The 56,130-nt window shown below is 73.7% G+C and carries 53 protein-coding genes (2 of these 53 only partly in view); 32 read left to right on the top strand and 21 right to left on the bottom strand.

Annotated elements, in window-relative coordinates; translation table 11 throughout:
• The 3 genes from ACGFIA_RS01015 to ACGFIA_RS01005 all read left to right on the top strand — a co-directional run.
• Positions 1-962, top strand: the 3' portion of a protein-coding gene (locus ACGFIA_RS01015) for a S8 family peptidase (RefSeq protein ID WP_357382636.1). It extends 259 nt beyond the left edge of the window; 962 of the gene's 1,221 nt are visible here — the last part of the coding sequence; its start codon lies beyond the left edge, outside the window; the stop codon is at positions 960-962.
• A gap of 250 nt (positions 963-1,212) precedes the next feature.
• Entirely contained in the window at positions 1,213-1,788 is a 576-nt protein-coding gene (locus ACGFIA_RS01010) for an HhH-GPD-type base excision DNA repair protein (RefSeq protein ID WP_357382638.1), read from the top strand.
• Between the two features lie 67 nt (positions 1,789-1,855).
• A complete protein-coding gene (locus ACGFIA_RS01005) occupies positions 1,856-3,088 on the top strand; it encodes a low temperature requirement protein A (protein ID WP_357382640.1) in 1,233 nt (410 codons plus the stop codon).
• 4 nt (positions 3,089-3,092) lie between these two features.
• On the opposite strand, the gene ACGFIA_RS01000 is transcribed toward ACGFIA_RS01005, so the two are convergent.
• Positions 3,093-3,404 (bottom strand): hypothetical protein, encoded by a 312-nt coding sequence (locus ACGFIA_RS01000; RefSeq protein WP_013284778.1) that lies wholly within the window; start codon positions 3,402-3,404, stop codon positions 3,093-3,095.
• A complete protein-coding gene (locus tag ACGFIA_RS00995) occupies positions 3,394-3,705 on the bottom strand; it encodes a hypothetical protein (protein WP_357382642.1) in 312 nt (103 codons plus the stop codon). Before ACGFIA_RS00995 ends, ACGFIA_RS01000 begins: the two co-directional genes overlap by 11 nt.
• 106 nt (positions 3,706-3,811) lie before the next feature.
• Here ACGFIA_RS00995 and ACGFIA_RS00990 point away from each other — a divergent pair, with 106 nt between their 5' ends.
• Positions 3,812-4,168, top strand: coding sequence for a DUF3099 domain-containing protein (locus ACGFIA_RS00990; RefSeq protein ID WP_357467570.1), 357 nt, complete (start codon positions 3,812-3,814; stop codon positions 4,166-4,168).
• A gap of 39 nt (positions 4,169-4,207) precedes the next feature.
• Here ACGFIA_RS00990 and ACGFIA_RS00985 read toward each other — a convergent pair whose 3' ends face one another.
• Both ACGFIA_RS00985 and ACGFIA_RS00980 read right to left on the bottom strand, forming a co-directional pair.
• Positions 4,208-5,104, bottom strand: a complete 897-nt coding sequence (locus ACGFIA_RS00985; RefSeq protein ID WP_357382644.1) for a sugar kinase — start codon at positions 5,102-5,104, stop codon at positions 4,208-4,210.
• Positions 5,101-6,027, bottom strand: coding sequence for a pseudouridine-5'-phosphate glycosidase (locus ACGFIA_RS00980; protein WP_357467438.1), 927 nt, complete (start codon positions 6,025-6,027; stop codon positions 5,101-5,103). Before ACGFIA_RS00980 ends, ACGFIA_RS00985 begins: the two co-directional genes overlap by 4 nt.
• An 88-nt stretch (positions 6,028-6,115) precedes the next feature.
• On the opposite strand from ACGFIA_RS00980, the gene ACGFIA_RS00975 reads away from it, so the two are divergent.
• From ACGFIA_RS00975 to ACGFIA_RS00965, 3 genes are all read left to right on the top strand, one after another.
• On the top strand, positions 6,116-6,334 hold the full coding sequence (locus tag ACGFIA_RS00975) for a DUF3039 domain-containing protein (protein ID WP_088946800.1): 219 nt from the start codon (positions 6,116-6,118) through the stop codon (positions 6,332-6,334).
• A gap of 40 nt (positions 6,335-6,374) precedes the next feature.
• A complete protein-coding gene (locus ACGFIA_RS00970; protein WP_357382648.1) occupies positions 6,375-7,025 on the top strand; it encodes a TRIC cation channel family protein in 651 nt (216 codons plus the stop codon).
• A gap of 190 nt (positions 7,026-7,215) precedes the next feature.
• Positions 7,216-8,937: a DEAD/DEAH box helicase gene (locus ACGFIA_RS00965; protein WP_357382782.1), complete on the top strand. Its 1,722-nt coding sequence runs from the start codon at positions 7,216-7,218 to the stop codon at positions 8,935-8,937.
• 100 nt (positions 8,938-9,037) lie between these two features.
• Here ACGFIA_RS00965 and ACGFIA_RS00960 read toward each other — a convergent pair whose 3' ends face one another.
• Together ACGFIA_RS00960 and ACGFIA_RS00955 are read right to left on the bottom strand one after the other, a co-directional pair.
• Positions 9,038-9,271 (bottom strand): hypothetical protein, encoded by a 234-nt coding sequence (locus ACGFIA_RS00960; RefSeq protein ID WP_354865457.1) that lies wholly within the window; start codon positions 9,269-9,271, stop codon positions 9,038-9,040.
• 244 nt (positions 9,272-9,515) lie between these two features.
• The gene (locus ACGFIA_RS00955; RefSeq protein ID WP_357382650.1) at positions 9,516-11,117 is read right to left on the bottom strand and encodes an RNA polymerase sigma factor; all 1,602 of its coding nucleotides are present in this window, start codon (positions 11,115-11,117) and stop codon (positions 9,516-9,518) included.
• 286 nt (positions 11,118-11,403) lie between these two features.
• Here ACGFIA_RS00955 and ACGFIA_RS00950 point away from each other — a divergent pair, with 286 nt between their 5' ends.
• Positions 11,404-12,225: an inositol monophosphatase family protein gene (locus ACGFIA_RS00950; RefSeq protein ID WP_357382652.1), complete on the top strand. Its 822-nt coding sequence runs from the start codon at positions 11,404-11,406 to the stop codon at positions 12,223-12,225.
• Between the two features lie 71 nt (positions 12,226-12,296).
• On the opposite strand, the gene ACGFIA_RS00945 is transcribed toward ACGFIA_RS00950, so the two are convergent.
• Complete coding sequence (locus tag ACGFIA_RS00945) at positions 12,297-12,812, bottom strand: LytR C-terminal domain-containing protein (RefSeq protein ID WP_357382784.1); 516 nt, start codon at positions 12,810-12,812, stop codon at positions 12,297-12,299.
• A 437-nt stretch (positions 12,813-13,249) separates the two neighbouring features.
• Here ACGFIA_RS00945 and ACGFIA_RS00940 point away from each other — a divergent pair, with 437 nt between their 5' ends.
• A complete protein-coding gene (locus ACGFIA_RS00940; RefSeq protein ID WP_013284790.1) occupies positions 13,250-13,546 on the top strand; it encodes a DUF4193 domain-containing protein in 297 nt (98 codons plus the stop codon).
• A 325-nt stretch (positions 13,547-13,871) separates the two neighbouring features.
• A complete protein-coding gene (locus ACGFIA_RS00935; protein ID WP_357467574.1) occupies positions 13,872-14,600 on the top strand; it encodes a hypothetical protein in 729 nt (242 codons plus the stop codon).
• A 20-nt stretch (positions 14,601-14,620) separates the two neighbouring features.
• Here ACGFIA_RS00935 and ACGFIA_RS00930 read toward each other — a convergent pair whose 3' ends face one another.
• On the bottom strand, positions 14,621-15,109 hold the full coding sequence (locus ACGFIA_RS00930; RefSeq protein WP_357382654.1) for a DUF3093 domain-containing protein: 489 nt from the start codon (positions 15,107-15,109) through the stop codon (positions 14,621-14,623).
• 85 nt (positions 15,110-15,194) lie between these two features.
• Here ACGFIA_RS00930 and dut point away from each other — a divergent pair, with 85 nt between their 5' ends.
• The 4 genes from dut (at position 15,195) to ACGFIA_RS00910 (ending at position 17,561) form a co-directional block, all read left to right on the top strand.
• Positions 15,195-15,692: a dUTP diphosphatase gene (dut, locus tag ACGFIA_RS00925; protein WP_357382788.1), complete on the top strand. Its 498-nt coding sequence runs from the start codon at positions 15,195-15,197 to the stop codon at positions 15,690-15,692.
• 25 nt (positions 15,693-15,717) lie between these two features.
• Positions 15,718-16,338 (top strand): DUF3710 domain-containing protein, encoded by a 621-nt coding sequence (locus ACGFIA_RS00920; RefSeq protein WP_357382656.1) that lies wholly within the window; start codon positions 15,718-15,720, stop codon positions 16,336-16,338.
• A 168-nt stretch (positions 16,339-16,506) separates the two neighbouring features.
• Positions 16,507-16,887 carry an OB-fold nucleic acid binding domain-containing protein gene (locus tag ACGFIA_RS00915; protein ID WP_030502986.1) on the top strand — a complete coding sequence of 127 codons (381 nt, stop codon included), beginning with the start codon at positions 16,507-16,509 and terminating at the stop codon, positions 16,885-16,887.
• The gene (locus ACGFIA_RS00910) at positions 16,884-17,561 is read left to right on the top strand and encodes a DUF3159 domain-containing protein (protein WP_357382659.1); all 678 of its coding nucleotides are present in this window, start codon (positions 16,884-16,886) and stop codon (positions 17,559-17,561) included. The genes ACGFIA_RS00915 and ACGFIA_RS00910 overlap by 4 nt, the downstream gene beginning before the upstream one ends.
• Positions 17,562-17,571: 10 nt before the next feature.
• Here the strand turns inward: ACGFIA_RS00910 and ACGFIA_RS00905 are convergent, their stop codons facing one another.
• Complete coding sequence (locus ACGFIA_RS00905) at positions 17,572-18,261, bottom strand: TrkA family potassium uptake protein (protein WP_357382661.1); 690 nt, start codon at positions 18,259-18,261, stop codon at positions 17,572-17,574.
• Between the two features lie 3 nt (positions 18,262-18,264).
• Positions 18,265-18,930 carry a TrkA family potassium uptake protein gene (locus ACGFIA_RS00900; RefSeq protein WP_357382663.1) on the bottom strand — a complete coding sequence of 222 codons (666 nt, stop codon included), beginning with the start codon at positions 18,928-18,930 and terminating at the stop codon, positions 18,265-18,267.
• Positions 18,931-19,087: 157 nt separating this feature from the next.
• Between ACGFIA_RS00900 and ACGFIA_RS00895 the strand changes: the two genes are divergently transcribed.
• The 5 genes from ACGFIA_RS00895 (at position 19,088) to ACGFIA_RS00875 (ending at position 26,229) form a co-directional block, all read left to right on the top strand.
• Positions 19,088-21,139, top strand: coding sequence for an APC family permease (locus ACGFIA_RS00895; protein WP_357382666.1), 2,052 nt, complete (start codon positions 19,088-19,090; stop codon positions 21,137-21,139).
• A complete protein-coding gene (locus ACGFIA_RS00890; RefSeq protein ID WP_357382668.1) occupies positions 21,136-22,437 on the top strand; it encodes a TRAM domain-containing protein in 1,302 nt (433 codons plus the stop codon). Before ACGFIA_RS00895 ends, ACGFIA_RS00890 begins: the two co-directional genes overlap by 4 nt.
• 9 nt (positions 22,438-22,446) lie before the next feature.
• Positions 22,447-23,607 (top strand): anhydro-N-acetylmuramic acid kinase, encoded by a 1,161-nt coding sequence (locus ACGFIA_RS00885; RefSeq protein WP_357382670.1) that lies wholly within the window; start codon positions 22,447-22,449, stop codon positions 23,605-23,607.
• Between the two features lie 58 nt (positions 23,608-23,665).
• Complete coding sequence (dxs, locus tag ACGFIA_RS00880) at positions 23,666-25,609, top strand: 1-deoxy-D-xylulose-5-phosphate synthase (RefSeq protein WP_393257765.1); 1,944 nt, start codon at positions 23,666-23,668, stop codon at positions 25,607-25,609.
• A gap of 113 nt (positions 25,610-25,722) precedes the next feature.
• Positions 25,723-26,229, top strand: a complete 507-nt coding sequence (locus ACGFIA_RS00875; protein WP_393257762.1) for a GNAT family N-acetyltransferase — start codon at positions 25,723-25,725, stop codon at positions 26,227-26,229.
• 95 nt (positions 26,230-26,324) lie between these two features.
• On the opposite strand, the gene ACGFIA_RS00870 is transcribed toward ACGFIA_RS00875, so the two are convergent.
• On the bottom strand, positions 26,325-27,515 hold the full coding sequence (locus ACGFIA_RS00870; protein ID WP_393257759.1) for a hypothetical protein: 1,191 nt from the start codon (positions 27,513-27,515) through the stop codon (positions 26,325-26,327).
• 156 nt (positions 27,516-27,671) lie between these two features.
• Here ACGFIA_RS00870 and ACGFIA_RS00865 point away from each other — a divergent pair, with 156 nt between their 5' ends.
• The gene (locus tag ACGFIA_RS00865) at positions 27,672-29,594 is read left to right on the top strand and encodes a hypothetical protein (protein ID WP_393257756.1); all 1,923 of its coding nucleotides are present in this window, start codon (positions 27,672-27,674) and stop codon (positions 29,592-29,594) included.
• The gene (locus ACGFIA_RS00860; RefSeq protein ID WP_393257753.1) at positions 29,552-31,336 is read left to right on the top strand and encodes a hypothetical protein; all 1,785 of its coding nucleotides are present in this window, start codon (positions 29,552-29,554) and stop codon (positions 31,334-31,336) included. The genes ACGFIA_RS00865 and ACGFIA_RS00860 overlap by 43 nt, the downstream gene beginning before the upstream one ends.
• Before the next feature lie 9 nt (positions 31,337-31,345).
• Here the strand turns inward: ACGFIA_RS00860 and ACGFIA_RS00855 are convergent, their stop codons facing one another.
• The gene (locus tag ACGFIA_RS00855) at positions 31,346-33,211 is read right to left on the bottom strand and encodes a hypothetical protein (protein WP_393258571.1); all 1,866 of its coding nucleotides are present in this window, start codon (positions 33,209-33,211) and stop codon (positions 31,346-31,348) included.
• Positions 33,212-33,329: 118 nt separating this feature from the next.
• Here ACGFIA_RS00855 and ACGFIA_RS00850 point away from each other — a divergent pair, with 118 nt between their 5' ends.
• Positions 33,330-34,622, top strand: a complete 1,293-nt coding sequence (locus tag ACGFIA_RS00850; protein ID WP_393257750.1) for a PQQ-binding-like beta-propeller repeat protein — start codon at positions 33,330-33,332, stop codon at positions 34,620-34,622.
• On the opposite strand, the gene ACGFIA_RS00845 is transcribed toward ACGFIA_RS00850, so the two are convergent.
• Positions 34,623-35,891, bottom strand: coding sequence for a peptidase C39 family protein (locus ACGFIA_RS00845; RefSeq protein WP_393257747.1), 1,269 nt, complete (start codon positions 35,889-35,891; stop codon positions 34,623-34,625).
• Between the two features lie 173 nt (positions 35,892-36,064).
• Here ACGFIA_RS00845 and ACGFIA_RS00840 point away from each other — a divergent pair, with 173 nt between their 5' ends.
• The 5 genes from ACGFIA_RS00840 (at position 36,065) to ACGFIA_RS00820 (ending at position 41,556) form a co-directional block, all read left to right on the top strand.
• Positions 36,065-36,193 (top strand): hypothetical protein, encoded by a 129-nt coding sequence (locus ACGFIA_RS00840; protein WP_357476123.1) that lies wholly within the window; start codon positions 36,065-36,067, stop codon positions 36,191-36,193.
• A 148-nt stretch (positions 36,194-36,341) separates the two neighbouring features.
• On the top strand, positions 36,342-37,010 hold the full coding sequence (locus ACGFIA_RS00835; RefSeq protein ID WP_357382684.1) for a response regulator transcription factor: 669 nt from the start codon (positions 36,342-36,344) through the stop codon (positions 37,008-37,010).
• The gene (locus ACGFIA_RS00830) at positions 37,007-38,173 is read left to right on the top strand and encodes a sensor histidine kinase (RefSeq protein ID WP_393257743.1); all 1,167 of its coding nucleotides are present in this window, start codon (positions 37,007-37,009) and stop codon (positions 38,171-38,173) included. Before ACGFIA_RS00835 ends, ACGFIA_RS00830 begins: the two co-directional genes overlap by 4 nt.
• A gap of 204 nt (positions 38,174-38,377) precedes the next feature.
• Entirely contained in the window at positions 38,378-40,924 is a 2,547-nt protein-coding gene (locus ACGFIA_RS00825; protein WP_393257740.1) for a malectin domain-containing carbohydrate-binding protein, read from the top strand.
• A gap of 245 nt (positions 40,925-41,169) precedes the next feature.
• Entirely contained in the window at positions 41,170-41,556 is a 387-nt protein-coding gene (locus tag ACGFIA_RS00820) for a VOC family protein (protein ID WP_357467471.1), read from the top strand.
• Between the two features lie 57 nt (positions 41,557-41,613).
• Here the strand turns inward: ACGFIA_RS00820 and ACGFIA_RS00815 are convergent, their stop codons facing one another.
• From ACGFIA_RS00815 to ACGFIA_RS00800, 4 genes are all read right to left on the bottom strand, one after another.
• Positions 41,614-42,390, bottom strand: coding sequence for a hypothetical protein (locus ACGFIA_RS00815; RefSeq protein ID WP_393257735.1), 777 nt, complete (start codon positions 42,388-42,390; stop codon positions 41,614-41,616).
• Between the two features lie 187 nt (positions 42,391-42,577).
• Positions 42,578-44,641, bottom strand: a complete 2,064-nt coding sequence (locus tag ACGFIA_RS00810; RefSeq protein WP_357382692.1) for a 3-hydroxyacyl-CoA dehydrogenase NAD-binding domain-containing protein — start codon at positions 44,639-44,641, stop codon at positions 42,578-42,580.
• Between the two features lie 50 nt (positions 44,642-44,691).
• Positions 44,692-45,888 carry a thiolase family protein gene (locus ACGFIA_RS00805; RefSeq protein ID WP_357382694.1) on the bottom strand — a complete coding sequence of 399 codons (1,197 nt, stop codon included), beginning with the start codon at positions 45,886-45,888 and terminating at the stop codon, positions 44,692-44,694.
• Positions 45,889-45,991: 103 nt separating this feature from the next.
• Entirely contained in the window at positions 45,992-47,314 is a 1,323-nt protein-coding gene (locus ACGFIA_RS00800; RefSeq protein ID WP_357382696.1) for a ribonuclease D, read from the bottom strand.
• A 233-nt stretch (positions 47,315-47,547) separates the two neighbouring features.
• Here ACGFIA_RS00800 and ACGFIA_RS00795 point away from each other — a divergent pair, with 233 nt between their 5' ends.
• Both ACGFIA_RS00795 and ACGFIA_RS00790 read left to right on the top strand, forming a co-directional pair.
• Positions 47,548-48,990 (top strand): trypsin-like peptidase domain-containing protein, encoded by a 1,443-nt coding sequence (locus ACGFIA_RS00795; protein WP_393257730.1) that lies wholly within the window; start codon positions 47,548-47,550, stop codon positions 48,988-48,990.
• 93 nt (positions 48,991-49,083) lie between these two features.
• Positions 49,084-49,890, top strand: coding sequence for a hypothetical protein (locus ACGFIA_RS00790; RefSeq protein ID WP_357382698.1), 807 nt, complete (start codon positions 49,084-49,086; stop codon positions 49,888-49,890).
• Between the two features lie 66 nt (positions 49,891-49,956).
• Here the strand turns inward: ACGFIA_RS00790 and ACGFIA_RS00785 are convergent, their stop codons facing one another.
• Complete coding sequence (locus ACGFIA_RS00785) at positions 49,957-50,529, bottom strand: DUF3000 domain-containing protein (RefSeq protein ID WP_393257726.1); 573 nt, start codon at positions 50,527-50,529, stop codon at positions 49,957-49,959.
• 155 nt (positions 50,530-50,684) lie between these two features.
• On the opposite strand from ACGFIA_RS00785, the gene hemE reads away from it, so the two are divergent.
• Genes hemE through hemQ form a run of 3 tightly spaced genes read left to right on the top strand, consistent with a single transcriptional unit; the run spans position 50,685 to position 53,893 of the window.
• Positions 50,685-51,776 (top strand): uroporphyrinogen decarboxylase, encoded by a 1,092-nt coding sequence (gene hemE / locus ACGFIA_RS00780; protein WP_393257723.1) that lies wholly within the window; start codon positions 50,685-50,687, stop codon positions 51,774-51,776.
• Positions 51,777-51,785: 9 nt separating this feature from the next.
• A complete protein-coding gene (hemG, locus tag ACGFIA_RS00775; RefSeq protein WP_393257720.1) occupies positions 51,786-53,195 on the top strand; it encodes a protoporphyrinogen oxidase in 1,410 nt (469 codons plus the stop codon).
• Positions 53,192-53,893 carry a hydrogen peroxide-dependent heme synthase gene (hemQ, locus tag ACGFIA_RS00770; RefSeq protein ID WP_393257717.1) on the top strand — a complete coding sequence of 234 codons (702 nt, stop codon included), beginning with the start codon at positions 53,192-53,194 and terminating at the stop codon, positions 53,891-53,893. Before hemG ends, hemQ begins: the two co-directional genes overlap by 4 nt.
• 96 nt (positions 53,894-53,989) lie before the next feature.
• Here hemQ and ACGFIA_RS00765 read toward each other — a convergent pair whose 3' ends face one another.
• The 3 genes from ACGFIA_RS00765 to ACGFIA_RS00755 all read right to left on the bottom strand — a co-directional run.
• The gene (locus tag ACGFIA_RS00765) at positions 53,990-55,090 is read right to left on the bottom strand and encodes a lytic polysaccharide monooxygenase (RefSeq protein ID WP_357382708.1); all 1,101 of its coding nucleotides are present in this window, start codon (positions 55,088-55,090) and stop codon (positions 53,990-53,992) included.
• 105 nt (positions 55,091-55,195) lie between these two features.
• Positions 55,196-55,639, bottom strand: a complete 444-nt coding sequence (locus ACGFIA_RS00760) for a GNAT family N-acetyltransferase (RefSeq protein WP_357382710.1) — start codon at positions 55,637-55,639, stop codon at positions 55,196-55,198.
• Between the two features lie 97 nt (positions 55,640-55,736).
• On the bottom strand, positions 55,737-56,130 hold the 3' portion of the coding sequence (locus ACGFIA_RS00755) for a hypothetical protein (protein WP_357382712.1). 278 nt of this gene lie beyond the right edge of the window; the window shows 394 of its 672 coding nt (coding positions 279-672); its start codon lies off the right edge, out of view; the stop codon is at positions 55,737-55,739.

The following is a 56,130-nucleotide window of genomic DNA, read 5'->3' as shown; positions in this document are numbered from 1 at the left end:
GCAACGTCGGCACGGTGTGGAGCTCCGCTCTCACCGGCTACAGCGCCAAGATGACCCCCGCCCAGGCCCGCCGGCTGGCCGCCGACCCGGCCGTCGCGTACGTCGAGCAGGACCGCGTCATGACCACCCAGGGCACCCAGACCGGGGCCACCTGGGGCCTGGACCGGATCGACCAGCGGAACCTGCCGCTGAACAGCACCTACACCTACCCGAACACCGCCACCAACGTGCGCGCCTACATCATCGACACCGGCATCCGCACCACGCACAGCGACTTCGGCGGCCGGGCCACCTGGGGCACCAACACGGTGGACACCAACAACACCGACTGCAACGGCCACGGCACGCACGTCGCCGGCACGGTCGGCGGCACCAAGTACGGCGTGGCCAAGGGCGTGCGCCTGGTGGCCGTCAAGGTGCTCAACTGCTCCGGCAGCGGCACCACCGCCGGCGTGATCAGCGGCGTCAACTGGGTCACCTCGAACGCGGTGAAGCCGGCCGTGGCGAACATGAGCCTCGGCGGCGGCGCCAGCACCACGCTGGACAACGCGGTGGCCAACTCGATCAACTCGGGCATCACGTACGCGCTCGCGGCCGGCAACTCCAGCGCCAACGCCTGCAACTCGTCGCCGGCCCGGGTCGCCTCGGCGATCACCGTGGGCGCCACCACCAGCACCGACGCCCGTGCCTCGTACTCGAACTACGGCTCCTGCGTGGACATCTTCGCGCCGGGCTCGTCGATCACCTCGGCGTGGCGTACCAGCGACACCGCCACCAACTCCATCAGCGGCACCTCGATGGCGTCCCCGCACGTGGCCGGCGCCGCGGCGCTCGTGCTCTCCGCGAACACCTCCTACACCCCGGCTCAGGTGGCCAGCTACCTGACCAGCAACGCCACCACCGGCAAGGTGACCAGCCCGGGCACGGGCTCGCCGAACCGGCTGCTCTTCGTCGTCAACTGACGACGACGGTGACCTGACCGCACCGTGGGCCGCGGCCCGGTGGACCTCCCAGGGATCCACCGGGCCGCGTCACGTCACGGAGATGTCCGCGGTTCACCGGGCAGACTGAGCCGGGTGAGCGACGACTACATCCGCCTGGTGCCCACGGATCCGAACTGGCAGCCGGATCGCGAAGCCGCGGCCGGTGGACATCACGCGCCGTCCGGCAAGGATGTGCACGGAGCCGCCCGATCGGCGGCAGGATGGCCCCATGACGCTGTCACTGCCCATCGACCCGCAGGCCAACGAGCTGCTGGGGCGCAGCCCGCTGGCCCTGCTCCTCGGCATGGTGCTGGACCAGCAGGTGCCGATGGAGAAGGCGTTCTCCTCCCCGTACGTGCTGGCGCAGCGCCTCGGCCACGAGCCTGACGCCGCCGAACTGGCCGGGTACGACCCGGAGGCGCTGGTGGAGGTCTTCGCCCGGCCGCCCGCGCTGCACCGCTTCCCGAAGGCGATGGCGGCCCGCGTGCAGGAGGTGTGCCGCGTGCTCGTGGAACGCTACGACGGCGACCCGGCCCGGCTCTGGTCCGACGTGACCGACGGCCGGGAACTGCTGCGCCGGGTGGGTGAGCTGCCCGGGTTCGGCCGGCAGAAGGCGCAGATCTTCGTCGCGCTGCTCGGCAAGCGGTTCGGCGTCACCCCGGACGGCTGGCGCGAGGCCGCCGGCGACTACGGCGACGCGGACGCCCACCGGTCGGTGGCCGACGTGACCGACCCGGAGTCGCTGCGCCGCGTACGCGAGTTCAAGCAGCGGATGAAGGCGGAGGCGAAGGCCGCGAAGGGCTGACCCCCGTGCCGCCGCAACCGGTCGCAGCCCTTGTCGTTGGTCGCCAGGACGGGGGCGGGGGCGGACGATGACCGAGCAGCGAGGTGGGGCGCTGCTGCGGAGCGCCTCCAGCCCGGGGCGGGCCACGTTCCTGGAGCTCTTCTTCGACCTGGTCTTCGTGTTCGCGCTGACCCGGGTCTCCGAGCGTCTGATCAACGGCGTCGACGGCTCGGCCCTGGCGGTCGCCGCCGAGGTGGGCAAGACGCTGCTGCTGTTCCTGGTGCTCTGGCAGGTCTGGACGATCACCACCTGGGTCACCAGCCGCTACGAGCCGGAGCGCGCCGTCATCCAGGCCGTGGTGGTCGGCACCATGTTCGGCAGCCTGGTGCTGGGCGTGACCCTGCCGCGCGCGCTGGAGGAGCGGGCGCTGCCGTTCGCGCTCGCGTACGTGGTGGTGATGGTCGGCCGGCCGCTGGCGATCGGGGTGGCGTTGCGTGGGCACCCGCGCCGCCTGGTCCCGCTGCGGCTGGCTGCCTGGGCGGGGTTCAGCGCCCCGCTCTGGATCGCCGGCGCGCTGCTGCCCGGCCCGCGCCTGGCACTGTGGGTGGTCGCGCTGGCCGTGGACCACCTGGGCGTGTTGCTGGGCTGGCCGCTGCCCCGGATCGGGGCGTCGCGCACCCGGAAGTGGCTGATCATCGGGGAGCATCTGGCCGAGCGCTACCAGCAGATCTTCCTCATCGCGCTCGGCGAGTCGATCCTGGTCATCGGGTTGACCTACAGCGGGAAGGAGTTCTCCGGCGAGGCGGCCGCGGCGTTCGCGATCTCGTTCGTGATCACCGCGTTGCTGTGGCGGATCTACTTCTACCGGGCCGGTCACCTGCTGGCGGAGGCGTTGCGGACGGCCGGCGCGCCGGGGCGGCTGGCCGAGTCGGCGGCGCAGACCCATCTGTTCATGGTGCTCGGCGTGCTCAGCGCCGCGGTCGGCTACGAGCTGGTCATCGCCCACCCGTACGATCCGGCCCCGCCGAGCTGGCTGGTCTTCGTGGCGGGCGGTCCGGCGCTCTTCCTGGCCGCCCGGTCCCGGTTCGAGTACGAGATCTTCGGCCGGGTGTCCCGCTCCCGGCTGGCCGGCCTGCTGGCCCTGGTGCTGCTCGTGCCCGCTCTGGCGACCCTGCCGGCGATGCTGGCGCTGGGCGCGGTGGCCGTCGTGCTGGCGCTCGTCGCGTTCGCCGACGCCCGCCGGGCCTGGCACCACCCGCCGGAGTCCTCCGCCTCACCGATCGGACGGGAGGCGCCCGGCGAGGCCGGCCCCGAGGCGTGAGCCGTCAGGCGGCGGTCGGGCGGGACAGCGACGCCAGCGCGCGGCGCACGTCGGCCAGCGAGACAGTGGCCGAGTCGTCCAGGTCGGCCAGGCCGGCCTCGATCCACTGCCGCATCAGCGTGGTGACCCCGATGCCGCGCGCGTCGGCGGCGGCGCGGACCCGCTCGTACGTCTCCAGCGGCAGCCGCACCGACCGGCTGACCATCGGCACGTCGGTGTCGGGGGTGGGCAGCTGCGCCGGTGACGTGTCGTCGATCAGATCGGCGAACGCGTCGCCTCCGGCGTGGAACCGCTTGGTCGCCTCGTCACGGTGCATCGTGACCGCCTCCTCGTCGGCGTGCTCTCCGCACCGCCTCGTCGTAGCGCTTGGCCTCGACGTCGCTCAGCTCGCGGGCGGAGAGGATGTCCCAATCGTTGTCGGTGCCGTCGGCCTCGGCCAGCAGCACGGCGAGCCGCCGGCCCCGGTGGTCGGTCGCGTAGACCACCATGACGTCGTCGCCGAGGTGCCGGATGACCCGGCGCCTGCTGTGCAGGGCCTCCCAGACTTCCCCGGGTGTGACGTCGTAGACCCGCAGGTTCGCCAGCGCCTCGTCGGTGAAGCTGAACCGGTTGGCCACCGGCGAAGCGTACCACGCACGTAACACGTACCCGGCTGTCACGAATTTCGCCGATCATCCGTCCGGAGTGACAGGATGGGCCCTATCCCCTCGTAGGAGGTCCGTGGTGAAGCGTCAGGCGTACCAGCCGATCCTGATCACCGACGCCCCGCGCAGCCAGGACGACCAGCTCAACAGCCGGCAGAAGCGATACGTGCTGATGATGGCCATCCGGGTCGCGTGTCTGGTGGCGGGCGCGATCCTGGTCGGCGCCAAGGCCCCGCTGCTCTGGCTCTGGCTGCCGCTGTGCGCGCTCGGCATGGTGCTCGTGCCCTGGCTCGCCGTGCTGCTCGCCAACGACCGGCCGCCCAAGGAGGAGCACCGGCTGGCGAACCGCTTCCGCAACCGGCACCGCGAGGAGCCCGCGCCCACGGCCGTCACCGCCGAGGAGAACCCCCACAAGATCATCGACGCCGAGCCCTGACCGGCCCGGGCGGAGCACCGCCCGGACCGGCCACCGCCGTCAGGGCGCCGGGCGGGCGCCCACCGTCGTCACGGCGAGCGCGCCCAGATCACCCGCGCGGGCCAGCGCGGCGCGCGGATCGGCGCCGTCCAGCCACGCGGTGAGCAGCCCGGCCGCGAACGCGTCCCCGGCGCCGGTCACGTCCACCACGTCCACCCCGGGTGCCGGGGCGAACTCCACCACGCCGCCGCGCTCCACCCACACCGCACCGGCCGCGCCCCGTTTGACCACCACCCGGTGCGCCACGGCTGTCAGCGCCCGCGCCTGCGCCGCCGGGTCCAGCCCACCGGCCAGCACAGTCGCCTCGTCCGTGTTGACGAGCAGCAGGTCGACGTCGCGTACCCAGGTCAGGAACGCGCCGCCGACGCGCCGCAACGGCGCCGCGGACGCCGCGTCGACGCTGACGGTCAGCCCACGCTCGCGGGCGGTGGCCAGCGCGCGCAGGCCGGCGCCGCGCGACCCGACGTCCAACAGGGTGTACGCGGACAGGTGCAGATGCCCGGCGTCGGGCGCGGCGGCCAGCGCCGCGTCCACGTGCGCGGCGGTCAGCCGCAGGTTCGCGCCCCGCTGGCTGACCATGGTCCGCTCCCCGTCGTGGGTGAGGACGATGACGGTGCCGGTCGGGTAGCCCTCGTGCCGCTCCACCGCGCAGTCGACGCCGATCCGGGCCAGCTCGGCCACCCGCTCCCGGCCGGTCTCGTCGTCGCCGACGGCGGCGACCAGCGTCACCGCCGTGCCCTGCCCGGCGAGCCACGCGGCGGTGTTCGCCGCCTGCCCGCCGCCGCTGAACCGGATCCCGGCCGCGGTGTCCGAACCGGTCGCCAGCGGCCCGGACAGCACCGCGAGCACGTCGGTGATGATGTCGCCGACGACGACGACGCGCGGCCTGGTGCTCATGCCGCGGGGAGGGCCGCGGCGGCGACGGCGATCCGGGCCGCGAGGTCGGCGTTGCGCAGGATGATCCGCACGTTCACGGCCAGGCTGGCGCCCTCGGTGGCGGAGTGGAAGTGCGACAGCAGGAACGGGGTGACCGCCTTGCCGGTGATCCCCTCGCGGGCCAGCGCGGCGAGTCCCTCGGCGAGCGTGCGGTCGTGCAGCGCCGGGTCGAGCTGCTCGTCGGCGGGCAGCGGATTGGCCACCACCAGGCCGCTGTGGTGCACGCCGTGCGCCGCGCGGGCGGCCAGCACGTCCGCCACCTGCTCCGGCGACTCGACCGACCAGTCCAGGTCGAAGCCGGCGTCGGTGAGGTAGAAGCCGGGGAAGCGGCGGGTGCGGTAGCCGACCACGCCCACGCCGAGCGTCTCCAGCCGCTCCAGCGTGGCGCCCACGTCCAGGATCGACTTCACCCCGGCGCAGACCACGGCGATCGGCGTGCGGGCCAGCGTGACCAGGTCGGCCGACTCGTCGAACGTCTGCGCCGCCTCGCGGTGCACGCCGCCGAGCCCACCGGTGGCGAACACGCCGATCCCGGCCGCCGCCGCGACCGCGCTGGTGGCCGCCACGGTGGTGGCGCCGTCCGCGCCCGTCGCCGCAGCCGGGGCCAGGTCGCGGACCGAGAGCTTGCTCACGCCGTCGACAGTGGCGAGCCGGGTGAGCTGGGCGTCGTCCAGCCCCACCCGCAGCTCGCCTGCGACCATGCCGATGGTGGCCGGCACCGCCCCCGCGTCCCGTACCGCCTGCTCGATCTCGCGCGCCACGCGCAGGTTGTCCGGCCGGGGCAGCCCGTGCGAGACGATCGTGCTCTCCAACGCCACGACCGGGCGGCCGTCCCGCAGGGCGTCGGCCACCTCACTACCGAGACTGATGTGAAAGTTGGTCACGTCGGTTACCGTACGGGCCGCTTCCGGCCGGGGCCCAGGTGGACCGGGGCGGACCGACCTGCAAAACTGGAACGCCGGAGGTGTAGTCGTGAGCACAGAGGTTCTCGAGCGTCCCGAGCTGAAGGACGCGGACACTGGTCCGGAGATGTTCCACTACGTCCGCAAGGAGAAGATCGCCGAGAGTGCCGTCATGGGCACCTACGTGGTCGCGCTCTGCGGTGAGACGTTCCCGGTCACCAAGGCGGCCAAGCCGGGCTCCCCGGTCTGCCCGAAGTGCAAGGAGATCTACGACTCGTACCGCGAGTGACCACGGGCGGCGTCGCCGCCCGTGCACGTAACCTGCGGCGGTGACCACCTCCACCGCCCTTCTTCTCGCCGACCTGACCGGCGTGGCGGTCTTCGCCGCCTCCGGCGCCTCCGCGGCGGTGGCGAAACGGCTCGACCTGTTCGGGGTCGTCTTCGTCGGTGTGGTCGCCGCGCTCGGCGGGGGAATCGCCCGTGACCTGGTGATCGACGAGGTTCCGCCGCTGGCGTTCGCCGACTGGCGGTACACGGCCACCGCGTCCGTCACCGCCGCCGCCGTGTTCTGGCTGCACCCCCAGCTCGCCCGGCTGCGTACGACGGTGCTGGTGCTCGACGCCGCCGGCCTCGGCCTGTTCACCGTCATCGGCACGCTCAAGGCCCTCGACGCCGCGGTGCCGGCGGTCGGCGCCTGCATGATCGGCATGCTCACCGCGATCGGCGGCGGGCTCGGCCGGGACCTGCTCACCGGCGAGATCCCGGTGGTGCTGCGCCGCGAGATCTACGCCCTCGCCGCACTCGCCGGGTCGGTCGCGGTGGCGCTGCTGTCGGCGTCCGGACAGGCAACCGCCGTGCCGCTCACCGCCGCCGCCCTGCTCGTGTTCGGGCTGCGCCTGATCGCGCTGCGCCGCCGCTGGTCCGCACCGGTGGCGACGCTGCGGCCCCCGCGCACCGGCACCCGGGGACCACTGCCCTGACCGCCGTGCGCCGGGGTGGGCGGATGTGACAGGCGTGGCGTCGAGTGGGGCGCACGGCCGGCGCTGGTTATGCTGAACCGGCCTTCGCGGCACCGGATGCGCGAGGGCGTTTTCATGGGCGGCGGCTCCCGTGGCCCCGGTCGGGCCCGCCGCCGTCCGCGGCGGAGAGGAGCTACGCGTGCCACCGCGGATGCCGGCGCTCGACACGTTCCCGCCCCTGCGCGCCTGGCAACGCAAGGCGCTCGTGGAATACCTGCGCCGCCGGACCGAGGACTTCACCGCTGTCGCCACCCCCGGCGCCGGTAAGACCACCTTCGCCCTGCGCATCGCCGCCGAACTGCTCGCCGACGGCACCGTCGAGGCGGTCACCGTGGTCGCGCCGACCGAGCACCTCAAGACCCAGTGGGCGCAGGCCGCCGCCCGGGTCGGCATCCAGCTCGACGCCGCGTTCCGCAACGCCGACCTGCACTCCGCCGCCGACTTCCACGGCGCGGTGGTCACCTACGCCCAGGTGGGCATGGCACCGCAGGTGCACCGGCGGCGCACCATGACCCGCCGGACGCTTGTCATCCTCGACGAGATCCACCACGCCGGCGACTCGCGTACCTGGGGCGACGGCGTGAAGGCGGCGTTCGAGCCCGCGGTACGCCGGCTGATGCTCACCGGTACGCCGTTCCGCTCCGACGACAACCCGATCCCGTTCGTCAGCTACGAGCGCGGCGGCGACGGGCTGCTGCGCTCCCGCGCCGACTCGGTCTACGGCTACTCCGACGCGCTGCGCGAAGGCGTGGTCCGGCCGGTGCTGTTCCTGGCGTACTCGGGGGAGACCCGGTGGCGCACCAACGCCGGCGAGGAGCTGGCCGCCCGCCTCGGCGAGCCGATGACGCAGGACCTGATCGCCCAGGCGTGGCGTACCGCGCTGGACCCGGCCGGCGACTGGATGCCGCAGGTGCTGCGCGCCGCCGACGCCCGGCTGAGCGTGCTGCGCGCCAACGGCATGCCGGACGCGGGCGGCCTGGTCATCGCCAGCGACCAGCAGGTGGCACGCTCGTACGCGAAGCTGCTGGAGCAGGTGACCGGTGAGAAGGCCGCAGTGGTGCTCTCCGACGACCAGGGCGCGTCCGCGCGGATCGCGACGTTCGCCGCCTCGCAGCAACGGTGGCTGGTCGCGGTGCGGATGGTGTCCGAGGGCGTCGACATCCCCCGCCTGGCCGTCGGCGTGTACGCCACCAGCGCGAGCACCCCGCTGTACTTCGCGCAGGCGATCGGCCGGTTCGTCCGGGCCCGCCGCTCCGGCGAGACCGCGTCGGTGTTCCTGCCCAGCGTGCCGCACCTGCTCGGGCTGGCCAGCGAGATGGAGGCCGAGCGGGACCACGTGCTCGGCAAGCCGAAGGACCGCGAGGGCTTCGACGACGACCTGCTGGAGCGCGCCCAGCGCGACGACGGCGCCAGCGGGGAGCTGGAGAAGCGCTTCGCCGCGCTCTCCGCCACCGCCGAGCTGGACCAGGTGATCTTCGACGGGGCCTCGTTCGGCACCGCCGCCCAGGCCGGCACGCCCGAGGAGGAGGAATACCTCGGGCTGCCCGGTCTGCTCACCGCCGACCAGGTTTCGCTGCTGTTGACCAAGCGGCAGGCCGAGCAGCTCGCCGCGCAGAAGCGCCGGGCCGCCCAGCGGACCGCTGAGCCGGCCGCTGCGGCCCCGGCGGCGGTGCCCCCACCGATGAGCGCCGCCCAGCGCCGGGTGGCGCTACGGCGGCAGCTGAACGCTCTGGTGGCCGCCCGGCACCACCACACCGGCCAGCCGCACGGCAAGATCCACGCGGAGCTGCGCCGGATCTGCGGTGGCCCGCCCAGCGCGCAGGCCACGATCGAGCAGCTCGAGGAGCGCATCGCCACCGTGCAGACCCTCTGACGGGTCAACCGGGCTCGACCGGACACGAAAAACCGGCCGGAGGCTCCCCTTGCGGGTGCCTCCGGCCGGTCATGTCGGGTTGTGGACTTCTTGTCGGACCTCAGTTCGCCATCAGATCGGCGCCACGCCAGCTGAACTCCGGGTCCGCCACGAAACGCACGGTGATCTTCACGAGATCCTCTGCGTACTTGTTCGCGTGGTGCCCACAGAACACCAGCTCACTCCCACCCGAGAGGGTGATCCGGAGCTTGCCGGCAGCATTGCAGCGGTCGCACCGTTCATCGGCGGCCGGGGGGCTCACCGTCTCGGGCGGCGGCGTGAGGGTCGGGGTCATCGCCTTCCTCCTCTGGTCGTCACCGATGAACACTCTCTTCGGTTGCTCACCTATCGTGCAACACCCATCTCGGGCCCTGCCTTCCCTGTGTGCCCGCGGGGGACCGAGGTCACACCTGGCGTGGAGGACAGTGTGCCGTGCACCAAGGGTGCCACGTCAACGATCACAAACAGGCAATCGACCGATCATCGATCAATGTTCTACGGCTGGTGATCAAACCGGCACGATTTGTTGACGTACGCGGTCAGTCCAGGTAGTCGCGGAGCACCTGGGAACGCGAGGGGTGCCGCAACTTGGACATGGTCTTGGATTCGATCTGCCGGATGCGTTCCCGGGTCACGCCGTACACCTGGCCGATCTCGTCCAGGGTGCGCGGCTGGCCGTCGGTGAGGCCGAAACGCAGGCGCACCACGCCCGCCTCACGCTCGGACAACGTCTGGAGGACCTGCTGGAGCTGGTCCTGGAGCAGCGAGAACGACACCGCGTCGACAGCGACGACAGCTTCGGAGTCCTCGATGAAGTCGCCGAGCTGGCTGTCGCCCTCGTCGCCGATGGTCTGGTCGAGCGAGATGGGCTCCCGGGCGTACTGCTGGATCTCCAGCACTTTCTCCGGTGTGATGTCCATCTCCTTTGCCAGCTCCTCCGGGGTGGGCTCGCGGCCCAGGTCCTGGAGCAGCTCGCGCTGGATCCGGCCGAGCTTGTTGATCACCTCGACCATGTGCACGGGGATGCGGATGGTGCGGGCCTGGTCGGCCATGGCGCGGGTGATGGCCTGGCGGATCCACCAGGTGGCGTAGGTGGAGAACTTGTAGCCCTTTGTGTAGTCGAACTTCTCGACGGCGCGGATGAGGCCGAGGTTGCCCTCCTGGATGAGGTCGAGGAAGGCCATGCCGCGACCGGTGTAGCGCTTGGCCAGCGAGACCACCAGGCGGAGGTTGGCCTCCAGCAGGTGGTTCTTGGCGCGCTCGCCGTCCCGGGAGATCCACATCAGGTCGCGCTGGAGGTCGCGGACCAGCTTCTCCTCGCCCTCGTCGGCGGCGCGCAGCCGCTCGGCGGCGTAGAGGCCGGCCTCGATCCGCTTGGCCAGCTCGACCTCCTGCTCGGCGTTGAGCAGCGGCACCTTGCCGATCTGCTTCAGGTACGCCCGCACGGAGTCGGCGGAGGCGGTCAGCTCGGCGTCGCGGCGCGCCTGCTTGAGCGCCTCGGACTCCTCGTCGTCCCACTCGAAGTCGTTGTCGGTGGCGGAGCTGGCCGCGTCGGCCTCGGCGGCCCGGGTCAGCTCGGCCGGCTCCTCGACCACCACGTCCTCGATCTCGGCGGCCAGCTCCTCCGGGTCGATCTCACCCTCGGCGCCCTCGGCCTTGCCGCCGGCCTTGGCCGGCTTGGCCGCGGCGGTCTTCGCCGCCACGGTGGCCTTGGTGGCGCGGGTCGCCTTGGTGGCCTTCGCCGGGGCCGCGGCCTTCGCCACGTCGGCGGTGGTGGCCTTGCGCGCGGTCGCCTTCCGGGGGGCCGGGGCGGGCGACTCCTCGGCGGCCGGCGCCTGCTTCGGGGCGGGCGCGGCGGCCTTCTTCGTGGTCTTGGCGGTGGTCGCGCGGGAGGCCGGGGTGGCGGACCGGGCGGCGGCGACGCGGCGGCGGGTGCTCGCCGAGCCGTCCACCACCACCGTCACACCCGCCTCGGAGAGCGCGCGGAGGATCTTCTTGGCCTGGGCCGGGGTCACCTCAGCGGACTCGACGGTGCGCGCGAGCTGGGCCGACGTGAGCTGGCCGCCGGCGCTCTGCGCGTGGGCGATCAGGGTGTCGGTGAGCGAGCGAACGTCGGCGCCGGTCTGGCGGGGATCTGTCACGAAGACCTTCCGGAGGCGAAAGAGCGAGCACGGCCGGGTCGTCCGGCGCAGCATGGGACGGCCGCGCCGGGCGAGTCGTTGAGGACCCCCGTGTCCCGGGCCGTCCGGTCGCTGGCGGTCCGTGGCGCGTGGGCAGGGTGAATTGTAACGCCGTCTGCCGCGATCATCCCGCGCCGCACGGCGGACCTGCGGTCCGGGACCGCAGATTCGGCGCAGATGTGGACTTTGTAAGGATGATACCCGCGCACGAGACGGCCGGTCCCGATCGCGCCGGAAGGGGAGAAACATGATCACCTCGACGCCCACGGCGGGGGAGTTGCTCGCGATCGCTGTCGATGTGGCCCGGGAGGCCGCCGCCACCGCGTACCGGATGCGGGTCGAGGGCGTCTCGGTGGCCGCGACCAAGAGCACTGTGACCGACGTGGTCACCGCCGCAGACCGGGCGGTGGAGCGGCAGGTGATCGCCGCGCTGCGGGCGCGACGGCCCGGCGACGCGGTGCTGGGCGAGGAGTACGGCGCGGGCGATACCGGCCCCGCCGGCGCCGACGGCGTGCGCTGGATCCTCGACCCGATCGACGGGACCGTGAACTACCTCTACGGGCTGCCCTACTACGCCGTCTCGCTGGGCGCCGAGGTGGCCGGTGAGGTGGTCGCGGGAGTGGTGCGCAACGTCGTCACCGGCGAGGAGTGGACCGCGACGCTCGGCGGCGGCGCCTGGCGCGACGGGCAGCGGCTGAGCGGCTCCACCGCGACCGACCTCGGGCAGGCGCTCGTGGCCACCGGGTTCGGCTACGACGCCCGCCGCCGGGCGCACCAGGCGCGCGTGGTCACCGAGCTGATCCCGCACATCCGGGACATCCGCCGGATGGGCGCCGCCGCGCTCGACCTCTGCCTGGCCGCCGAGGGGCGGGTGGACGCGTACTTCGAGAAGGGGCTGGCCGACTGGGACCTGGCCGCCGGCGGGCTGGTCGCCCGGGAGGCCGGGCTGCTGGTGACCGGTCTGTCCGGGCGGGCGGCCGGCCCGGACCTGGTGCTGGCCGCGCCGCCCGCGCTGCACGGGCCGCTGCACGACCGGCTGGTCGACCTGGACGCCTCCGGCGGGCCGTGACCGGGTGCCGGGCACGCGACGGGGCGGCCTCCCCGAGGGAGACCGCCCCGCGTCGTCGGGCCGCCTGTCGCCTACTTCTCGACCGGCATCGGGCAGGTCTCCGGCGGCGCCTGTGGCGCGCCCAGGTCGCCGAGCGACTGGTTGACCTCGGTGGTGGTGGCGAGCTGCTGGAACTGGTTGCCCAGGACCACGTCGACCACGTCGTCCTTGCGGTTCGCGTCGAAGGCCTGGTTGGCCTCGTTCAGGAAGTACGCACGCAGCAGGTGCGCCGAGCCCACGGCCTTGGGCCCGAACCGGAGCTGGGCCACGCCGTCGAACGCCTTCTTCTCGTTGCCGACCTTCTTGACCTGGAACTTGCGGTTACGGAAGTCGTCCGCGACGCTGCCGGCCCGGCCGGCCTCGTCGGTGGCGTTATAGACGTTGATCTTGACGTCCTTCTGTTCCCGCAGCCGCAGGTCGACCAGCGGCCAGCCGTCCGGGCAGGAGGCCGCCGTGCCGGCTGTGCCCTGACTGTCCTTCAGCACGGCGACGACCACGAAGACCAAGGCGACGACCGCCAGCAGTCCGACGACAACGAGTGCCCGCACTCGCGCAAAACTCATCCTGGGCGCTCCCCGGACAGTGATTGGGTGGTGGCGGGCGACGCGGTCGGGCCGCGACCGGTCGGCCGTCCAGTACGCCGCTGAGGTTAACGCCTGTCCGGCTCAGGCGTGGAAACAGTCCGACATACCGGCGCGCCACGCGGTGAACCGGTAGGACTACCCCTATCTTCGTGTCGCCTGAGTCACATTGGGAACAACTTCGGGCCTGGAGGCGTACATCTCTCCCGCGAGGGCGGTATACATGCCTCGCCCACAGGGGGGTAAGGTTCCGCGCTCACCGGGGGCTTTCGCACCGGCGAGCCCGGCCCACCGTTCCTCGGGTCGGGTGCCCGACAGAGATGGTGGCCGGTCAGGGGAACCGAAACGGCGTCGTCCGGCGTTACAACCGGCAGCGACAATATCGATATTGGAGAGTGAAACCGATGGCCACCGACTACGACGCCCCGCGTCGCGACGAGGTCGACCTCGGCGAGGACAGCCTGGAAGAGCTCAAGGCCCGGCGGGTCGACTCACAGTCGGGCGCCGTGGACGTCGACGAGGCCGAGGTGGCCGAGAGCTTCGAGCTGCCCGGCGCCGATCTGGCCGACGAGGAGCTCACGGTCAAGGTCCTCCCGATGCAGCAGGACGAGTTCCGGTGCGCCCGCTGCTTCCTGGTCCACCACCGCAGCCAGCTTGCGGTCGAGCGCAACGGCGACCTCATCTGCCGCGAGTGCGTCTGATCCCGACCGGGGACACCAGCGGCGGCCGCCTCGACGTGGCCGCCGCTGTTCGAGCCGCCGCCGCCGTGCGGGGGCGGCCGGTTGCTGCTTGACTCGTTACGGGCGGCTGCCACGCCGCGCGGAGCAGGAGGGCGGACGGGTGAGCGAGCGCAGCGAGGGGACCGGCGCGGACCGGACCCCGGCACCGGCACCGAGACCGGCACCGAGCGGCCCGGCCGAGACACCGGCACCGGGCGGCCCGGCCGCGACACCCGCGACACCCGAGCCTGTCGGTTCCGCCCCGACGCCGGGTGAGTCCGGCGCGTCCGGCGCGGACAGCACCGAGCTGGGCGCCACCGTCGCGGCACTGACCGCCGACGACATCGCGCCGGCCCGCCGGCGGCAACTGCTGGCCCGGCTGGTCGGCCAGGCCCGCTCCCGCGGCATCACCGACCTGTTCAAGCCCCGCGCGGCGGTGCGCTGGATGACCGACACGGTCGCCGAGGTCGCCCCGCACGTGCCCATCCGCGACCTCGCCACGCTACGACGGCACTTCCCCGGCCTGGACGACGACGCGCTCGCCGACCGGCTGGTCCGCAACGCGTCCCGCGCCACCGCCGGGGTCGGCGCCGCGGGCGGCGGGGTCGCCGCCGTCGAGTGGGCGGTCACGCCCACCCTGCTCTCCGCTCCGGTCCTGCTGGCCGCCGAGACGGTGGCGGTGGTGGCGATCGAGCTGAAGCTGATCGGCGAGCTGCACGAGGTCCACCGGGTGCCGCTGCCGGCCGGCGGCACCGGCCGGGCCGTGGCGCTCGTGCAGTCCTGGGCCACCCAGCGGGGGGTCAACCCGATGATGCCGGGGGTCGGCGTGAGCGCGGTGCTCGGCACCGCCGCCCGCCGGGAGCTGCGGGACAGCCTGATGCGCCGTTTCGGGCGCAACCTCACCACGCTCGGGCCGTTCCTGACCGGCGCCGCGGTGGCCGGCTACCTCAACCGCCGGGCCACCCGCGCGCTCGGCGAGCAACTGCGCAAGGACCTGCGGCGTACCGCGCGTGCCCTGCCGGGCAAGCCGTCCTGACCGGCGGCGCGGGCGGACCGTCAGGCCGCGTCGCGGGCGGCCAGCAGGACGGCCGCCAGCTCGACCGGGCGCCGGGTGCTGACCACCCAGAACGGGGTCGGGTCGGCCGGGTCGTCCAGCACCACCTGCACCGCGCCGCCGATCCACGGGCGCTGCACCACGAAGGCCAGCGGGTCGGAGCCGACGCCGAGCACCTCGCGCCGGCCGGCCGCGTCCAGCGGCACCACGTCCGCGACGTACCGCACCGGCAGGTGGGCGTCGTCCACCCGCAGCTCGCCGTCGCGCACCTCGACCCGGATCCGGCCCAGCCACCACAGGCCGGCCACCGCGGCGGGGATCAGCAGCACGAACGGCAGCCAGGCGCGCACCCCGGTCGCACCCATCCAGAGCTCGACCGCGAGCAGGCCGGCCACGGCCAGCCCGGCCGGCCAGGCCCACCAGGGCAGCCCGAGGCGCTCCGCGTACGCGGCGGTGGCCGGCGGGGCGGCGGGAGATGACGACTGACGCACACAGACGAGGGTACGGCGCGCGAGCGGCCCGGCAACCGGCAGGATGGCAGGGGCACCCCGCAGGACCGGACGGAAGAGGATGACCGTGACAGACGTCGTACCCGTGGCCGTACGGCTGCTCGACCCGGAGCTGCCACTGCCGGCGTACGCCCATCCCGGCGACGCCGGGGCGGACCTGGTGGCCGCCGCGGACGTCGAGCTGCCCCCCGGCGGCCGGGCCCTGGTGCCCACCGGCGTGGCGGTGGCGTTGCCGGACGGCTACGTCGGGCTGGTGCACCCCCGATCCGGACTCGCGGCCAGACTCGGCGTGACGGTGCTCAACGCGCCCGGTACGGTCGACGCCGGCTACCGGGGTGAGATCCTGGTCAACCTGATCAACCACGATCGGGACACGCCGGCCAGGATCAGCCGGGGTGACCGGATCGCCCAACTGGTGGTCCAGCGGGTCGCCCGGGCCGAGTTCCGGCCGGTGGCCGAGCTGCCCGCCTCCCGGCGCGGCGCCGGTGGGCACGGATCCACCGGCGGGCACGCCGGGCTGGTCCCGGCGCCGTCCGGCGGGCAGAGCGAAGAGGTGGCAGGGTGAGTGTGAACAGCGGAGGGTGGGCGCAGTGATCTTCTCCCGGAAGCGGGCCGACGAGGCGCGTGACAATGGGGTCCTCGACGCCGAGGAGACCCCGTCGGCGCCGGACCGCGGCCCGTACGACGTCAGCGAGGCACCCGACGCGCCTCGCCTCGACCTCGGCAGCCTGCGGATCCCGGCGGTGCCGGACGTGGAGGTGCGGGTCCAGGCCGACCCGCAGGGCGTGATCCAGCAGGTCGTGCTGGTGCACGGCCAGAACGCCCTCCAGCTCGGCGTCTTCGCCGCGCCCCGCTCCGAGGGCATCTGGGACGAGGTGCGCGAGGAGATCCGGCAGTCGCTTGTCGGCGACGGCGCCACCGCCCAGGAGGTCGAGGGGGAGCACGGGCCCGAGCTGCGTGCCCGGGTGCGTACCCCGGACGGTCCGACCGACCTGCGGTTCGTCGGCATCGACGGCCCGCGCTGGATGGTGCGCGGTGTCTTCCAGGGCGCGGCCGCCACCGACCCGGCCGCCGCCGGCCCGCTCGCGGCCTGCCTGGACGGCCTGGTCGTCGACCGGGGCCAGGAGGCCAAGCCGGTGCGCGAGCCGCTGCCGCTGCGGCTGCCCCGCGAGGTCGCCGAGCAGCAGGCCGCCGACGCGCAGGAGGTCTGATCCAGAACGTGCACGGGCCCGGCGCGACACGGCGCCGGGCCCGCGGCGTGTCCGGTTCCGGCCGGCGGTACGCGCCACGGCGCTCCCGTCGGCGCGCCACTGCGCGTACGCTGGCGGGACGGTTCCGGGCATGCGGGGCCCCGCTGTGGAGAGGGTGACGCGGAGGTCATGACGACCGACGAGAGCCGGGGGTCGCTGCGGCGGCTCCTGCACCGGCTCACCGCGAGCGAGGCCGAGATCGAGGCGCAGGAGCTGCGCCGGGAGAGCGCCGAGTCCGGCGGCACGCCCGCCCACCAGTGCAACAGGGGTCAGGTGGTGTCGGTGGCCGGGCGGTTGCGTACCGTCGTCTACACGCCCCGCACGAACCTGCCCACCCTGGAGGCGGACCTCTACGACGGCACCGACGTCGTCACGCTGGTCTGGCTGGGCCGCCGGCACATCGCCGGGATCGAGCCGGGCCGGCACCTGACCGCGCGCGGCCGGGTGGCGGTGCGCGACGACCGCAAGGTGATCTACAACCCGTACTACGAGCTGGAGTCGCCGAAGTGACGACCGGACAGCACACCCCGCCGGGTCTCGGCCCGCAGGACGAGGAGCGGCTGCCCAGCCTCGCCGAGCAGATGGCCGACCAGCTCGGCGGATGGCGCGGCCTGGTCGAGTCGAGCATCCCGGTGATGGTCTTCGTGATCGCCAACGTGATCGGCGAGCTGCGCCCCGCCGTGTACGCCTCGGTGGCGGTGGCGCTGCTGATCGCCGGGCTGCGGCTGGCCCAGCGCAAGCCGGTGCGGCACGCGGTCAACGGGCTGTTCGGCGTCGGCATCGGCGCGCTGCTGGCCCTGCGCACCGGCGACGAGCGGGACTTCTACCTGCCCGGCATCCTCTACGGCATCGGGTACGGCCTGGCGCTGCTGCTGTCGGCCGTGATCCGGCAGCCGCTGGTCGGCTGGATCTGGTCCGTGCTGGTCGCGAAGGGCCGCTCCGAGTGGCGCGACGACCCCAGGCTGGTACGCACCTTCACCCAGCTCACCGTGCTCTGGGGCGTGGTGTGGCTGGCCAAGGTCGGCGTGCAGGCCGGGCTTTACCTGGCCCACCAGGACACCGCGCTGGGCGTGGCCCGGCTCGCCCTGGGCTACCCGCCGTACGCGCTGCTGCTGCTGATCACGGTCTGGGTGGTGCGCCGGGTCACCCGGGAGACCGCACCCACCCCGCTGCCCGGCGCCTGAGGCCCCCGCCTCAGGACCGCTCCCGGTCACGGTCCGTGCGGGCCGGGCCGAGGATCACCGCGCGCACGTCGTCCTCGACCGCCGCGGTGCAGACGAAGACCAGCTCGTCACCGGCCTCGATCGGGTCGTCCGGGGTGGGCACCAGCACCCGCTTGCCGCGCACGATCGCCACCAGCGCCGCGTCCCGGGGGATCGGCACCGCGTGGATGGGCTGCCCCAGGTAGGGCGCGGTCGGCGGCAGGGTGATCTCGACCAGGTTCGCCTCGCCCTGCCGGAACGTCATCAGCCGGACCAGGTCGCCGACGGTGACCGCCTCCTCGACGAGCGCCGCCATCACCCTCGGCTTGCTCACCGCGACGTCCACGCCCCACTGCTCGGTGAACAGCCACTCGTTCTCCGCCCGGTTGACCCGGGCCACCACGCGGGGCACCGCGAACTCGGTCTTGGCCAGCAGCGACACCACCAGGTTGACCTTGTCGTCGCCGGTGGCGGCCACCACCACGTCGCACCCGGCCACGTCGGCCTCCTCCAGGCTGGCCAGCTCGCAGGCGTCCGCGAGCACCCAGTCGGCGGCCGGCACCCGGTCGGGCCGCAGCATCTTCGGCTGCCGCTCGATCAGCATCACCTGGTGGCCGTTGTCGATCAGCTCCTGAGCGATCGAGCGGCCCACGTTGCCGGCGCCGGCGATGGCGATCCGCATGGCTCAGTGCCCCCCTTCCGGCGGCGCCGCCGCCACCGACGTGACCGGGCCGTTGATGTCGTCGGTCACCAGCATGAAGACCTGGTCGCCCTCCTGCACCACGGTGGAGGCGGTGGGCAGGGTGCCGATCCCGAAGCGGTTCAGGTAGGCCACCCGGGCGCCGACCGCCTGCTCCAGCTGCCGCAGCGGCCGGCCGATCCAGTCCTTGTGCACCGGCACCTCGATGATCGAGACCGTGCTCGTCGGGTCGCGGAAGATCTCCACGTTGCCCTCGGGGACCAGGTGGCGCAGCATCCGGTCGGCGGTCCACCGGACGGTCGCCACGGTGGGGATGCCGAGCCGCTCGTAGACCTGGGCGCGGCGCTGGTCGTAGATGCGGGCCGCGACCCGGGACACGCCGAACGTCTCCCGGGCCAGCCGGGCCGAGATGATGTTGGAGTTGTCGCCGCTGGACACCGCCGCGAACGCGTCGGCCCGCTCGATGCCGGCCTGACGCAGCACCTCGCCGTCGAAGCCCGCGCCGGTCACCGTGATGCCGGCGAAGTCGGGCCCGAGACGGCGGAACGCGTCCGCGTCCTGGTCGATCACCGCCACCGAGTGCCCCCGGGACTCCAGGCTGTGGGCCAGGGTCGACCCGACCCGGCCGCAGCCCATGATCACCACATGCACGGTGTCCGCTCCTCCCACGGTGCCGCCCGCCGACCCGTCGTCTGCGAGCCTGCCACGTCCCGCCCCGGACAGGGGGACCGACCGTACCGCGCGGGCCCGTCCGGCGGTGATCGACCACCCCCGCGCCCCGCGCCCGGTGGTCGTACGCTTGGCGGTTGTGGCCCGACCCACCTCGCTGCTGAAGCGACTCCTCCTCGGTCGACCGTTCCGGTCCGACCGCCTCCAGCACACCCTGCTGCCGAAGCGCATCGCGCTGCCGGTCTTCGCGTCGGATGCGCTCTCCAGCGTGGCGTACGCCCCGGACGAGATCCTCCTGACGCTGTCCATCGCCGGTGCCTCGGCGTTCTTCTTCTCGCCGTGGGTCGCACTCGCGGTCGTCGTGGTCATGCTCACCGTGGTGGCGAGCTACCGGCAGAACGTGCACGCCTACCCCTCCGGCGGCGGCGACTACGAGGTCGCCACCGTCAACCTCGGTCCCCGGGCCGGCCTCGCCGTGGCCAGCGCGCTGCTCGTCGACTACGTGCTGACCGTCGCCGTGTCGGTCTCCTCCGGCGTGGCCAACCTCGGCTCGGTGGTGCCGTTCGTGGCCACCCACAAGGTGCTCATCGCGGTCAGCGCGGTCGTGCTGCTCACCGCGATCAACCTGCGCGGCCTGCGCGAGTCGGGCACCGCCTTCGCCATCCCCACCTACGGCTTCGTGATCGTCATCGGCGGCATGCTGCTGACCGGGCTGATCCGCATCTTCGTGCTCGGCGACGACCTGCGCGCGCCGAGCGCCGGCCTGGAGATCCAGGCCGAGCACAGTGTCACCGGGTTCGCGCTGGTGTTCCTGCTGCTGCGGACGTTCTCCTCCGGCTGCGCGGCGCTCACCGGCGTGGAGGCGATCTCCAACGGCGTACCGGCGTTCAAGAGCCCGAAGTCGAAGAACGCGGCGACCACGCTGCTGTTGCTCGGCGGCATCGCGGTGGCCATGCTGGTCGGCATCATCTGGCTGTCCCGGCTCACCGGCCTCCAGTTCGTCGAGGACCCGAGGTCGCAGATCGTCTCCGGCCCGGTCGACTACGTGCAGAAGACCGTGACCGTGCAGCTCGGCGAGACGGTGTTCGGCGGCGGCTCGGTCCTGCTCTACGTGGTCGCCGGGATGACCGCGCTGATCCTGTTCCTGGCCGCCAACACCGCCTTCAACGGCTTCCCGGTGCTCGGCTCGATCCTGGCGCAGGACCGCTACCTGCCCCGCCAGTTGCACACCCGGGGCGACCGGCTGGCGTTCTCCAACGGCATCGTGTTCCTGGCCGTCTTCGCGGTAGTGCTGATCATCGGGTTCCAGGCCGAGGTCACCAAGCTCATCCAGCTCTACATCGTCGGGGTGTTCGTCTCGTTCACGCTCTCCCAGGCCGGCATGATCCGGCACTGGAACCGGCACCTGCGCCGCGAGCGGGACCCGGAGGCGCGCCGGCGGATGGTCCGTTCCCGGGCGATCAACACGTTCGGCATGGTCATGACCGGCGTCGTGCTGATCATCGTGCTGGCCACGAAGTTCCTGCTCGGGGCGTGGATCGCGATCGTCGCGATGGCCATGATGTACGTGGTGATGCTCGGCATCCGCCGGCACTACGACCGGATCGCCGAGGAACTGGAGCCGACCGAGCAGCGGGGCGTGCTGCCCGCCCGCAACCACGCCATCGTGCTGGTCAGCAAGCTGCACAAGCCGACGCTGCGGGCGGTCGCGTACGCCCGGGCCACCCGGCCGGACACGCTCACCGCCGTCACCGTCAACGTGGACGAGCAGGACACCCGCGAACTCCAGGCCGACTGGGAGCGCCGCGAGCTGCCGGTGCCGCTCACCGTGATCGACTCCCCGTACCGGGAGATCACCCGCCCGATCCTCAACTTCGTCGCGTCGGTGCGCCGGGAGTCGCCCCGCGACGTGGTCACCGTCTTCATCCCCGAGTACGTGGTGGGCCGCTGGTGGGAGAACCTGCTGCACAACCAGAGCGCGCTGCGGCTCAAGGGGCGGCTGCTGTTCGAGCCGGGCGTGATGGTGACAAGCGTGCCGTGGCAGCTCGCGTCCACCGCGAGCAAGAACCTGGACCGGTTGGACGCGACGCTCAGCCGGGGCCCGGCGCGCGGCCCCCGGGTGGCGCCGCAGAGCACGCTGCCACCGCCGGTGGCGTCCACGCCGTCCGCCGAGCGCGAGGAGCTGTCATGATCAACGGCGAGCGTTCCGGTCCCGCACCGGCCGATCCCGCGCCGGCGGTGGAGCGACCCGGTTCCGTGCCGGCGGCGGAGCGGCCCGGGCTGGAGGAGGCCGAGCGGGTCGAGCTGAGCGTCGACGCGGTCGCGCCGGGCGGGCACTGCGTGGCCCGGGTCGGCGGGCAGGTGGTCTTCGTCCGGCACGCGCTGCCAGGTGAGCGGGTGGTGGCCGAGGTGACCGAGCTGCACCGGGGTTTCGCCCGCGCCGACGCGGTGGAGATCCTGGACGCCTCGCCGGACCGGGTGACACCGCCGTGTCCGTACGCCCGGCCGGGGCGGTGCGGCGGCTGCGACCTCCAGCACGTCGCCCCGGTCGCCCAGCTCGACTGGAAGCTCACAGTGGTGCGCGAGCAGCTCACCCGGCTGGGCGGACTCACCACCGAGCAGATCGACGCGCTCGGCGTACGCGTCGAGGCACTGCCCGGCGGGCAGCTGGGCTGGCGGTCCCGGGTCCGCTACGCGGTCGACGCGGCCGGCCGGGCCGGGCTGCTCAAGCACCGCTCGCACGAGGTCGTGCCGATCGAGCGGTGCCTGATCGCGCACCCGGCGATCCAGGAGCTGCCGGTGCTCCCGCCCACCGGCGCCCGCTGGCCGGACGCCGACGCGGTGGAGACGGTCGCCAGCACCGGCGGTGACGTCGCGGTGGTCGCGTACGCCGACGGGGTTCCGACGGCGGTGAGCGGGCCGGAGCGGGTCCGGGAGACGGCGGCCGGGCGGTCCTTCACGCTGCCCGCCTCCGGGTTCTGGCAGGTGCACCCGGCGGCGGCGGACGCGCTGACCGGCGCGGTGCTCGACCTGCTCGACCCGAGGCCCGGCGAGACCGCCTGGGACCTGTACGGCGGGGCCGGGCTGTTCGCCGCCGCGCTCGCCGAGCGGGTCGGCGGCGCCCGGGTGACGCTCGTCGAGTCGGCGCCGGACGGGGTGGCCGCGGCACGGGAGAACCTGGCCGACCTGGCCGGCGTCGAGGTGGTGGCGGCCCGGGTGGAGGCCGCGCTGTCCCGGCGCCGGATCACCGGACCGGTCGACCTGGTGGTGCTCGACCCGCCGCGCTCCGGCGCGGGCGCGCCCGTGGTGCGCGGTGTGGTGGCCGCCCGGCCCCGCGCGGTCGCCTACGTGGCCTGCGACCCGGCCGCGTTCGCCCGGGACGTGCGCACGTTCACCGAGGCGGGGTGGCGGCTGGCCGCGCTGCGCGGCTTCGACCTGTTCCCGATGACCCAGCACGTGGAGCTGGTCGGGCTGTTCCTGCCTGGCTAGCCTGACCCGATGAAGATCGTCGGGCTGATGTCGGGCACGTCCTACGACGGCGTGGACGTGGCCGCGGCCGAGTTCACCGCCGACGGCGACACGCTGCGGCTGCGGCCGCTCGGGCACCGGGAGCTGGCGTACCCGGACGACCTGCGGGCCGAGATCGGCGCGCTGCTGCCCCCGGCGGCCACCACCATCGAGGCGGTCTGCCGGCTGGACAACCGGCTCGGCGAGGTGTTCGCGGACGCGGCGGCCCTCGGCGTCGAGCTGGCCGGGGGAGCGGCCGACGCGGTCGTGTCGCCCGGGCAGACGGTCTTCCACTGGGTCGAGGACGGCCGGGTGCGCGGCACGCTCCAGCTCGGCGCGCCGGCCCGGGTGGCCGCCCGGGTGGGCGTACCGGTGCTGCACGACCTGCGCTCGGCGGACGTCGCGGCGGGCGGCCAGGGCGCGCCGCTGGTCCCGGCGTTCGACGCGCTGCTGCTCGACCCGGAGGCCGGTGCCAGGGCCGCGTTGAACCTCGGGGGCATCGCGAACCTCACTGTGGTCGCGCCCGGGGCACCCGTCCTCGGGTACGACGTGGGCCCGGCCAACGCGCTGCTAGACGCCGCCGCCCGGCGCTTCCTGGACCGGCCCTGCGACGTCGACGGTGCCCGCGCCGCGGCCGGTCGGGTGCACGAGGCGCTGCTGAGCCGGCTGCTCGCCGAGCCGTACTACGCCGCGCCGCCGCCCAAGTCGACGGGCAAGGAGCTGTTCCACGGCGGCTACCTGGACACCGCCCTGGCCGCGCTCGGTGAGCCGGTCGGTGCCGACGACGTGCTGGCCACGCTCACCGAACTGACCGCCCGGACGGTGGCCGACGCCTGCGACAGGCACCGCGTCACCGAGGTGGTGGCTGCCGGCGGGGGAGTGCGTAATCCCACACTCCGGGCGCGGCTGGCCGCGCTGGGCGCGGGGCGCTGGCGGCTGCGCACCACCGACGAGCTGGGCGTGCCGGCGCAGGCCAAGGAGGCGTACGCGTTCGCGCTGCTGGGCTGGCTGTCCTGGCACGGGCTACCCGGCGCGGTGCCCTCGGTGACCGGGGCGTCCCGGGCCGCCGTGCTGGGCTCCTGGACCCCTGCGGGCCCGTCCGCCGCCGCGCCGCGCCCACCCGCGCCCCGGCGGCTGGTGGTGGACGCCTGACCTGGGTCGATGCACGGCCGAGCTGCGGACTGTTCAGCGGCCGATAGACTCTCCGGTCATGAGTGTTGAAGAGGGCACGGCCAACCACGGTCGGCTGCTGGGCACCGTCCACGGCCCGCAGGACGTGAAGCGGATGACCGCCGAGCAGCTGGACATCCTCGCCGCCGAGATCCGTGACTTCCTGATCGCCAAGGTCTCCCGCACCGGCGGCCACGTCGGCCCCAACCTCGGTGTGGTCGAGCTGACCCTGGCGATGCACCGGGTCTTCGACTCCCCGCGCGACCGGCTCCTCTTCGACACCGGCCACCAGGCCTACGTGCACAAGATCCTCACCGGCCGGCAGGAGGGCTTCGACAAGCTCCGCCAGCGCGGTGGCCTCTCCGGCTACCCCAGCCAGGCGGAGAGCGAGCACGACCTGATCGAGAACTCGCACGCCTCCACCGCCCTGTCGTACGCCGACGGGCTGGCCAAGGCGTACGCGCTGCGCGGCGAGAAGCGCTCGGTGGTCGCCGTGGTCGGCGACGGCGCACTCACCGGCGGCATGTGCTGGGAGGCGCTGAACAACATCGCCACCGCCGGCAACCCGCTGGTGATCGTCGTAAACGACAACGGCCGGTCCTACTCGCCGACCATCGGCGGCCTCGCCGACCATCTGTCGTCGCTGCGGCTCAACCCCGGCTACGAGAAGGTGCTCGACACGGTCAAGGACGCGCTGGGCAACACCCCGTTCGTCGGCAAGCCGATGTACGAGGTGCTGCACGCGGTCAAGAAGGGCATCAAGGACGCGGTCGCCCCGCAGGCCATGTTCGAGGACCTCGGCATCAAGTACGTCGGCCCGGTCGACGGCCACGACGTGCCGGCCGTCGAGGCCGCGCTGCGCGCCGCGAAGAACTTCGGCGGCCCGGTGATCGTGCACGCGGTCACCCGCAAGGGCTACGGCTACCGCCCGGCCGAGGATGACGAGGCCGACTGCCTGCACGGCCCCGGCGCGTTCGACGCCGAGACCGGCAAGCTGCTCGCCGTGCCGTCGGTGAAGTGGACGAACGTCTTCGCCGACGAGCTGGTCGCGATCGCCGACGAGCGCCCCGACGTGGTCGGCATCACCGCCGCCATGGCCGAGCCCACCGGCATCGCCACGCTCGCCCGCAAGTACCCGGAGCGGGTGTACGACGTGGGCATCGCCGAGCAGCACGCGGCCACCTCCGCCGCCGGCCTCGCGATGGGCGGGCTGCACCCGGTCGTCGCGGTCTACGCCACGTTCCTCAACCGCGCCTTCGACCAGGTCCTGCTGGACGTGGCCATGCACAAGCTGCCCGTCACGTTCGTGCTGGACCGGGCCGGCATCACCGGCCCGGACGGGCCCAGCCACTACGGCATCTGGGACATGTCGGTCTTCGGCGTGGTGCCCGGCCTGCGCATCGCCGCGCCCCGCGACTCGGCCACGCTGCGCGAGGAGCTGCGCGAGGCGGTCGCCGTCGACGACGGCCCGACCATCCTGCGCTTCCCGACCGGCACCGTCGCCGCCGACCTGCCGGCCGTACGCCGGGTCGGCCCGGTCGACGTGCTGGCCGAGTCGGCGCGTACCGACGTGCTGCTGGTAGCGGTCGGCTCGTTCGCCGGCCTCGGCGTGGAGGTCGCCACCCGGGTCGCCGAGCAGGGCTACGGCGTGACCGTGGTCGACCCGCGCTGGGTGCGCCCGGTGCCGGCCGAACTGGTCGAGCTGGCCGCCGGGCACCGGCTCGTGGTCACCGTGGAGGACGGCGTGCGCATCGGCGGCGTCGGTTCCGCGCTGGCCCAGGCGATGCGTGACGCCGACGTCCGCGTACCGGTCAAGGACCTGGGCGTACCGGCCGACTGGCACCCGCACGGCAGCCGCGCGCAGATCCTGGCCGACCTGCGGCTGACCGCGCAGGACGTGGCCCGCGACGTCACCGGCTGGATCTCCGGCCTGGACGCCGCCCCGGTCGACCCCGCCCCCAACGGAGCCCGAGCCCAGAGCTGACCCGCCCCGCTGCGTTGATCTTGCACTTGCGGCCCTCCTGATGTCGGCTTCGCCCGATAAGGGAGGGCCGCAACCGCAAGATCGCCGGGTGTCTGGGGTCGAGGGAGGGTGTTGTGGAGATTCGCGAGGCTGGGTTGGGGGATCTCTCGGGGATCGTCGGGCTGCACAGCCGGGCGCGGGTGGCCTACTACGGGGCCGGTGGGCTGCCGGTCGGGGAGGTGCTCACGCCGGAGCTGGCCCGGGAGCAACGGGAGGGCTGGGCGGCGGCGATCACCTCGGCGCACAAGCGGGTGCGAGTCGCCGTCGTGGACGGTGCCGTGGCCGGCGTGCTGGCCATGGGGCCGCCGCATTCGCCCGCCCGGGATCCGCGGACGACGGCGCAGCTCTACCAGATCCACGTCGACCCGAAGGTGTGGGGGCGAGGCGTGGGGAGTGCGTTGCACGCGCTGTTCGTGCGTCACCTGGCGGACGAGGGGCTGGCGCTGGGCGTGCTGGAGGTGTGGGAGCGCAACACCCGGGCCCGCGCGTTCTACACCCGCCACGGTTGGCGCCCCGACGGCACCTCCCGCCCCGGCCCAGCCGAGACCCCCTACCTGGGCATGCGGCTCAGCCCCCGTTGACCCGGTGGGGCGATCATGAGGTTGGCGGTGGTTCGTGTCCGGTTTGTCGCGGTCAACTTCATGATCGACGGGGTGGGCCGACCACGGGGGGCCGGTCAGGGGGTGGGGAGGGAGCGGTACCAGGTTTTCTCGGTGCCGGCCAGGCTGAACGTCTGCCTCTGGTCGGTGTGCTCGACGACCACCAGGCCGGGACGGTCGACCAGGCGCGTCGTGCCGGGCGGAGCGGAGAACGAGACGTCCCGGGTACGCCAGGACAGCACCGCCAGCGGGCGGCCCGGCATCGGCAGGTGGTACGCCTGAAGCGTGGTGGACCGGTCGGCGGGGGAGACCACCGGGGTGCCGCCGTCGGCCGGGCGGTAGACCACAGCCGTCATCGTCCCGCCCGAGGTCTCCCAGCTGAGCTGCTCCAGCTCGCCCGGCTCGCCCTCACCGAGAGCCACCGAGCCGAGTGAACGCGTGGTGATCTTCGCCATCGGCCAGGACTCCGGCGCGGATCGGGGCGCGTCGCGGTCGCCGATGCGCCGCGGCACGCTGCCGAACGGTCCCCGTTCGCCGGCGAGCACGCAGGTGTCCAACCCGGTCAGCGCGCGCCTGCCGGCGCCCGTCTCGTCGCGTACCAGGGGGTAGCGGGGCGCTTCGGTGGCCGTACCCAGGTCGAGGACGCGGTCCGCGGCCAGGCCGCGCGGCAGCGACGTCGTGGGTCGCAGCGTCGCGGTCAGCTCGACGGCCCGGCACTCCGGTACGGCGACCGGGTCGGTGACGCCGTCGGTGCTGCCGAGCAGCTTGCCGTCCGGGCCGGCCAGGCGCTCGACGCGGGCCGAGGTGAGGTAACGGCGGCCGGACGGCTCCCGCACCGGCAGCACGTCGGAGTAGACCAGGTAGCCGCGGTCGGTGTACTCGGTGGCGTGGGCGACCCGCCAGCGCTGCCCGTCCCGGTCGAGTTGCAGCAGCCAGGAGGCGGCCTCGCCGGGCACGTCGGCGGCGACCAGCGCGAGCGCCGACCCGGCCACCTGACCGGAGAAGAGGATGCCGGAGGTGGGCACGTGCACCCGGTCGTCCACCGGGGAGCGCCAGTCACGTACCGCTGTGGTGATCGCGGCGGTGGCGTCGGCGTCGCCGGCCAGGCTGCCGCGTGGCGGCCAGACCGCGAGGGTGCCGTCCAGGCTGTCGTAGCCGACCCGCAGGTCCGTCGGCCGCCGCTCGGCGACCGGCCCGCAACCGGCGGTGACCAGCAGCAGAGCTGCCAGCGTGGTGCCCGTCGTAGCGCCTCGGCGGGCTGAAAACACCCTGATCCCCTCGCCGGTCGTCGGTCGGAAGCCCACATGGTACGAGACGGCCGGTCACCCGGCCGCGCCTGGCTCACCCTTTCGGCCGATCGGCCACTGCGGAACGTGACGGGTGATTCGGGTATCAATATCCGGCTCCGGTAGACTCCGCCGACTGTGACGCCTGCCGAGACCCGCGGCGCCTCGACGCCGGACGCCGCCGCCCCGACGGGCCACCGTGCCGTCACTTTGGAAGCACCCCCGGTGACCGTCGCCGACGCGCCGGCCGAGCCGGAGGCGGCGACCGAGCCCGAGGCGCCGGCCACGCCGGGCGCGCGGCGCGAGCGCCGGTGGCGGTGGCGGTGGACGCGCCGCCGGATCGACCTCCTCGTGTACGGCGGATTCCTGCTCGCCGCGATCTGGGTGACCAGCGGCATCTGGGTCGACCCGGCCGGACGGGTCGCCGCGCTCTACAGCAGCGACCCGGCGCAGGTGCAGTTCTTCCTGGCCCACTCGGTGCGGGTGGTGCTGCACGGCGAGTTCCCGTTCTTCACCGAGCAGTTCAACTACCCCGACGGCGTCAACCTGATGGCGAACACCGCCATCCTGGCGCTGGGCATCCCGATGGTGCCGGTGACCCTCCTGTTCGGACCGGCGGTCTCCTTCGTCACGCTGGTCACGCTCGGCCTGGCCGGCACCGCCGCCGCCTGGTACCGGGTGCTGTCCCGGCACCTGATCCGGCACCGCCCGGCCGCCGCCGTGGCGGCCTGGTTCTGCGGGTTCTCCCCGGCCATGCTGTCGCACGCCAACTGGCACCCGAACATCATCAGCCAGTTCCTGCTGCCGTTCATCGTGTGGCGGGTGCTGGTGCTGATCCGCTCGGCCCGGCCGGTCCGCGACGGCGTGCTGCTGGCGCTGCTGGTCACCGTGCAGGCGTTCATCAACGAGGAGATCCTGCTCTTCACCGCGATGGGCCTGGGCGTGTTCCTGATCGCCGTGGTGGTGCAGCAGCGCGAGCGGTGGGCCGCCGCGTGGCGGCCGCTCGGCGCCGGGCTGGCGGTCTGCGCGGCGCTGGCCGGGGCGCTGCTGGCGTACCCGCTGTGGGTGCAGTTCGCCGGGCCGATGGCGTACCACGGGCTCAGCGACGCGGTGCGCGACTACGGCAACGACATCGCCGCGTTCTTCGCGCCCGGCTCGCCCACCTTCGGCGGCAACGAACGCGCGAACGTCAACCTCGCGCCGAACTACTCCGAGGAGAACGCGTTCTTCGGCTGGAGCCTGTCGCTGCTCGTCGTGGGCATCGTGGTGTGGCTGCGGCGGGACGCGATCGTCCGCGCGCTCGCCGCCACCGGGCTGTTCTTCGCCGTGCTCTCCCTCGGCGAGCGGATCTCCTGGTGGGACCGGGAGATCGCCACCGGCCCGTGGGAGCTGCTGGTGCGGCTGCCGCTGCTCGACGCCGTGGTGCCGACCCGCTTCGGCCTGATCACCGGCGTGACGGTGGCGATCCTGCTCGGGTACGCGGTCCGGCGCCTGTGGGCGCTGCGCGGCGTGGACCGGCGGACCGCCCGCAAGCTCACCGTCGCCGGCCTGGTCCTGGCGCTGCTGCCGATCGCGCCGATGCCGTTGCGGGTCACCACGCGGGAGCCGGTGCCGGAGTTCATCACCGCCGACAGGTGGCGCAAGTACGTCGGACCCGACCAGACGCTCGTCTCCGTGCCGGTGCCCGCGATGGGCAACACCGACCCGATGCGCTGGGCGGCCAGCACCAACCTCGACTTCAAGATCCCCGGCGGCTACTTCCTCGCGCCGCGTAACGGCGTCACCGGCGACCCCGGGCGCTTCGGCGGCCGGCCCAGCGGCATCGGCGAGATGCTGCGCGAGGTGTCCTCCACCGGCCGTACGCCGAAGCTGGACGACCGGCAGCGCCGCCGCTACCTGGACGAGCTGCGGCACTGGAACGCGGCGCTGGTGGTGCTGCCGCGCGACGAGCAGAACGCCGAGCCGCTGCGCCGGACCGTGGAGCAGTTGGTCGGCCCCGGCCGGCAGGAGCTGGACGTGTGGCTGTGGGACGTGCGGAAACTGACCAGCCGGTCCGCCTGACCGAACCGGCGGTCCCCGCCCCCGCGCCCCGCCGTCGCCGGCCCCGCCCGGTCGACGCGCTGGTGGTGGCCGGCTATCTCGGTCTGGCCGTGCTGCTCACCACCGGCCAGTGGCGCCGGCCGGAACGGCTGTTCCACCAGGCCGGCGACCAGATGCTGTTCGAGTGGATGCTGGCCCGGGCCGCCCGCGCGGTCACCGGCGGCGAGAACCCGCTCGCCAGCGGCGCGCTGAACGCCCCGGACGGCGTGAACCTGATGGCGAACACCTCGGTGCTCGGGCTGGGCGTGCCGCTCACCCCGGTCACCGTCGTCTTCGGCTCCCAGGCGGCCTTCCTCGTCGCCGTGACGCTCAGCCTCGCCGGCACCGCCACCGCCTGGTACGCGCTGCTCGCCCGCCGGCTGGTCCGCTCCCGGGCCGCAGCCGCGGTGGGCGGCCTGTTCTGCGGCTTCGCCCCGGGCATGGTGGCGCAGGCCGGGGCGCACCTGCACATGGCCGCACAGTTCCTGGTGCCGGTGATCCTCGCGCTGGTGTTCCGGCCCGCCACCGGCCGGGTCCGGCGCGACGGCGTGCTGCTCGGGCTCGCAGTCGCGTACCAGGTGTTCCTCGGCGAGGAGGTGCTGGTCTTCCTGGCGCTGGCCGCCGGGGTGTTCGCCGGGGCGTACGCGCTCGCCGACCGGGCCGCCGCGCGCCGGCTGGCGCCGGTGGTGGCCCGCCGGCTGGGCATCGGCGCGCTGGTCGCGGGCGTGCTGCTGGCGTACCCGCTGTGGTTCCAGTTCGCCGGGCCGGGCCACTACCGGGGGATGCCGTTCCACACCGAGGGCTACCGGCTGGACGTGGTCTCGTTCGCCGCCACCGCCCGGCAGACGGTCGCCGGGGACGCCCACCGGGCCGGGCTGCTGTCGCCGAACCCGACCGAGCAGAACTCGTTCTTCGGGCCGTTCCTGCCGCTGCTCGCCGTACTCGTGGTGGTGCGGCTGTGGCGACGGCCGCTGGTGCGCGCGCTCGCCGTGTGCGGCCTGCTGTTCGCGCTGCTGTCGCTCGGCACGAGCGTGGTGGTGAACCGGCACGACACCGGGCTGCCCGGCCCGTACCGCCTGCTCGCCGGGGTGCCGCTGCTGGACCTGGTGGTGCCGGCGCGGTTCGCGCTGGTCTGCGTACCGGTGCTCGGGGTTCTGCTGGCGCTCGCAGTGGACCGGGTCCGGGGTGGCGGCGTGCGCACCTGGGCGCCGTGGGCCGGCGCGGTCGCCGCGGCGCTGCTGCCGCTGGCGCCGACGCCGATCCGCACGGTGCCGGTCGCGCCGGTCCCGGCTGTGGTGTCCGGCGGCGGCTGGCGGGAGTACGTGCCACCGGGCCGGACGCTGGTGCCGGTGCCGCCGGTGACCGGTGCGGCGGTCAGCCCCGCCATGTTCTGGTCGGCGCGCACCGGGCTGGCGTTCGACGCGCCCGGAGGCTATTTCATCGGCCCGCGCTCGGCCACCGACGAGGCCGCCCGCTGGGGCGCGCCGGACCGGCCAACGTCGCTGCTGCTGCGCCGGGCCGCCGAGACCGGCCGGGTGCCGCCGGTCGGCGAGGCGGAACGCCGGCAGGCGGTCGACGACCTGCGGCACTGGCGGGCGGCGGCGCTGGTGCAGGCCGACTCGACACCCGGTGACCCGGTCCGCGCCACTGTTGACGCGCTGGTCGGCCCCGGCCGGGACGTGCCGGGCGGGCACCTGTGGGACGTCCGCCCGCTCGCCGGCTGACCGGCAGGGTCACCACCGGTCGCGCACGTCCCAGATCCACACGTCGTCGACCCGCTGCGGCGGGCCGAGCAGCTCGGCCATCAGGTCACGCAGCACCGCCTCGCGCGGGCCGGCACCGAGCACCACCACCGAGGCACGCCAGAAACGCAGGTCGTCCACGGCCTGGCGGCGGTTCTCCTCGGTGATCTCCGGCACCTCGTTGGCGTCCATCGTGGAGTAGATGAGCGTGCTGGTGGGGCGGTTCGGGGCACCGAAGACACCCTCGCCACGTTCGTTCGGGCCGATGAAGTAGCCACCCGGGATCGGGAACTCGTGCCCGGTCAGCGCGCTCCAGCGCAGCGTGTGCAGCCCGTGCACGTTGCTGGGGATCGGCACCGGCACCAGCGTGCGGCCCTCCGGCACGTACGGCCGCCATCCGCCCGCGGTGATGAAGTGCGGCGGCGGGTCGATCCGCTCCGCCGGCAGCGGACGCGGGATCAGCGGCACCACGGCGGCGGCGATGGCGACGAGCCCGGCCAGGCGAAGCACCCGGCGACGCTTGTCGCGCGCGGCCGTCCCGTCGTCGCCGTCGGCCGCGTCGTCGGCGGCGGCGCGGGGGGCGGGCACCGGCGGGCGGCCGGCCCCGGCCAGCGTGTCCCACGCCAGGGCGAGCAGCACGCCCACGGCGGCCACCACGACCAGGCTCAACCGCGTCGGCATCATCATCTCGACCAGCGGCAGGTCGTCCGGCACGTACGCCCACGGCCCGTCGATGTCGGTCTCCGCGCCGTTGAACCGTACGACCGGGCCGATCGAGGCGATCGTGAACACCACCACCAGCACGGCCAGGATCCGGGCCGGCACCGACCGGCGGACCAGCAGCACCAGCGCGGCCAGCGCCACCAGCACCAGCGGCCAGCCGAACCAGGTGTTCTGCTCGGTCAGGCCGATGGTCTTCTCCACCGCCTCGTCGCCGGCGATCGTGTCCCGGGCGAACGTGACGAACGCGACCAGGTCCTCGCCCCAGTTGTGGAAGACACCGCCCTGCAACCCCCGGTAGGACTGCGGGCCGTTGAACTGGAACCAGATCGGGTACGCCGTCAGCAGCAGCGCCAGCCCGCCGCCGAGACCGAGTGCGGCCAGGAACGACCCGGCCCGCTCCCGGGCCGCGCGGGGCCGCTGCACCGCGTACACCACCACCACGACCAGGCAGGCCAGCGCGGTGAGCAGCAGCATCTCCTCGTTGATGAAGATCTGGTACGCGACCAGCAGCCCGAGCGCGAGCCCGTTGCGCCGCCAGCGGCCCGGCTCGCCCAGCCGCAGCACCCGGGCCACGATCAGCGGCAGCAGGAAGTTCGACACGAAGTTGGGCTGCCCGTTGGCGTGGTGCACGATGCCCGGCGCGAAACCGAGGAACGCGCCGCCGACGAACGCCCCGGCCCGGGAGCGGACCAGGTGCCGCGACAGCACCCAGTACGACGTGGCGGCGGTCGCGGACAGCGCCGCGCCCAGGTAGAGCGCGTACATCACCTGCGGGCCGAGCAGCAGCGTCAGCGGCGCCAGCGGCAACGTCACCCCGAGCAGCGAGGTGTTCGCCATCATGTTCACCCCGTCCGGCGCGTTCTGCCGGGTGGTGAACAGCGGGTTCTCGAGGTGCTGCACGGAGTACGCGCCGTGCGCGAACAGCCACTCGAACCAACTGTGGTCGGTGGGCAGGTGCGAGGAGACCCGGTTCTCGACGTCGCCCCAATAGTTGAGGCAGACGAGGACACCGAGCAACACATAGGCTCCGATGGCCAGTATGTCGGCGCGGGCCGGCCGGCGACGGGCGCGGCGCGGCGGATCGGCCACGACGGCGTCCGTCTCGACGGACGAGGGGTTCAACGAGGGGTCCACCACGGGCACGGCCACGACGCGCCATCGTACAGGCGGTTCGTCACATGTCCGGTCACGGCCGGGCGGCGGCCCGGCGCGCGGGAGAGGATGGTCGCGACTACATGGTGCGGCGGCTGACGTGAGCCCGGTGATCGAACTGGGGGAGATGCGGCACGGCGAGTCCGCCGACGAGCCGGTCGCCGCGCCGCCGCGCCGGCCGCCGGGGCCCACGGCGCGAGTGGCGCTCCTCGGCTTCCTGGTGCTGCTGGTGGTGACCGCCGCCGCCGGGCCGCCGCGCCGGGCCGAGCCGATCCGGGTGCCCGCCCCGCAGGGCGCCGCGTTCGTGATCCTGCCCGACCGGGTGGTGGTGGCCGACGGCCCGGCCGCGATCGGCCCCGGTGGACGGGTGGTCGTCGCGCACCGGCTGTCCAGCGGGGAACCCGTCTGGCGGTTCGCGCTGACCGCCGGGGACCACGTGCTCGGGCTCACCGCCGTGGGCGGAGGGCTGCTGGTGACGAGCAGCCCGGCCGGGGACGGCGACTCGGTGTCGGCCATGCTCGACCCGGCCACCGGCACACTGGGCTGGCGGCATCCCGGCTACCCGGTGCGGACCGCGTCCGGTGGGCTGCTGCTGGAGAATCCGCGCCCACCGGGCGCGGGCACCGTGCGGGCCGTGGACCCGGCCTCCGGCGCGGTGCGGTGGACGCTGCCCGTGCCGGGCCAGGAGGTGGGTTACCGCCGCGACGACCACGGGGTGACGCAGCTCGTCCTGGTCACCCCGCAGGGCCGGGTGACCGTGTACGACGCGGACTCCGGCGCGGTCGCGCACACCGGCCGGGTGGCGTCCGTTGCCGACCGCGCCGCCTACCGGTACGCGCAGGTGGTGGCCGATCTCCTGCTGGTCGAGGACGCCCAGGGCTCGGTCACCGCGTACGGGCTGGACCGGCTCGACGAGCGGTGGAGCGTGCCGGTCGGCTCCCGTGCCGGGCTCTGGTTCGCCGAATGCGCCGGGATGGTGTGCCTGCGGAACCAGGTGGGCGGTGCGCAGGCACTCGACCCGGCCACCGGCCGTCCGGCCTGGTCGGACGAGCGCTGGCTCGGGCTGGGCCCGGTCGGCGACCGGCTGATCGCGGCCGAGCGCGGGGTGGGGGAGGAGCTGGAACTGTCGGCGCTGGACCCGCCGACCGGCCGGGTGCTGGCCCGGCTGGGCCGCTGGCGCGTCTCCGGCAACGACCTGCCGTCCGCGCCGCTGATCGGACTGCGCACGCTCACCGAGGACCGGACGCTCGTTGGCGCGCTGGACGTGGCGGCCGGCCAGGTGCGGATCCGGGGGATCCTGCCGGGTGCCTGGTCCGAGTGCGCGGACACGGGTACCGCGCTGGTGTGCCTGCGACCGACCGGTGGCATGGTGATCTGGCCGGTCGGCCGCTGATCACCAGTTGGCCTGTGCCGGTGGCGGCGGCAGCGGCGTCGACTCCGGCCGCAGCACGTACGCGACCCCGCCGCTGCCCGCCTGCCAGGCGCTCTCGAACGGTTCGCGCGGCACGGTGCGGCGGACCCGCTCGTCGTCCGGCGCGTACGGGTCGTTGAGCACCGGGTCGCCGTCGGCGGTGAAGCCGGCCAGCACCATGAGGTGTCCCCGGGTGTCGTAGTCCAGCCCGGGCACCTGGCCGGCGGTGAACGCGGCCGAGACGATCAGCGGGATGCCGGCGGCCACGAACCGTTCCGCCTCGGCCAGCGAGCGCAGCCGGGTGACGAAGGCGTCCACCCCGTGCGTGGCCGCGTACGCCGTGTTGAACGGCCAGTTGCCCGGCCCGCCGAAGGCGTGGTCGTAGCAGTGCCGGGCGGCGTGCACCACCTGGGGGCGGGGGCCGGGCGGCGCCACCCAGGCGTACCGGTCCGGGGTGGGGCCGGCACCCCAGTAGTCGAGCACCATCGACACGCAGGTGGGACTGCACCAGGAGTCGCCGCCGCCACCCCAGCGGGTCTCCCCGGCGGCGTGCAGCCGCTGCGCGTAGCGCGGCACCTCCAGCACCCGTCCCCACGCGCCGTCCGCCCCGCCGCCGGCCGCCTCCGCGCCGCGGGGCGGGTCGGTCGAGGCGACCACGCCCACCGTGCGCAGCACCGGGCCGGCGGGCGCGTCGAGCCGGCGGTGCATCGTCACGCGGGCCTGCCAGCCGGTCACCGTCGTGCCGGTCACCCGCAGCGTGTCGGCGGCGACCCGTGCCCGGTCGTCCTCCTGCCCGGGTACGGAGGCACGGTGCACCGCGCTGTCGTCGGCGGCCCAGTGGCCCAGGTCGTACCAGCCGGTGGCGGCCGTGCCGCCGGCCCAGCCGCGCAGCTCGACGCGCAGCCAGCAGCCGGGCGGGGTGTCGGCGGTCCAGGAGGGCACCAGCTCGGTGACGGCGAAACCGGCGGGTGCCACCGGGGAGGTCCAGGTGCCGGCGGCGTACTCGGCCGTGGTCCCGGAGTGCGGGTCGGTGTGCGTGACCCGGCCCGCCGCGCCGTCGAGCGTCAGCCCGTCCGGCCCGGCACGCAGCCCGTCCGCGTGACCACGGTCCCGGTCCGCCGGGAAGCGGAACCGGTGGTACGCGACGTCGCGGCCGGTCACCGGGGACCCGCCCGGCGTGGACGTGACCTGTGGCTGCTGCGCATGTCGATCATCGCCGCCGAGCATCGCGTACCCGAAGGTTTTCTGCAACGGCGGCGCGTGCCGCCGGGCGCGGCCGACCGTCGCGCCGCGCCGTCACCCAACGTGGCCGGAGCTCGCCCCCGGCACCATCACCCGCGCGCCCTTTGCTCTGCAGCCTTATGCGCGGCGGTAACGGTGGGCGACGGTTGCGCCGGTGGCTGCAGAGCAAAGGGCGCGCTGGGGTGTCTCTGGTGGTGCCGGCCGACTCGCTGTTTCTGCTGCTCATGGCGCTCTGCTTCCGCCGACGTTCCATCCGGCCTCCACAAGTGCTCATCACGGTGCGTGACGTGTCGATGAGCGCGCCGGAGTGACGTTCAGTCACCACCCGGGGCCGGTGGCAGCAGGTGGAGCGCGGCGCGTGCCGGTGCCGCGCCGGTCCGGGGCGACTACCGCGCTCCCCGGCGGTGCGGTTTTGCCTGCCGCACTAGGTTGTCAGGGGTCACGAGGTGGGAGGCCGGGATGCGGGTACTGGTGGTCGAGGACGAGCGCAACCTCGCCGACGCGATCGCGCGCGGGCTGCGCAAGCGTGGGATGGCCGTGGACGTCGCCTACGACGGCGACGCCGGGCACGAGGCGGCATTCGTCACCCGCTACGACGTGGTGATCCTGGACCGCGACCTGCCCGGCGTGCACGGCGACCGGATCTGCGCCGACCTGGCCTCCTCCGGCGCGCTGACCCGGGTGCTGATGCTGACCGCCAGCGGCACCGTCGCCGACCGGGTGGAGGGGTTGCAGCTCGGCGCCGACGACTACCTGGCCAAGCCGTTCGCGTTCGACGAGCTGGTGGCCCGCGTGCAGGCGCTCGGCCGCCGCGCCACCCCGGCGGCGCCGCCGGTGCTGGAGGTGGCCGACCTGGTGCTCGACCCGGCCCGCCGGGCGGTGAGCCGGCGCGGTGTGCCGCTCGACCTCACGAACAAGGAGTTCGGCGTGCTCGCCGAGCTGCTCAAGGCGCGCGGCGCCGTGGTGTCCAGCGAGGAGCTGCTGGAGCGGGTCTGGGACGCCAACACCGACCCGTTCACCACGATCGTCCGGGTGACGGTGATGACCCTGCGCAAGAAGCTCGGCGACCCGCCGCTGATCGACACAGTCGTGGGCGCGGGATACCGCATCGGCGGGGTTCAGCAGTGACCACGCGGACTGCGCGCCGGGTGCGGCCGACGCTGCGGCTGCGGCTGACCCTGCTCAACGGCGTGCTGCTGGTCGGCGCCGGGGCGATCCTGGTGTTGCTGGCCTGGCTGCTGGTCCGCGACGCGCTGCGCCCCACCGACGAGCTGCTACCCGGCACCACAGTGGTGCTCAGCGACGGGCGCAGCCTCGACGCCGGGCAGTGGCAGCGGCAACTGGTCGACGCAGCGTCGCAGGAACTGCTGGTCAAGGGGCTGCTCGCGCTGGTCGCGATCAGCATGGTCGGGGTGGCCGGGGCGTACCTGGTGGCCGGCCGGGCGCTGCGCCCGCTGCACCAGGTCACCGCGACCGCCCGCCGGCTCGGCGAGGCCACGCTGGACGAGCGGATCGGCTGGTTTGGCGCCGACGACGAGGTGGCCGAGCTGGCCGAGACGTTCGACGCCATGCTCGACCGGATCAGCGGCGCGTTCGAGACGCAGAAGCGGTTCGTCGCGAACGCCTCGCACGAGCTGCGTACGCCGCTGGCGGTGATGCGTACCGAAATCGACGTGACGCTCAGCGACGACGACGCCGACCTCGCCGAGTACCGCCGCATGGCGGGCGTGGTGCGCGACGCCTCCGAACGCGCGAACGGCCTGGTCGACGCGCTGCTCGTGCTGGCGCGCAGCGAGGCGCAGACCGGGCGGCGGCTGGCCCGGCGTACCGAGTCGGACCTCGCCATCGGCACCGCCAACGCGCTGTCCGCCGTCTCCCGGGAGGTCGAGCGCATCGGCCTGAAGGTGCACACCTCGCTGCGCCCGGCACCGGTGGTCGGCGATCCCGGCCTGCTCGACCGGCTCGCCGGCAACCTGGTGGAGAACGCGGTCCGCTACAACCACCTGCACGGCCGGATCTGGATCCGCACCGGCACCGACGGGGAACGGTCCTGGCTGGTGGTGGGCAACACCGGCTTCGAGGTCGCCCCGGCCGACGTACCCGGGCTGTTCGAGCCGTTCCGGCGCGGCGGCCAGGAACGCACCGGCGCGCGCGGCTCCGGTCTCGGCCTGTCGATCGTCCGGGCGGTCAGCGACGCGCACGGCGGCACGGTCAAGGCGGTCGCCCAGCCCGGCGGCGGCCTGGAGGTGACAGTCACGCTTCCGTCGGCCGACCCGGCGGCGGCCACCTGACCGCCGATCCGGCCCGCCCGGCCGGTGAGGCCACCTCACCTTTTCGTGCGGACGGACTCGGCTGTCCTGGCCGGACCGGACGGTGGTCGGCTCCGGCGGCGCGGTGGTCGGGCAGAATGCGCCGCCCGCGCTGGACGCGGAGCCGCTGATCAACGGAGAGTAAGCGCAGCGACGCCTCACCCTGCTCACCCACCGGAGCTGCCCGTGACCCACCACTCGGCCTCGCGCCGCCGCCGTCTCCTCGCGGTCCTCACCGCCGGCGCCCTCACCGTAGCCGGTCTCTCTCCGGCCACGCCCGCGGCCGCCGCCGCGCCCGGCCACGACACAGTGGTCCACACCGTCCCCTCCGCCGCCTCGCCCGACGTCCAGGACGGCTCGGTCGACGCGATCCACGACGCCGGTACGAAGATCATCGCGGGTGGCTCCTTCACCCGGGTGCAGAACCGCAACTCCGACGTCGACATCCCCCGCGACTACCTGCTCGCCTTCGACAAGGCCACCGGTCAGGTGGACACCGCGTTCGCGCCCACGCTCGACAACGAGGTGACGGCGGTCGTCGCCGGTCCCACGGCGGGCACGGTCTTCGTGGCCGGCAAGTTCAACACCGTCAACGGCGTGACCCGGCGCAAGGTGGCCCTGCTCGACGTCGCCACCGGGGCGGTCGTCACCAGCTTCGCGCCGCCGGCGTTCAACGGGCTGGTCAAGGACATCGCACTGGTCGGCAACCGGCTGCTGGTCGGCGGCATCTTCACCACGGCCGGCAACCCCAACCCGCGCGGCGGGCTCGCCTCGCTCAACGCCACCACCGGGGCGGTCGACGGCTACCTCACCACGACGTTGACCGAGAACCACAACTGGGACGGCGTCAGCGGCGCCAAGGCCGGCGTCGGCGCGGAGAAGCTCGCCGTCTCCCCGGACGGCACACAGCTCGTCGTCATCGGCAACTTCAAGAAGGCCGACGGGGTGCTGCACGACCAGATCGTCAAGATCGACCTGGGTGCCACCGCCGCCACCGTCGCGGACTGGAACACGGCCCGTTACACGCCGCGCTGCAAGTGGCAGTCGTTCGACTCGTACGTCCGCGACGTCGCGTTCTCCCCGGACAACAGCTACTTCGTGGTGGTCACCACCGGCGCCCCGTACGGCGGGACGCTCTGCGACACCGCGGCCCGCTGGGAGGCCGGCGCGACCGGCGCGAACCTCCAGCCGACCTGGGTCGACTACAGCGGCGGCGACACCTTCCTGTCCGTCGGCATCAGCGAGCAGGCCGTCTACGTCGGCGGGCACCTCCGCTGGCTCAACAACACCGCCGGCACCGACAACGCCCGGGCCGGCGCGGTCGGCCGGGCCAGCATCGCCGCGCTCGACCCGGTAAACGGCCTGCCGCTGTCCTGGAACCCGGGCCGGCACCCGCGTGGCATCGGCGCGTCCGAGATGCTCGTCACCGAGTCCGGGCTCTGGGTCGGCGGCGACACGCTCTGGATCGGCAACTTCCAGTACCGCCGGGAGCGGATCGCGTTCTTCCCGCTGGCCGGCGGCAAGGCGCCGCACCCGACCACCACGGCCACGTTGCCCGGCAACGTGTACCAGGCCGGCCTGCCGAAGCCGACGAACGTGCTGTACCGGGTGAACGCCGGTGGCCCGGTGGTGGCGGCCACCGACGGCGGACCGGACTGGGCGGCCGACACCAGTTCCAGCCCCAGCCCGTACCACAACACCGGCAGTTCGACCTCCAGCTTCAACACGGTCGGCAGCCTGGACTCGACGGTGCCGGCCGGCACCCCGCCCGCGCTCTACAGCGACGAGCGCTACGACCCGGCCGGCGGCGCGGAGATGCTCTGGCAGTTCCCGGTGCCCACCGGCACCGAGGTGCACGTACGGCTCTACCTGGCCAACCGGTACGACGGCACCTCCGCCCCGAACACCCGCGTCTTCGACGTGGCGCTGGACGGCACCGTCGTCCTCGACGACCTGGACCTGTCCGCCAGCGTCGGGCACAACGTGGGCACCATGCGGGAGTTCACCGTCACCAGCGACGGCACCGTCGACATCGAGTTCCGCCACGTCAAGGAGAACCCGCTCGTCGATGCCGTCGAGATCGTCAAGACCGGCCCTCCGCCCTCCGGCACCGGCGAGGAGGTGCAGGTCCGCTCGTACGACGGGCTGACCGGCGTCGGCACGCCCAGCCCGGTGGCGAACCCGGACGAGACCGTGTGGTCGGCCACGCGTAGCGCGTTCTGGGTCGGCGGGACGCTGTTCTACGGCAACGACGGCGCGCTGTGGCGGCGCACGTTCGACGGCACCACGTTCGGCACGCCCGAGCTGGTGGACCCGTACCACGACCCGTACTGGGACACCGTGATCACCAACTCCGGGCCGACCGGGCAGACGTACGTCGGCGCGACCACCGGCTTCTACGCCGAGATCCCGAACGTGACCGGCATGTTCTACTCCGGCGGGCGGCTCTACTACACGCTGACCGGGCAGAACGGCCTGTTCTGGCGCTGGTTCACGCCGGACAGCGGCGTGGTCGGCGCCGACCGGTTCACGGTGGCCGGCGCGAGCGGGTTCGCCGACACGGGCGCGGTCTTCGTGGCCGGCGGCACGCTCTACAAGGTGAACCGGAGCACCGGCGACCTGTCCGCCGTCGACTGGACCAACGGCGCTCCGTCGGGGACGTTCACGGTGCGCAGCGGCCCGGCGGTCGACGGCGTCGACTGGCGCGCGAAGGCGGTGTTCGTCGGCCCGTAAGGAAGGGCCCCTCATTAACGCCTGCGGTAGAGGAAGGGCCCCTTGTTAACAGCTCGCTGTTAACAAGGGGCCCTTCCTTGCACGAGCGGGGTTGTGTGCTCGGCGCGGGCGGTGGAATGATCAACCGGTCAGCCCGAGAGGTGGAAAGGGGGTGTGGTCGATGTCCGTCGTGAACCGTCCCGCGCCCCGCGTTCCCCGCTGACGTCCCACTCCGCCGGGGCGCGTTCCCCACAGGAGGAAGCACCATGAGTGCACAGATCCACTGCGTGACCGTCGAGTCCGACGATCCGTACACCCTGGCCGGCTGGTGGGCCCGCGTGCTCGACCGGCAGCTCGCCGACGACGACCACCCGGACGACCCGGAGGCGGTCCTCGCCGCCCCCGCCGGACAGGGGCCCGACCTGCTGTTCGTCCGGGTGGGCGAGCGGCACGGCAAGGGCGCGTTCCACATCGACCTGCACCCGGCCGAGGGCACCCGGGACGAGGAGGTGGCGCGGCTGCGCGACCTCGGCGCCACGCTTGTGGCCGACCGGCGCCGGCCGGACGGAAGCGGCTGGGTGGTGCTGGCAGACCCCGAGGGCAACGAGTTCTGCGTCTGCCGGAGCTGGGTCGAACGGGCCGCGTCCGCCTGATCCGGAAACGACACCGGGCCCCCGCCGTGACGGCGGGGGCCCGGTGCGTGACGGGTGTCAGTCCTGCTTCTCGATCTCGCCCCGCATGGTGACGAACTCCTTCTGGAGCTCCGCGGCGGACTTGAAGTAGACGACGACCATGCCGAGGCTGCCCCGGTCGGCCCAGATGCAGACGGCCACCTGCTCACCCGAGGCCTTGCCGTCGGAGCACTTGGCGTCGCCGCCGAGCGGACCCGCGTCGACCGTCTTGAAGTCAGTGGTGCCCAGGTCCGGCGTGACCGCCGTGACGGCGTCGTTCAGCTCCTTCTTCGGGTCGGCCATGACGCCGGACACGGCGACGATCATGACCAGGTCCTTCTTCGCCGGGTCGCCGTAGAAGGCGCCGGCCGTGCTCGTCGCGTCCGGCACGTCCTTGCTGAGCGAGGCCTTCATCTGCGTCGCGGCGCTCTGCAGCTGCGGGTCGGTGACCTTCGGCCGGCCGCCGAGCGTCTGCGGCTCGACCACCCGCGTCTTGGTGGCGGTGACCACCTCGTCGACCGTGTCCTTCGTGGCGAAGTAGGCGGCGACACCGCCGCCGACGCAGAGCACCAGGACCACCGCGAGGACGATCAGCAGGATCTTGCCGACGCCGGACTTCTTCTTCGGCGGGACCGGTGCACCGAGCTGGCTGCCGTACTGCGGCTGCTGCGGCGGGTAGTCGCCGCCGTACTGCTGCTGCGGGTTCTGCGGGTAGTCGCCGCCGTACTGCGGCTGCTGCGGCGGCTGGTAGCCACCGGGTTGTTGCTGGGGGGAGGGGTAGTTGCCGGAGTAGGGAGTGGACGGCGGCTGGGACATGTAGGCAGCTCCTGTGAGAAAACTGGACGCGTGATCGTAGCCAGCCCCACCGACAGCCCGCTGTCCGCCCAAGGGCGGCGTCGCCAAACCGCGACCTACCCGTGACCTGGGCCGCAGACGCCGATCGCGGTGGCCGGGCCGTCCGGAACGGACAGCCCGACCACCGCGATCGATGTGTTTGTGCCGGTCAGCGCAGGCTGGCCACGCCGCGCGGCAGGAAGCGCTTGCCGGTGACCCGCTCGGAGGTGCCGGTCCGGTCCAGGTACGGCGTGACGCCGCCCAGGTGGAACGGCCAGCCGGCGCCGAGGATCATGCACAGGTCGATGTCCTGTGCCTCGGCGACGACGCCCTCGTCGAGCATGAGCCGGATCTCCTGCGCCAGCGCGTCCAGCGCGTTCTGCCGGACCTGCTCGGCGGTGAGCGGCTGGTCGCCGACCACGAGCAGCTTCGCCACCTCGTCGTTGATCTGGTCGTCGACCACGATCGGCTGGCCCGAGTCGGCGATCCGCTTGAGGTTCTCGCTGACGCCGAAGCGGTCCGGGAACGCCTCGTGCAGGGTGCCGCCGACGTGGTACGCCACGGCCGGCCCGACGAGCTGCAGCAGCGCCAGCGGGCGCATCGGCAGGCCCAGCGGGTCCAGCGCGCTGTTCGCCACGTCCAGCGGGGTGCCCTGGTCGACGGCCGCGAACACGGTGCCGAGGAAGCGGGTCAGCAGCCGGTTCACCACGAATGCCGGGGCGTCGGAGACCAGCACCGACGACTTCTTGAGCTGCTTGCCGACAGCGAACGCGGTGGCCAGCGTGGCGTCGTCGGTCCGCTCGCCGCGGACGATCTCCAGCAGCGGCAGCACCGCGACCGGGTTGAAGAAGTGGAAGCCGACCACCCGCTCCGGGTGCTCCAGCTCGGCGGCCATCTCGGTGATGGACAGCGAGCTGGTGTTGGTGGCGAGCACCGCCTCCGGCTTGACGATCTTCTCCAGCTCCGCCCAGACCTGCTTCTTGACGCCCAGGTCCTCGAACACGGCCTCGATGACGAAGTCGGCGTCGGCGAAGACGGACTTGTCGACCGAGCCGCTGACCAGGCCGTACAGCTTGGCCGCGGTGCCCTTGTCCATCCGGCCCTTGCTGACGGCCTTCTCGATCTGGGTGTGCACGTAGCCCACACCCTTGTCCACGCGGGACTGATCCAGGTCGGTCATCACGACCGGCACCTGGAGCCGCCGGGCGAACAGCAGCGCGAGCTGGCTGGCCATCAGGCCGGCACCGACGATGCCCACCTTGGTGACCGGCCGGGCCAGGCCCTTGTCCGGCGCCCCGGCCGGGCGCTTGGCCCGCCGCTGCACCAGGTCGAAGGCGTACAGGCCGCTACGCAGCTCCTCGGAGAAGACCAGGTCCGCGAGGGCCTCGTCCTCCGCCGCGGTGCCGGTGGCGAAATCGGCGTCCTTCGCCGTCTCCAGCAGGTCGAGCGCCTTGTACGCGGACGGGACCGCGCCGTGCAGCCGCTGGTCGAGGGTCTGCCGGGCGAAGTAGAGCACGCCCGCCCACATGTCCTTGTCGACCTCGGGCCGGGTGACGGTGACCTCGCCCCGGACGACGCCGGCGGCCCACTCCAGCGACCGCTCCAGGAAGTCGGCCGGCTCCAGCAGCACGTCCGCGACGCCCATCTCGGCCGCCTGCTTCGGCTTGAGCATCTTGTTCTGCATCAGCGGGTTCTGGATGATGACCTGCGTCGCGGCCGGGATGCCGATCAGGTTCGGCAGCAGCTGCGTACCGCCCCAGCCGGGGATCAGGCCGAGCGAGACCTCGGGCAGCGCCAGGGCCGCCGCGCCCGCCGACAGCGTCCGGTAGTGGCAGTGCAGCGCCAGCTCCAGGCCGCCGCCCATCGCCGCGCCGTTGACGAACGCGAAGGTGGGGACGGTGCTGTCCTTGAGCCGGGCGAAGACCCGGTGGCCCAGCCGGCCGATCTCCAGCGCCTGGTCGCGGTTCTCCAGCGCGGGCAGGCTGGTGATGTCCGCGCCCACGCAGAAGATGTACGGCTTGCCGGTGACCGCGATGAACGCCGGCTCCGCCGCCAGCGCGGCGGTGATCGCCTCGTCCAGGCTGGTCAGGCCGGCCGGGCCGAAGGTGTTCGGCTTGGTGTGGTCGAAGCCGTTGTCCAGCGTGATGAGGGCGGCGGGCCGGTCCAGCCCGGGTACGGCCACCTGGCGCAGCAGCGCCTTGGTGACGACCTCGTTCGGTGCGGCGAGGCTCACTGCGACTCCTTCGTTCGCGACTGCGGGGCTCGCAAGCTCACTCCTCGCGCTCACTGATCTCCACCCTCCCAGTGCGGGTTCTCCCAGATCACGGTGCCGCCCATGCCGATGCCGATGCACATGGCGGTGAGGCCGTAGCGGACCTCGGGGTGCTCGGCGAACTGGCGGGCGAGCTGGGTCATCAGCCGGACGCCGGAGGACGCGAGCGGGTGACCGATGGCGATCGCGCCGCCCCACGCGTTGACCCGCGGGTCGTCGTCGGCGATGCCGAAGTGGTCGAGGAAGGCGAGCACCTGCACCGCGAACGCCTCGTTCAGCTCGAACAGGCCGATGTCGTCGATGCTCAGGCCGGCGATGCGCAGCGCCTTCTCGGTCGACGGGATCGGGCCGACGCCCATCACCTCGGGCTCGACGCCGACGAAGCCGAACGACACCAGGCGCATGCCGACCGGCAGGCCCAGCTCGCGGGCGGTCTCCTCGGCGACCAGCAGCGCGGCGGTGGCGCCGTCGTTCAGGCCGGCCGCGTTACCGGCGGTGACCTTGCCGTGCGGCCGGAACGGGGTCTTCAGCCCGGCCAGCTTCTCCATCGAGGTGTCGCGGGGCGCCTCGTCCACGGCGGCCAGGCCCCAGCCCGTCTCCGGGTCGCGGGTCGCCACCGGCACCAGGTCGCCCTGGAGCTTGCCGTTGGCGTACGCCTTGGCGGTCTTCTGCTGCGACGCCAGCGCGAACGCGTCGGTGCGCTCCTTGGTGATGTGCGGGACGCGGTCGTGCAGGTTCTCCGCGGTGGAGCCCATCACCAGGGCGGACGGGTCGACCAGCTTCTCCGCGACGATGCGCGGGTTGGGGTCGACGCCCTCGCCCATCGGGTGGCGGCCCATGTGCTCGACGCCGCCGGCGATGGCCACGTCGTACGCGCCCATGGCGATGCCGCTGGCCACTGTGGTGACGGCGGTCATCGCGCCGGCGCACATCCGGTCGATGGCGAAGCCGGGCACGGTCTTGGGCAGGCCGGCCAGCAGGGCGGCGGTACGGCCGATGGTCAGGCCCTGGTCACCGATCTGGGTGGTGGCGGCGATGGCCACCTCCTCCACCTTCTCCGGCGGCAGTTGCGGGTTGCGGCGCATCAGCTCGCGGATGCAGCGGATCACCAGATCGTCGGCGCGGGTGTTGGCGTACATCCCACCCGCCTTGCCGAACGGGGTACGGACGCCGTCGACGAAGACGACATCCCGAACTTCACGGGGCACTTGGAGCCTCCCTCGGCACGGGCATTTCCCCGGATGCTACTCGTCAGTAACCAGACGTGGCACCACCCCCCGCGTGGCCCACCTCACACCGCCGCCGCCGATGTCACTGCTGCGGGGTGCGCAACGCCTCCGTCAGGGCGGGCAGGAGCAGCCCGATCTGCCACTCGCGGGCTCCGTACCCGCGTAGCGCGTCCGCAACCGTCCCGTCGCTGACCTCAGCCGGTGGCTGCCAGGCCAGCCGGCGGATCGAGTCCGGCGCGATCAGGTTCTCCGCCGGCAGCCGGTGCGCCCCGGCGGTGCCGACCACCACCTCCCGGGCGCGGGCGAGCCGACCGGCGGCCACCGGGTCGCGTTCGGCCCACCGGTGCGGCGGGGGCGGCCCCTCCACGGCCGGGCTCACCGGCAGCGCGTCGTCCGGCAACTGGCGTGCGTCGTCGAGCGCCGCCAGCCAGGTACGCGCCAGCCGGCGCACCGAACGCCCACCGAAACCGGGGAGCGTGAGCAGCGTCTTCTCGTCCTTCGGGTCGAGTTCGGCGGCGGCCACGATGGCCGAGTCGGGCAGCACCCGGCCCGGCGCGGCGTCCCGGCGGGAGGCGATCTGGTCCCGCGCGTACCAGAGGGAGCGCACCCGGGCCTGGGCGCGGGCGCCGCGTACCCGGTGGATGCCGGACGTGCGCCGCCACGGCTCGGCGCGCACCTTCGGCGGGCGGGCGCCGCCCCGCACCAGCGCGTCGAACTCCTCTGCCGCCCAGCCGGACTTGCCCTGCCGCCGCAACTCGTCGTCCAGCGCGTCGCGCAGGTCCACGAGCAGTTCGACGTCGAGCGCCGCGTACGTCAGCCAGGACTCCGGCAGCGGCCGGCTGGACCAGTCGGCGGCGGAGTGGTGCTTCTCCAGGCTGTACCCGAGTAGCTGTTCGGTCAGCGCGGCCAGGCCGACCCGCTCGAACCCGGCCAGCCGGGCGGCCAGTTCGGTGTCGAACAACCGCCGCGGGCGCAGCCCCACCTCGGCCAGGCAGGCGAGGTCCTGGCTGGCGGCGTGCAGCACCCACTCGGTGTCGGCGATCGCCGCGTCCAGGGCGGACAGGTCGGGCAGCGGCAGCGGGTCGATGAGCGCGGTGCCGGCGCCGGCCCGGCGCAACTGCACCAGGTAGGCGCGCTGGCTGTAGCGGTAGCCGGAGGCGCGTTCGGCGTCCAGGGCCACCGGGCCGGTGCCGGCCGCGAAGCGGGCCACGACCTCGTCCAACTCGGCGGGTGTGGCCACCGGGGCGGGCGTGCCGTCGCGCGGCGCGGTCAGGGGGACGGCCGCGTCCGGATCGGTCTCGGTCCCCGCGTCCGCCGGCTCCGGCAGGGCCGGCGTCGGCTGGGCGGATGCCTCCCCGGTACGGCTTTCGGCGGCCCGACGGCGCAGGGGTGGTTCGTCGGTCACCTGACAACCCTAGTAGGCCGGACGATCCGGTGTGCGCAGCCGGTCGGGCGCGTGTCGGCGCGATGGCCGGCAGGTGACCGGAAAGCACGGGTTGCGGAGCCGTGAGAGGGTCGGACAAGAGGGAAGACAAAGCCCGATCCCGCCGGTACGGTCCATCGAGCCGCGAACGGCGTACGGGCCGGACCACAGCGGTCGGGGGGCGTCGGCGAAGCCGACGGGGAGGACGGGCGAGCATGACAGGCGGGTACGGAACCGGCGACGACGTGCCGGGGCAGGGCGGCGGCGACACGGCAGCCGACCGGCCGGGACCGCTGCCGCCGCGCTTCGCCCCGCCCGCCGCTCCGGCGCCGGTGCCCGGATCGTTCGGCGGAGCGCCCGAGTGGGGCGGGGCCTCCGGCTACCCGGCGCAGTCGGCCCGGGCCGCCGTCCCGTCGCCCGCCGGCTACCCGGGTGGTCCGGACCCGGCCGGCACGCCGCGGACCAGCGCCTACGCGTCCTCGTCCGGCGTCGCGACCCCGCCCGCCACGGCCCAGCCGGCCCAGCCGTCCTACGGCAGCACGCCGGCTCAGCCCTCCTACGGCTCCACGCCGGGCCAGCCGTCCTACGGCTCCACGCCGGGCCAGCCGTCCTACGGCGCCACGCCGGGCCAGCCGTCGTCCTTCGGCGCCGTGCCGGCGCAGACCTCGCGGTCCGCCGCACCGGCCTACCCGGGCCCGTCCGGCAGCGGCCCGGCGTATCCCGGCCAGCCGGTGTCCGCGCCCAGCTACCCGGGCGGGCCGGTGTCCGCGCCCGCCTACCCGGGCCAGCAGGTGTCCGCCCCGTCCCAGCCGGGGCAGCCCGGCTCCGCGTACCCCGGTCAGCCGGCCCCCGTCGGCGCACCCGCCGCCGGCCGGCCGTCCCGGCGCAGCCGGGTGGCGGTGGTGGCGCTGGCCCTGGTCGCCGTGCTGATCGTGGTCACCGGCGTGCAGGCGTACCAGATCTACCGGCTCGACGACCGGCTCGCCGCCGCCGACAAGCGGATGGCCGAGGGGCAGGACTCCGACGCCGGCCGGCTCGACGGCCTGGAGCAGCGCGCCGGCAGCCTGGAGAAGCAGGCCGACGCGGCGTTCAACCCGGAGGCGGTGGCCAGCGCGGTGCTGCCGAGCGTGTTCCGGGTGCGGGCCGGGCAGTTCACCGGTACGGCGTTCGCCGTCGGCAAGGCGCCGTCCGGTGGCGGTACCACGCTGCTCACCAACTTCCACGTGGTCGAGGCGGTCTTCAACGCCGGTGAGCGCAAGGTGTTCCTGGAGCGCAAGGACCAGCGGTTCGAGGCGACGATCATCGCCACCGACAAGGAGAAGGACCTGGCGCAGTTGCAGGCCACCGCCAAGTTCACCGGGCTGGTCGCGGCCCGCGCCCCGGTCCGGTCCGGCCAGCAGATCATCGTGGTCGGCGCGCCACTCGGGTTGCAGGACAGCGTCACCACCGGCGTGGTCAGCGCGTTCCGCGACGACGAGCGCGGCGGCGGGCCGGTGATCCAGTTCGACGCGCCGATCAACCCGGGTAACTCCGGCGGCCCGGTGATCAACGGCTCGAAGGAGGTCGTGGGCATCGCCACGGCCAAGGCCCGCAGCGCCGAGGGCATCGGGCTGGCGGTGCCGATCAAGACGGCCTGCGACCGGTTCCGGCTCTGCTGACCGCAGGCCCACACCGGTGTGGGCCGTCCGTACCGCATCGACCCCGGCCCACCGGGCCACCCCGCGGGGGACCAGAACATCTGGAGGAACGACATGTCCTACCCACCGGCCGGGGGCGAGAACCCGCCCCCGGCGCCGGGGGGCACGGTCTACGGCAGCCCGTACGGCAGCCCGCCCGCGCCCCAGCAGTACGACCCGAACCAGCCCGCGCCGACAGTGCAGCAGCCCGGCGTGCCGGACGGTCACGGGTACGGCGGATACCCGCCCGCAGCGCCGGCCCAGCCGGGATACGCCCCGCCACCGGCCCAGCCGGGATACGCCCCGCCACCGGCCCAGCCGATGTCGGCGCCGCCGGTCTCCGGGCCGGGCTACGCGCAGCCGATGTCGGTCCCGCCCGCGTCGGCCCCGCCGGTCTCCGGCCCCGGCTTCGCGCCGCCGCCGATGTCCGGGCCGCCCGGCCCCTACGGCCCGGCGGGCCCCGCGCCGGCCGCGGGCGGCGGCCGGAGGTGGGCGCCGCTGGTGCTCGGCCTCGTCGCCGCGTTGCTGTTCGTCTTCGGCGGCGTCATGACGTTCCTGTACGTCTCGACGAACGGCGACCTGGACGAGTCGCGGCAGACGGTCAGCCAGCGCGACAGCACCATCTCGACGAACCAGCAGGAGATCGAGAAGCTCAAGGGTGAGCTGAAGACGGTCCAGGAGCGGCTGTCGGACACCCAGCAGGACCTGACCGGCACCAAGAACGACCGGGACGAGCAGGCCCGGCAGAAGAAGGTCATCGCGAACTGCCTGGACAAGCTGACCACCGCCATCGCGGCGGCGTCGCGCGGCGACCGGGCCGCCTTCGAGACGGCCAGCAAGGGTCTGGACAAGATCTGCGACGAGGCCGAGAACTACCTCTGACCGGCGTCCGCTTCGAGGCCGCCCCGGTTCGTCCGGGGCGGCCTTCGCGCATCCGAGCGGGTGCGGTCAGGCGGCGCCGTAGGAGCGGCGGGACGGCAGCGCGGTGACGCCGGGCGGCGGCAGGCCGGCCGTGGACGCGAGCAGCGTGCACCAGCCGAGCAGGTGCGGGCCCAGGTCGGCGCGCAACGGCGTCCAGGAGGCCCGGATCTCGATGTCACCGGCGGCGGGCGGCCCGGCCAGCTCGCCGAAGCGGGTGGAGAGCGTCTGGGTGACGGTGCCGCCGATCGCCCGGTGCCCGGCGCCCTGCGCGTCGAGCGCGTCGGTCAGCCAGGTCCAGCCGACGCCGGGCAGCAGCGGGTCGCTGGCCAGTTCGACCTCCAGTTCGGCGGTGACGTACGTGACCAGCCGCAGCGTGCCCTGCCACGCCTCGTGCCCGGCCGGGTCGTGCAGCAGGATCAGCCGGCCGGTGGCCACCTCGTCGTCGTCGCGCAGCACCGCGGCGGAGAGCGCGAACGCGTACGGGGCCAGCCGCTGCGGTGCGCCGACCTCCTCCAGGACGATCTCCGGGCGGGGTGTCACCGACCGCAGCCCCGCGACCGCGCGAGCGAACGTTTCCGGGAGCGCGATCGGGGGGGCCATGCGGGCAGCCTATGTCGCACCCACCGTGCCGCGCGCGACGGCGCGCCGGGTGATCGGCGGTTAAGGCACCGCTCCACCGGAGGCGTCTTCCTTCTACGTCACAAATGCGGACGGTGAGCGCGGACGCGCGCCGGGGGCGTGGCACGATTGCCGCGATGACCACCGACACCACGGGCACTGCCGCCCGAGACGGAGAACCCCGCCGCGGCGGGCCGGCCGACTCGCCCTTCGTCCGCGCCTGCCGGCGCGAGCCGGGCCCGCACACCCCGGTCTGGTTCATGCGCCAGGCCGGCCGGTCGCTGCCGGAGTACCGCGAGATCCGGGCGAACGTGCCGATGCTGGAGTCCTGCCGCCGACCGGACCTGGTCACCGAGATCACGCTCCAGCCGGTGCGCCGGCACGGCGTGGACGCGGCGATCCTGTTCAGCGACATCGTGGTGCCGGTCGCGGCGGCCGGCGTCGACCTGGACATCGTGCCCGGTACCGGCCCGGTGGTGGCCGAGCCGATCCGTACGGCGGCCGACGTCGAGCGCATCAACCCGATCGGGCGCGACGACGTGTCGTACGTGGACGAGGCGGTCCGCCGGCTCGTCGTCGAGCTGGGCGACACCCCGCTGATCGGCTTCGCCGGGGCCCCGTTCACGCTGGCCAGCTACCTGGTCGAGGGCGGGCCGTCGCGCACCCACGCCAAGACCAAGGCGCTGATGTACGGCGACCCGGACCTGTGGCACGCGCTGTGCGCGCGGCTGGCCGAGGTGACGCTGGCGTTCCTCCAGGTGCAGGTCGACGCCGGGGTGTCAGCGGTGCAGCTGTTCGACTCGTGGGCCGGCGCGCTCTCCGAGGCCGACTACCGCCGCTTCGTGCTGCCGCACTCGACGTACGTGCTGGGCGGGCTCGCCGGCGCGGGGGTGCCGCGGATCCACTTCGGGGTGGGCACCGGCGAACTGCTCGGCGCGATGGGTGAGGCCGGCGCCGACGTGGTGGGCGTGGACTGGCGTACCCCGCTGGACGTCGCCACCGGCCGGATCGGGCCGGACAAGGCGGTGCAGGGCAACCTCGACCCGGCGGTGCTGCTCGCGCCCTGGCCGGTGGTGGAGACCGAGGTGCGGCGCATCGTCGAGCAGGGCCGGGCCGCGCCCGGTCACGTGTTCAACCTCGGTCACGGCGTGCTGCCGGAGACCGACCCCGAGGTGCTGACCCGGGTGGTCGCGCTGGTGCACGAGCTGACCGCGCGACCGGAGCGCTAGGAGGAGACAGTGGTGCGACCGTGGCGGGTGGCGATAGTCGGTGGCGGGATCACCGGGCTGGCCGCCGCCGTCCGGTTGCGCGACCGCGCTCCCGAGGGCACCGAGGTCACCGTGTACGAGCAGTCCGGCCGCCTCGGCGGCAAGCTGTTCACCGGTGAGCTCGCAGGTGGCCCGGTCGAGTTCGGCGCGGAGTCGTTCCTGATGCGCGACCCGGCCGGTGGCGAGTCGGCGGCGGTGACGCTGGCCCGCCGCCTCGGCCTGGACGCCTCGATCGTGCACCCCACAGTCGGGCAGGCGGCACTGCTCGTCGACGGCACGTTGCACCAGGTGCCGGGCGGCACGCTCGTCGGCGTACCCGGGGATCTGGACAAGGTGGCGGCGGTCGCGCCGCCGGCCGCGGACGCCGACCGCGACGAGGGCCGGCCGCTGCTGGCCGACGGCGATGACACGTCGGTCGGTGAGCTCGTCCGCAAGCGCCTCGGAGACGCGGTGGTGGAGCGGCTGGTCGACCCGATGCTCGGCGGCGTGTACGCCGGGCGGGCCGACGACCTGTCGCTTGTGACCACGATGCCGGCGCTGGCTCGCGCGGCCCGTGTCGAGCACACGCTCGTCGGGGCGGTACGCGCCGCGCAGGCCGCCGCGCCGCGCGCGCCCGGCGCACCGGTCTTCGGCACCCTCGCCGGTGGGCTGAGCACGCTGGTCGAGGCGGCGGCGACGGCGAGCGGGGCGACGATCCGCCGGGGCGCCGCGGTACGCGAGCTGCGCCGCACCCCGTCCGGCTGGTGGCTCACCGTCGGGCCGACCCGCGACGCCGAGCACGTCGAGGTCGACGCGGTACTGCTCGCGGTGCCGGCCCGCCCGGCCGCCCGGCTGCTCGCCGCCGCCGCGCCCGAGGCGGCCGAGACGGTCGGCGGGCTCGACTACGCCAGCGTCGCCCTGATCACGCTGGCCCTTCCCGGCCCGGCCCTGCCGGAGCTGTCCGGTTTCCTGGTGCCGGCCGGCGAAGGGTTGACGATCAAGGCGTCCACGTTCTTCACCACCAAGTGGGGGCACCTGCGGCGGCCGGACGGGCTGGCGCTGGTGCGCGCCTCGGTGGGCCGGTACGGCGACGAGACGTCGCTCCAGCTCACCGACGACGACCTGGCCGACGCGGTGCACCGGGAGCTGTCGGCGGTGCTCGGCGCGCCGTTGCCGGCGCCGGTGGCCCGGCACGTGCAGCGGTGGGGCGGCGCGCTGCCGCAGTACACGCCCGGGCACACGGCCCGGGTGGCGGCGGTCCGGGCGGCGCTGCGCGCCGCGTACCCGACGCTGGCAGTGGCCGGAGCCGGTTACGACGGCGTCGGCATCCCGGTGTGCGTCCGCTCCGGCGAGACGGCGGCCGAAGAGATCATCACGGCACTGGAAGGATCGGCAGCATGACCGAGCAGACCAACGCGGCGCGCCTGCGGGAGCTCAACGAGACCATCCGCTACACCATGTGGTCGGTGTACCGGGCCACCAGCCCGCTGCCGTCGCTGCGGGAGAACGTCGTCGACGAGGTCGAGTCGCTCTTCACCGAGCTGGCCGGCAAGGACGTCACGATCCGGGGCACGTACGACGTGGCCGGGCTGCGCGCCGACGCCGACCTGATGATCTGGTGGCACTCGTCGTCCAGCGACGCGCTTCAGGACGCGTACCTGCGGTTCCGCCGTACCACGCTGGGCCGGGCGCTGACCCCGGTCTGGTCGCAGATGGCGCTGCACCGCCCGGCCGAGTTCAACAAGAGCCACATCCCGGCGTTCCTGAACGACGAGCAGCCGCGCGCCTACCTGTGCGTCTACCCGTTCGTGCGCTCGTACGAGTGGTACCTGCTGCCCGACGCCGAGCGCCGCGAGCTGCTGGCCGAGCACGGCAAGATGGCCCGGGGCTACCCGGACGTACGGGCCAACACCGTCGCCTCGTTCGCGCTGGGCGACTACGAGTGGATGCTGGCGTTCGAGGCCGACGAGCTGCACCGGATCGTGGACCTGATGCGCGACCTGCGCGCCTCCGGCGCCCGCCGGCACGTGCGCGAGGAGATCCCGTTCTACACGGGTCGCCGCCGCCCGGTGGCCGACATCGTCAACTGCCTGGTGTGAAAGGAAGGGCCCCTTCTTAACGCCTGCGGTAGCGGAAGGGGCCCCGCTTAACACCCCAGCGGGTGTCGAGCAGAGCCCCGACCGGGATGGCAGTCGTCAGGCGGTCGTCGTGCAGGACAGGATGCCGGGCACCGGGTTCGTCGCACCGGCCGACCCGGTGAAGCCGAACGAGGTGCTGGCACCCGGCGCGAGCGAGCCGTTGTAGGCCACGTTCCGTGCCGTCACCAGCGTCCCGCTCGTGGTCACGTTGGCGTTCCACGCCGAGTTGACCTGCTGGCCGTTCTGGTAGTTCCAGCTCACCGACCAGCCGCGAATGGGTGATCCGCCGCTGTTTGTGACCTTCACGTCGGCCTGGAAGCCGCCGCCCCACGACCCGGTGATCGCGTACGTCGCGGTGCAGCCACCGGCCGGGTTCGGCGTGGTCGGCGGCGGGCTGGTCGGCGGGGTGCTCGTGGGCGGCGTGCTGGTGGGCGGGGTGGTGGTCGGCGGGGTGGTCGGGCCGGACCCGCCGAAGTCCACGTCGCTGCACAGGTAGTAGGACTGGTCCAGGTGGCTGGCCTGCCAGATGGTGTAGACGATGTGCCGGCCGGTGCGGCCCGGCGCGTTCGCCGGGATCTGGATGGACACGCCGTCGACCTCACGCGTCCACTGGCTGGCCGGGGTGTTGCCGATCTGGCCGACCAGTTCCAGGTCGCTCCAGCGCAGTGGCGAGGTGAGCGCGTTGAAACCCTGCTTTGTCACGTACACCCGGATGTAGTCGGCGCCGTGGCTGGCCTGGTCGAAGAACTTGACCCGGAAGTTGTTTGTCACCGGCACCGTCTTCCAGGCGCCGACGGTGTCGAGCGCGTTGTACCGGCCGCTCTGGGTGCGGCCGCCGCTGCACAGCTGCCCGTCGGGGATGGCGCCCTGGTGGTTGCCGGCCACGCCCTCGCGGAACAGGCCGTTCCAGTTCCACATGGCGTTCGGGTCGGCCTGCCACGCCTGCCAGCACATCGGGTCCTGGGTGGCCATGGCCGGGTTCTGGAAGTCACCGCCCCAGCGCTGCCAGCAGCTGTAGGCGCGCGAGGCCGGGTCGACCACCGACCCGTGCGCCGAGGCCGGGCCGGAGAACGCGGTGGTGAGCAGCGCCGCCACCACCGCGCAGACGGCGAGGATCGCCGCCGCGAGCGGTAACGGGCGGCGGTACGGAGTGGACATGGAAGCCTCCGGGATAGGTGTCGGTGCACGACGCCCGGACTGTCGGGAGTTGCCCTCTCCCGCGTGGCGGCTCCGCCCGCACACTGCCACAAAAAGCGACAAACGTCAATGAGTCGGGTCGCGGCGCATCGGTGTGTGCGGGATGCCGTCCTCGACGTAACCGGGGCCGTCGACGGCGAAACCGAACCCGGCGTAGAAGCCGACCAGGTGCGTCTGCGCGTCCAGCACGCACGGCCGGTCACCCACCACCGCCAGGGCCTGCGTCATCAGCGCGCCGGCCAGGCCCGCGCCGCGGGCCGCCGGCGCCACCACCACCCGCCCGATCCGCGCCACGCCGCCGGGGTCGGCCAGGATCCGCAGGTACGCGGCCACGACGCCGTCGCGGCTCAGCCACAGGTGCCGGGTGCCGGGTTCGACGTCCCGGCCGTCCAGTTCCGGGTACGGGCAGGACTGCTCGACCACGAACACGTCGATGCGCAGCCGGAGCAGGTCGTGGAAGGTGCTGGCGTCCAGGTCGGCGAAGCCGGCCAGGTGGGACTCGACGGGCATCGGCCCAGGTTAGGCGGCGCGTCTGCGGCCGGTCGTGCGCACCCCCGGCCCGACGTGGTTCGGCGTGCCGGCTCACGCGCGCCCGGGCCGACGCGGCTCAGCCCTTCGACGCGCGCAGCCCGGTTGCGGTGGCGGTCACGGCGCGTTCGAACCAGGTGCCGGTGTCGGCCGCCGAGCGGGTCCAGACCCAGACGCACTGGGTCACCCGGCCCTGCTGGAGGCAGCCGTAACGGTGCGGGAAACGGGTGCCGTCGGACAGGGTCATGGTGGCCGACACCATCCGGCCCGGCACGCCCAACCCGGCGGGCAGCTTCCCGGCCGTGTGGCCGGCGGTGACCTGGCCGGCCTCCTCGTCGCGCTCGCACGCCTCCAGCACGCCGAAGATCTGCCGGACCGCGTCCGCGGCGGTCGCCTCGTCCGGGTAGACCACCGTCTCCTGGGCGATCTCGACGAACTCGCCGGCCGGTGTCTCCTCCGGCGTGCCGAAGACC

It is taken from the genome of Micromonospora sp. NPDC049203 (genome assembly GCF_043197215.1).
In the GTDB taxonomy this organism is placed as follows: Bacteria; Actinomycetota; Actinomycetes; order Mycobacteriales; family Micromonosporaceae; genus Micromonospora.
The sequence above is the reverse complement of the archived record's forward strand: the minus strand, read 5'-3'. Positions and strand labels throughout refer to the sequence as shown.

Excerpts from the sequence above, each read along its gene's own strand:
- ACGFIA_RS01010 (WP_357382638.1), top strand. The coding sequence starts at position 1,213 with ATGACGCTGTCACTGCCCATCGACCCGCAGGCCAACGAGCTGCTGGGG.
- ACGFIA_RS01005 (WP_357382640.1), top strand. The coding sequence starts at position 1,856 with ATGACCGAGCAGCGAGGTGGGGCGCTGCTGCGGAGCGCCTCCAGCCCG.
- ACGFIA_RS01000 (WP_013284778.1), bottom strand. The coding sequence starts at position 3,404 with ATGCACCGTGACGAGGCGACCAAGCGGTTCCACGCCGGAGGCGACGCG.
- ACGFIA_RS00985 (WP_357382644.1), bottom strand. The coding sequence starts at position 5,104 with ATGAGCACCAGGCCGCGCGTCGTCGTCGTCGGCGACATCATCACCGAC.
- ACGFIA_RS00965 (WP_357382782.1), top strand. The coding sequence starts at position 7,216 with ATGCCGGCGCTCGACACGTTCCCGCCCCTGCGCGCCTGGCAACGCAAG.
- ACGFIA_RS00960 (WP_354865457.1), bottom strand. The coding sequence starts at position 9,271 with ATGACCCCGACCCTCACGCCGCCGCCCGAGACGGTGAGCCCCCCGGCC.
- ACGFIA_RS00950 (WP_357382652.1), top strand. The coding sequence starts at position 11,404 with ATGATCACCTCGACGCCCACGGCGGGGGAGTTGCTCGCGATCGCTGTC.
- ACGFIA_RS00940 (WP_013284790.1), top strand. The coding sequence starts at position 13,250 with ATGGCCACCGACTACGACGCCCCGCGTCGCGACGAGGTCGACCTCGGC.
- ACGFIA_RS00915 (WP_030502986.1), top strand. The coding sequence starts at position 16,507 with ATGACGACCGACGAGAGCCGGGGGTCGCTGCGGCGGCTCCTGCACCGG.
- ACGFIA_RS00905 (WP_357382661.1), bottom strand. The coding sequence starts at position 18,261 with ATGCGGATCGCCATCGCCGGCGCCGGCAACGTGGGCCGCTCGATCGCT.
- ACGFIA_RS00890 (WP_357382668.1), top strand. The coding sequence starts at position 21,136 with ATGATCAACGGCGAGCGTTCCGGTCCCGCACCGGCCGATCCCGCGCCG.
- ACGFIA_RS00885 (WP_357382670.1), top strand. The coding sequence starts at position 22,447 with ATGAAGATCGTCGGGCTGATGTCGGGCACGTCCTACGACGGCGTGGAC.
- dxs (WP_393257765.1), top strand. The coding sequence starts at position 23,666 with ATGAGTGTTGAAGAGGGCACGGCCAACCACGGTCGGCTGCTGGGCACC.
- ACGFIA_RS00835 (WP_357382684.1), top strand. The coding sequence starts at position 36,342 with ATGCGGGTACTGGTGGTCGAGGACGAGCGCAACCTCGCCGACGCGATC.
- ACGFIA_RS00820 (WP_357467471.1), top strand. The coding sequence starts at position 41,170 with ATGAGTGCACAGATCCACTGCGTGACCGTCGAGTCCGACGATCCGTAC.
- ACGFIA_RS00815 (WP_393257735.1), bottom strand. The coding sequence starts at position 42,390 with ATGTCCCAGCCGCCGTCCACTCCCTACTCCGGCAACTACCCCTCCCCC.
- ACGFIA_RS00795 (WP_393257730.1), top strand. The coding sequence starts at position 47,548 with ATGACAGGCGGGTACGGAACCGGCGACGACGTGCCGGGGCAGGGCGGC.
- ACGFIA_RS00790 (WP_357382698.1), top strand. The coding sequence starts at position 49,084 with ATGTCCTACCCACCGGCCGGGGGCGAGAACCCGCCCCCGGCGCCGGGG.
- ACGFIA_RS00785 (WP_393257726.1), bottom strand. The coding sequence starts at position 50,529 with ATGGCCCCCCCGATCGCGCTCCCGGAAACGTTCGCTCGCGCGGTCGCG.
- hemE (WP_393257723.1), top strand. The coding sequence starts at position 50,685 with ATGACCACCGACACCACGGGCACTGCCGCCCGAGACGGAGAACCCCGC.
- hemQ (WP_393257717.1), top strand. The coding sequence starts at position 53,192 with ATGACCGAGCAGACCAACGCGGCGCGCCTGCGGGAGCTCAACGAGACC.
- ACGFIA_RS00765 (WP_357382708.1), bottom strand. The coding sequence starts at position 55,090 with ATGTCCACTCCGTACCGCCGCCCGTTACCGCTCGCGGCGGCGATCCTC.
- ACGFIA_RS00760 (WP_357382710.1), bottom strand. The coding sequence starts at position 55,639 with ATGCCCGTCGAGTCCCACCTGGCCGGCTTCGCCGACCTGGACGCCAGC.